The 55,551-nt window shown below is 63.9% G+C and carries 55 protein-coding genes (2 of these 55 cut by a window edge); 17 read left to right on the top strand and 38 right to left on the bottom strand.

What is annotated here, in order from left to right:
- The 4 genes in view from A6F65_RS07430 to sdhC are tightly spaced (at most 46 nt apart) and all read right to left on the bottom strand, a layout consistent with a single transcriptional unit that may run on beyond the window.
- On the bottom strand, window positions 1–86 hold the 5' portion of the coding sequence (locus tag A6F65_RS07430; RefSeq protein WP_067787351.1) for a hypothetical protein. 439 nt of this gene lie to the left of the window's left edge; the window shows 86 of its 525 coding nt (coding positions 1–86); its start codon is at window positions 84–86; its stop codon lies off the left edge, out of view.
- 46 nt (window positions 87–132) lie between these two features.
- Window positions 133–1,953 carry a succinate dehydrogenase flavoprotein subunit gene (sdhA, locus tag A6F65_RS07425; protein ID WP_067787348.1) on the bottom strand — a complete coding sequence of 607 codons (1,821 nt, stop codon included), beginning with the start codon at window positions 1,951–1,953 and terminating at the stop codon, window positions 133–135.
- Window positions 1,953–2,399 carry a succinate dehydrogenase, hydrophobic membrane anchor protein gene (gene sdhD, locus A6F65_RS07420; protein WP_067787345.1) on the bottom strand — a complete coding sequence of 149 codons (447 nt, stop codon included), beginning with the start codon at window positions 2,397–2,399 and terminating at the stop codon, window positions 1,953–1,955. Before sdhD ends, sdhA begins: the two co-directional genes overlap by 1 nt.
- A gap of 14 nt (window positions 2,400–2,413) precedes the next feature.
- Window positions 2,414–2,845 carry a succinate dehydrogenase, cytochrome b556 subunit gene (gene sdhC, locus A6F65_RS07415; RefSeq protein ID WP_067787343.1) on the bottom strand — a complete coding sequence of 144 codons (432 nt, stop codon included), beginning with the start codon at window positions 2,843–2,845 and terminating at the stop codon, window positions 2,414–2,416.
- Between the two features lie 375 nt (window positions 2,846–3,220).
- Here sdhC and A6F65_RS07410 point away from each other — a divergent pair, with 375 nt between their 5' ends.
- From A6F65_RS07410 to A6F65_RS07380, 7 genes are read left to right on the top strand one after another with little or no spacing between them, the layout of a single operon-like run.
- The gene (locus tag A6F65_RS07410) at window positions 3,221–3,937 is read left to right on the top strand and encodes an SDR family NAD(P)-dependent oxidoreductase (RefSeq protein WP_067787339.1); all 717 of its coding nucleotides are present in this window, start codon (window positions 3,221–3,223) and stop codon (window positions 3,935–3,937) included.
- 37 nt (window positions 3,938–3,974) lie between these two features.
- On the top strand, window positions 3,975–4,934 hold the full coding sequence (bla, locus tag A6F65_RS07405; protein ID WP_067787337.1) for a subclass B3 metallo-beta-lactamase: 960 nt from the start codon (window positions 3,975–3,977) through the stop codon (window positions 4,932–4,934).
- On the top strand, window positions 4,931–5,842 hold the full coding sequence (locus A6F65_RS07400; protein WP_067787335.1) for a 50S ribosomal protein L11 methyltransferase: 912 nt from the start codon (window positions 4,931–4,933) through the stop codon (window positions 5,840–5,842). The genes bla and A6F65_RS07400 overlap by 4 nt, the downstream gene beginning before the upstream one ends.
- On the top strand, window positions 5,815–6,549 hold the full coding sequence (locus A6F65_RS07395) for a DUF2459 domain-containing protein (RefSeq protein ID WP_237164789.1): 735 nt from the start codon (window positions 5,815–5,817) through the stop codon (window positions 6,547–6,549). The genes A6F65_RS07400 and A6F65_RS07395 overlap by 28 nt, the downstream gene beginning before the upstream one ends.
- Window positions 6,546–6,923, top strand: a complete 378-nt coding sequence (locus A6F65_RS07390; protein WP_067787333.1) for a VanZ family protein — start codon at window positions 6,546–6,548, stop codon at window positions 6,921–6,923. The genes A6F65_RS07395 and A6F65_RS07390 overlap by 4 nt, the downstream gene beginning before the upstream one ends.
- A gap of 46 nt (window positions 6,924–6,969) precedes the next feature.
- On the top strand, window positions 6,970–7,224 hold the full coding sequence (locus A6F65_RS07385) for a hypothetical protein (RefSeq protein WP_067787331.1): 255 nt from the start codon (window positions 6,970–6,972) through the stop codon (window positions 7,222–7,224).
- 50 nt (window positions 7,225–7,274) lie between these two features.
- Window positions 7,275–7,949 (top strand): SDR family oxidoreductase, encoded by a 675-nt coding sequence (locus tag A6F65_RS07380; RefSeq protein ID WP_067787328.1) that lies wholly within the window; start codon window positions 7,275–7,277, stop codon window positions 7,947–7,949.
- On the opposite strand, the gene A6F65_RS07375 is transcribed toward A6F65_RS07380, so the two are convergent.
- From A6F65_RS07375 to recN, 4 genes are all read right to left on the bottom strand, one after another.
- Window positions 7,946–8,992, bottom strand: coding sequence for a serine hydrolase (locus A6F65_RS07375; protein ID WP_237164788.1), 1,047 nt, complete (start codon window positions 8,990–8,992; stop codon window positions 7,946–7,948). The two genes, A6F65_RS07380 and A6F65_RS07375, sit on opposite strands and share 4 nt — an antisense overlap.
- A gap of 100 nt (window positions 8,993–9,092) precedes the next feature.
- Window positions 9,093–11,144, bottom strand: coding sequence for an NAD-dependent DNA ligase LigA (ligA, locus tag A6F65_RS07370; RefSeq protein ID WP_067787322.1), 2,052 nt, complete (start codon window positions 11,142–11,144; stop codon window positions 9,093–9,095).
- A gap of 44 nt (window positions 11,145–11,188) precedes the next feature.
- Entirely contained in the window at window positions 11,189–11,698 is a 510-nt protein-coding gene (locus A6F65_RS07365) for a hypothetical protein (RefSeq protein ID WP_067787319.1), read from the bottom strand.
- Complete coding sequence (recN, locus tag A6F65_RS07360; RefSeq protein ID WP_067787316.1) at window positions 11,698–13,362, bottom strand: DNA repair protein RecN; 1,665 nt, start codon at window positions 13,360–13,362, stop codon at window positions 11,698–11,700. Before recN ends, A6F65_RS07365 begins: the two co-directional genes overlap by 1 nt.
- 106 nt (window positions 13,363–13,468) lie before the next feature.
- Between recN and A6F65_RS07355 the strand changes: the two genes are divergently transcribed.
- Complete coding sequence (locus A6F65_RS07355) at window positions 13,469–13,789, top strand: PilZ domain-containing protein (RefSeq protein ID WP_067787313.1); 321 nt, start codon at window positions 13,469–13,471, stop codon at window positions 13,787–13,789.
- Window positions 13,790–13,819: 30 nt separating this feature from the next.
- Here the strand turns inward: A6F65_RS07355 and A6F65_RS07350 are convergent, their stop codons facing one another.
- Together A6F65_RS07350 and A6F65_RS07340 are read right to left on the bottom strand one after the other, a co-directional pair.
- Window positions 13,820–14,641 (bottom strand): outer membrane protein assembly factor BamD, encoded by an 822-nt coding sequence (locus tag A6F65_RS07350; protein WP_067790279.1) that lies wholly within the window; start codon window positions 14,639–14,641, stop codon window positions 13,820–13,822.
- Between the two features lie 708 nt (window positions 14,642–15,349).
- Window positions 15,350–16,246, bottom strand: coding sequence for an HNH endonuclease (locus tag A6F65_RS07340; protein WP_067787308.1), 897 nt, complete (start codon window positions 16,244–16,246; stop codon window positions 15,350–15,352).
- A 424-nt stretch (window positions 16,247–16,670) separates the two neighbouring features.
- Between A6F65_RS07340 and A6F65_RS07335 the strand changes: the two genes are divergently transcribed.
- On the top strand, window positions 16,671–18,158 hold the full coding sequence (locus A6F65_RS07335) for a reverse transcriptase/maturase family protein (RefSeq protein ID WP_067787306.1): 1,488 nt from the start codon (window positions 16,671–16,673) through the stop codon (window positions 18,156–18,158).
- A 371-nt stretch (window positions 18,159–18,529) separates the two neighbouring features.
- On the opposite strand, the gene lepA is transcribed toward A6F65_RS07335, so the two are convergent.
- The 3 genes from lepA to A6F65_RS07315 all read right to left on the bottom strand — a co-directional run bounded on the left by lepA (window position 18,530) and on the right by A6F65_RS07315 (window position 25,435).
- Complete coding sequence (gene lepA / locus A6F65_RS07325; protein WP_067787304.1) at window positions 18,530–20,347, bottom strand: translation elongation factor 4; 1,818 nt, start codon at window positions 20,345–20,347, stop codon at window positions 18,530–18,532.
- A 63-nt stretch (window positions 20,348–20,410) separates the two neighbouring features.
- Complete coding sequence (locus A6F65_RS07320; RefSeq protein ID WP_067787302.1) at window positions 20,411–22,630, bottom strand: EAL domain-containing protein; 2,220 nt, start codon at window positions 22,628–22,630, stop codon at window positions 20,411–20,413.
- A gap of 111 nt (window positions 22,631–22,741) precedes the next feature.
- Entirely contained in the window at window positions 22,742–25,435 is a 2,694-nt protein-coding gene (locus A6F65_RS07315; RefSeq protein WP_237164787.1) for an EAL domain-containing protein, read from the bottom strand.
- A gap of 164 nt (window positions 25,436–25,599) precedes the next feature.
- Here A6F65_RS07315 and A6F65_RS07310 point away from each other — a divergent pair, with 164 nt between their 5' ends.
- On the top strand, window positions 25,600–26,916 hold the full coding sequence (locus tag A6F65_RS07310; protein WP_067790276.1) for an FAD-dependent oxidoreductase: 1,317 nt from the start codon (window positions 25,600–25,602) through the stop codon (window positions 26,914–26,916).
- Window positions 26,917–26,950: 34 nt separating this feature from the next.
- On the opposite strand, the gene A6F65_RS07305 is transcribed toward A6F65_RS07310, so the two are convergent.
- The 7 genes from A6F65_RS07305 to A6F65_RS07275 form a co-directional block, all read right to left on the bottom strand.
- A complete protein-coding gene (locus tag A6F65_RS07305; protein ID WP_067787298.1) occupies window positions 26,951–27,316 on the bottom strand; it encodes a hypothetical protein in 366 nt (121 codons plus the stop codon).
- Between the two features lie 12 nt (window positions 27,317–27,328).
- On the bottom strand, window positions 27,329–28,456 hold the full coding sequence (gene dnaN, locus A6F65_RS07300; RefSeq protein WP_067787296.1) for a DNA polymerase III subunit beta: 1,128 nt from the start codon (window positions 28,454–28,456) through the stop codon (window positions 27,329–27,331).
- Between the two features lie 163 nt (window positions 28,457–28,619).
- Window positions 28,620–29,165, bottom strand: coding sequence for a hypothetical protein (locus A6F65_RS07295; RefSeq protein ID WP_067787294.1), 546 nt, complete (start codon window positions 29,163–29,165; stop codon window positions 28,620–28,622).
- A 22-nt stretch (window positions 29,166–29,187) separates the two neighbouring features.
- Window positions 29,188–29,940 carry a 3-oxoacyl-[acyl-carrier-protein] reductase gene (fabG, locus tag A6F65_RS07290; RefSeq protein WP_067787292.1) on the bottom strand — a complete coding sequence of 251 codons (753 nt, stop codon included), beginning with the start codon at window positions 29,938–29,940 and terminating at the stop codon, window positions 29,188–29,190.
- Between the two features lie 59 nt (window positions 29,941–29,999).
- On the bottom strand, window positions 30,000–32,036 hold the full coding sequence (locus A6F65_RS07285; RefSeq protein ID WP_067787290.1) for a beta-propeller domain-containing protein: 2,037 nt from the start codon (window positions 32,034–32,036) through the stop codon (window positions 30,000–30,002).
- A 33-nt stretch (window positions 32,037–32,069) separates the two neighbouring features.
- A complete protein-coding gene (fabD, locus tag A6F65_RS07280; RefSeq protein ID WP_067787288.1) occupies window positions 32,070–33,005 on the bottom strand; it encodes an ACP S-malonyltransferase in 936 nt (311 codons plus the stop codon).
- Window positions 33,006–33,034: 29 nt separating this feature from the next.
- On the bottom strand, window positions 33,035–33,868 hold the full coding sequence (locus A6F65_RS07275) for an LD-carboxypeptidase (protein WP_067787286.1): 834 nt from the start codon (window positions 33,866–33,868) through the stop codon (window positions 33,035–33,037).
- Window positions 33,869–33,992: 124 nt separating this feature from the next.
- On the opposite strand from A6F65_RS07275, the gene A6F65_RS07270 reads away from it, so the two are divergent.
- Complete coding sequence (locus A6F65_RS07270) at window positions 33,993–35,420, top strand: glutamate ligase domain-containing protein (RefSeq protein ID WP_067787283.1); 1,428 nt, start codon at window positions 33,993–33,995, stop codon at window positions 35,418–35,420.
- Window positions 35,417–35,695: a hypothetical protein gene (locus tag A6F65_RS07265; RefSeq protein ID WP_067787281.1), complete on the top strand. Its 279-nt coding sequence runs from the start codon at window positions 35,417–35,419 to the stop codon at window positions 35,693–35,695. The genes A6F65_RS07270 and A6F65_RS07265 overlap by 4 nt, the downstream gene beginning before the upstream one ends.
- Here A6F65_RS07265 and A6F65_RS07260 read toward each other — a convergent pair.
- Complete coding sequence (locus A6F65_RS07260) at window positions 35,689–36,639, bottom strand: DUF808 domain-containing protein (RefSeq protein ID WP_067787279.1); 951 nt, start codon at window positions 36,637–36,639, stop codon at window positions 35,689–35,691. The two genes, A6F65_RS07265 and A6F65_RS07260, sit on opposite strands and share 7 nt — an antisense overlap.
- A gap of 200 nt (window positions 36,640–36,839) precedes the next feature.
- On the opposite strand from A6F65_RS07260, the gene rpsF reads away from it, so the two are divergent.
- From rpsF to A6F65_RS07240, 4 genes are all read left to right on the top strand, one after another.
- Window positions 36,840–37,205 carry a 30S ribosomal protein S6 gene (gene rpsF / locus A6F65_RS07255; RefSeq protein ID WP_067790272.1) on the top strand — a complete coding sequence of 122 codons (366 nt, stop codon included), beginning with the start codon at window positions 36,840–36,842 and terminating at the stop codon, window positions 37,203–37,205.
- A complete protein-coding gene (rpsR, locus tag A6F65_RS07250) occupies window positions 37,205–37,429 on the top strand; it encodes a 30S ribosomal protein S18 (RefSeq protein ID WP_067787277.1) in 225 nt (74 codons plus the stop codon). The genes rpsF and rpsR overlap by 1 nt, the downstream gene beginning before the upstream one ends.
- 13 nt (window positions 37,430–37,442) lie before the next feature.
- Window positions 37,443–38,105, top strand: a complete 663-nt coding sequence (gene rplI / locus A6F65_RS07245) for a 50S ribosomal protein L9 (RefSeq protein ID WP_067787275.1) — start codon at window positions 37,443–37,445, stop codon at window positions 38,103–38,105.
- 198 nt (window positions 38,106–38,303) lie between these two features.
- Window positions 38,304–39,740: an AMP nucleosidase gene (locus A6F65_RS07240; RefSeq protein WP_067787273.1), complete on the top strand. Its 1,437-nt coding sequence runs from the start codon at window positions 38,304–38,306 to the stop codon at window positions 39,738–39,740.
- A gap of 52 nt (window positions 39,741–39,792) precedes the next feature.
- Here A6F65_RS07240 and A6F65_RS07235 read toward each other — a convergent pair whose 3' ends face one another.
- The 7 genes from A6F65_RS07235 to A6F65_RS07205 all read right to left on the bottom strand — a co-directional run bounded on the left by A6F65_RS07235 (window position 39,793) and on the right by A6F65_RS07205 (window position 46,170).
- Complete coding sequence (locus A6F65_RS07235; protein WP_067787270.1) at window positions 39,793–40,293, bottom strand: STM3941 family protein; 501 nt, start codon at window positions 40,291–40,293, stop codon at window positions 39,793–39,795.
- Window positions 40,294–40,371: 78 nt separating this feature from the next.
- Complete coding sequence (locus tag A6F65_RS07230; protein WP_205631866.1) at window positions 40,372–41,427, bottom strand: succinylglutamate desuccinylase/aspartoacylase family protein; 1,056 nt, start codon at window positions 41,425–41,427, stop codon at window positions 40,372–40,374.
- A complete protein-coding gene (rimK, locus tag A6F65_RS07225) occupies window positions 41,414–42,319 on the bottom strand; it encodes a 30S ribosomal protein S6--L-glutamate ligase (RefSeq protein ID WP_067787264.1) in 906 nt (301 codons plus the stop codon). The genes A6F65_RS07230 and rimK overlap by 14 nt, the downstream gene beginning before the upstream one ends.
- 10 nt (window positions 42,320–42,329) lie before the next feature.
- A complete protein-coding gene (locus A6F65_RS07220; RefSeq protein WP_067787262.1) occupies window positions 42,330–42,764 on the bottom strand; it encodes an ATP-dependent zinc protease family protein in 435 nt (144 codons plus the stop codon).
- Window positions 42,765–42,784: 20 nt separating this feature from the next.
- A complete protein-coding gene (locus A6F65_RS07215; RefSeq protein ID WP_083989318.1) occupies window positions 42,785–43,432 on the bottom strand; it encodes a YbjN domain-containing protein in 648 nt (215 codons plus the stop codon).
- A 23-nt stretch (window positions 43,433–43,455) separates the two neighbouring features.
- Window positions 43,456–45,330, bottom strand: coding sequence for a M2 family metallopeptidase (locus A6F65_RS07210; RefSeq protein WP_067787257.1), 1,875 nt, complete (start codon window positions 45,328–45,330; stop codon window positions 43,456–43,458).
- 84 nt (window positions 45,331–45,414) lie between these two features.
- Complete coding sequence (locus A6F65_RS07205) at window positions 45,415–46,170, bottom strand: alpha/beta fold hydrolase (RefSeq protein WP_418303105.1); 756 nt, start codon at window positions 46,168–46,170, stop codon at window positions 45,415–45,417.
- Between the two features lie 10 nt (window positions 46,171–46,180).
- Here A6F65_RS07205 and A6F65_RS07200 point away from each other — a divergent pair, with 10 nt between their 5' ends.
- Complete coding sequence (locus tag A6F65_RS07200; RefSeq protein ID WP_169816981.1) at window positions 46,181–47,107, top strand: hypothetical protein; 927 nt, start codon at window positions 46,181–46,183, stop codon at window positions 47,105–47,107.
- Between the two features lie 4 nt (window positions 47,108–47,111).
- On the opposite strand, the gene A6F65_RS07195 is transcribed toward A6F65_RS07200, so the two are convergent.
- The 10 genes from A6F65_RS07195 to A6F65_RS07150 all read right to left on the bottom strand — a co-directional run.
- On the bottom strand, window positions 47,112–47,738 hold the full coding sequence (locus A6F65_RS07195; RefSeq protein ID WP_157093087.1) for a hypothetical protein: 627 nt from the start codon (window positions 47,736–47,738) through the stop codon (window positions 47,112–47,114).
- Window positions 47,739–47,749: 11 nt separating this feature from the next.
- Window positions 47,750–48,775, bottom strand: coding sequence for an aspartate-semialdehyde dehydrogenase (locus A6F65_RS07190; protein WP_067787250.1), 1,026 nt, complete (start codon window positions 48,773–48,775; stop codon window positions 47,750–47,752).
- A gap of 133 nt (window positions 48,776–48,908) precedes the next feature.
- Window positions 48,909–50,303, bottom strand: coding sequence for a hypothetical protein (locus A6F65_RS07185; RefSeq protein WP_157093086.1), 1,395 nt, complete (start codon window positions 50,301–50,303; stop codon window positions 48,909–48,911).
- Window positions 50,304–50,427: 124 nt separating this feature from the next.
- Window positions 50,428–52,683, bottom strand: coding sequence for a S9 family peptidase (locus A6F65_RS07180; protein ID WP_067787246.1), 2,256 nt, complete (start codon window positions 52,681–52,683; stop codon window positions 50,428–50,430).
- Between the two features lie 136 nt (window positions 52,684–52,819).
- On the bottom strand, window positions 52,820–52,999 hold the full coding sequence (locus tag A6F65_RS07175; RefSeq protein ID WP_067787244.1) for a hypothetical protein: 180 nt from the start codon (window positions 52,997–52,999) through the stop codon (window positions 52,820–52,822).
- 155 nt (window positions 53,000–53,154) lie between these two features.
- Window positions 53,155–53,523: a 50S ribosomal protein L19 gene (gene rplS, locus A6F65_RS07170; protein ID WP_067787242.1), complete on the bottom strand. Its 369-nt coding sequence runs from the start codon at window positions 53,521–53,523 to the stop codon at window positions 53,155–53,157.
- A 5-nt stretch (window positions 53,524–53,528) separates the two neighbouring features.
- Window positions 53,529–54,368, bottom strand: a complete 840-nt coding sequence (gene trmD / locus A6F65_RS07165; protein WP_067787240.1) for a tRNA (guanosine(37)-N1)-methyltransferase TrmD — start codon at window positions 54,366–54,368, stop codon at window positions 53,529–53,531.
- Window positions 54,369–54,380: 12 nt separating this feature from the next.
- Window positions 54,381–54,758, bottom strand: coding sequence for a hypothetical protein (locus tag A6F65_RS07160; protein ID WP_157093085.1), 378 nt, complete (start codon window positions 54,756–54,758; stop codon window positions 54,381–54,383).
- A 151-nt stretch (window positions 54,759–54,909) separates the two neighbouring features.
- Entirely contained in the window at window positions 54,910–55,206 is a 297-nt protein-coding gene (locus A6F65_RS07155; protein ID WP_067787235.1) for a hypothetical protein, read from the bottom strand.
- Window positions 55,199–55,551, bottom strand: partial view of a carbon-nitrogen hydrolase family protein gene (locus tag A6F65_RS07150; protein WP_067787233.1) — the 3' end only. 604 nt of this gene lie beyond the right edge of the window; only the last 353 of its 957 coding nucleotides appear in the window; the start codon falls outside the window, past its right edge — the gene reads right to left on this strand; its stop codon occupies window positions 55,199–55,201. The genes A6F65_RS07155 and A6F65_RS07150 overlap by 8 nt, the downstream gene beginning before the upstream one ends.

Here is a 55,551-nt window from a genome sequence, read left to right as displayed (position 1 = left end):
ATCGTCGCTGGAACGAGGGTCGCGTTGCCCAGCTCCAGCTTCCAGTAACCCGAAAGTCGGTCGTGCAAGGCAGACTGCGCAGTCAAGAGCAGCTCCGAAGATGACTTCCTGCAACCACGCAGCGGCTGCGCGTCAATACACCCGCTTCTTCGGCTCGATGTAATCGACATCGTCGGTCAGCGTGTATTCGTGGACCGGGCGGTAATCGATCTTCACCGATCCACCCTTGCCGCCCCAGCCATCGTGCCATGCGGCGGTGTGCTTCATCCACTCGGCATCCAGCCGCTCGGGGTAATCCTCATGCGCGTGGGCGCCGCGGCTTTCCTTGCGGTTGTAGGCGCTGGCCATGGTGACCTGGGCCTGGGCGATGAGGTTGTCGAGCTCCAGCGTCTCGATCAGGTCGCTGTTCCAGATCAACGAGCGGTCGGCGACGGAGACGTCTTCCAGATTGCGGTAGATCGCTTCCAGCTTCTTCACGCCCTCGCCCATCAGCTCGTCATTGCGGAAGACGGCAGCGTGCGTGCTCATCGCCTGCTGCATGTCGCGGCGGATGCGCGCGGTGGGCGATCCGCCCTTGGCATGGCGGAAGTGGTCGAGGCGGGTGAGCGCCATGTCGGCGCTGTCGGCGGGGAGTTCGTCATGGCTGACGCCGGGCTTCACCAGTTCCTTCAGGCGGTGACCCGTCGCGCGGCCGAAGACCACGAGATCGATCAGCGAGTTGGAGCCGAGACGGTTCGCGCCGTGCACTGAAACGCAGGCGGCCTCGCCCACGGCAAACAGGCCGGGGACCACGGTTTCGGGATCGCCATCTTCGCCGATGGTCACGACTTCGCCGTGATAGTTACAGGGGATGCCGCCCATGTTGTAATGCACCGTCGGAGTGACGGGCAGCGGCTGGCGCGTCAGGTCGACGCCCGCAAAGATCTTACCGCTTTCGGTAATGCCCGGCAGGCGCGCGGCCAGCACATCCGGATCGATATGGTCGAGATGGAGGTAGATGTGGTCCTTCTCCGGCCCGACACCGCGTCCTTCACGGATTTCCAGAGCCATTGACCGGCTCACCACGTCGCGGCTGGCCAGGTCCTTCGCGCTGGGGGCGTAGCGTTCCATGAACCGCTCGCCTTCGGAATTGGTGAGGTAACCGCCCTCGCCCCGCGCGCCTTCAGTGATCAGCACGCCGGCGCCGTAGATGCCGGTGGGGTGGAACTGCACGAATTCCATGTCCTGCAGCGGAAGGCCGGCGCGAAGCACCATGCCGCCGCCATCGCCGGTGCAGGTGTGGGCGCTGGTCGCGGTGTAATAGCAGCGGCCATAGCCGCCCGTTGCCAGCACCACGGCATGGCCGCGGAAGCGGTGGATGCTGCCATCGTCCATGCAGATCGCGATCACGCCGACACAGCGGCCCTTGTTCATGATCAGGTCGATGGCGAAATATTCGATGAAGAAGTCCGCATCGTACTTCAGGCTCTGCTGGTAGAGCGCGTGGAGCATGGCATGCCCCGTGCGGTCGGCCGCGGCGCAGGTACGCTGCACCGGCGGGCCGTCGCCCATATTCTGCATGTGGCCACCAAACGGCCGCTGGTAGATCGTGCCATCATCGTTGCGGCTGAAGGGCACGCCGGCATGCTCCAGCTCGTACACAGCCTGCGGGGCTTCGCGCACGAGGTATTCCACCGCGTCCTGGTCGCTCAGCCAATCCGACCCCTTCACGGTGTCGTACATGTGCCAGGACCAGTGATCGGGCGAATTGTTGCCTAGGCTGGCGGCAATCCCGCCCTGCGCGGCCACGGTGTGGCTGCGGGTGGGGAAGACCTTTGAGATATTCGCGGTGCGCAGGCCGGCTTCGGCCGCGCCCATGGTGGCGCGCAGGCCCGATCCGCCGGCACCCACGACGATCACGTCATAAGTGTGATCGATGATCTTGTAGGCTTCGCTTGCTTTGGTGTCGGTCATTATTGGAAGCCTCCGCCCATGCCCTGCATGGCGTTACCCATGGCGGTGTCGGCGATTTCGCCGCCCAGCGCCTTCATCACGATTGTCAGAACGAAAAACAGCCCCGCTGCCGCGCCGCCGAAAGCGAACAGGTTCAGCAGCACGATGGCGGCGAACTTGTTGGCGGCGTTGTGGACGTAATCCTCCACCAGCACCTGCATGCCCAGGCGCGCGTGCCAGAATACGGAGATGATCATCAGCGCCATGGCCAGCGCCACGATGGGCGATCCCATCCAGCCGGTCACCGTGTCATAAGACAGGTCCGGCAGCAGCGCGAAGCTGATGACCATAAAGCCCACCAGCAACAGATTGCCGATGGCGGTGAAGCGTTGCAGCAGCCAGTGATGCGTGCCCTCGCCCGCAGCGCCGAGGCCGCGAACCTTGCCGATTGATGTGCCGTTACCCATGCTTCTTGCGTCCCTTAAAGCAGGATCGCCGCCCAGAAGGCGACTGTCAGGATGATGCCGATGACCGGCGATGCGATGGACCACATGCGGTTGCGGTCAAGTTCGTAACCCGCGCCGATATCCAGCACGAAGTGCCGCAGGCCGGAAACCATGTGCGTGAAGAAGGCATAGCTGACGCCAATCACGACGACTTTCAGCAGGATCTGCACGATGTTGGTCAGGATGGTTCCGCCATTCCAGCTCATCGCGCCGATATCGGCCCAGACCCAGGACTGGAACGTCGCATAAGCGTCCGGTCCGGCGGCCAGCGCGCCCAGCCACCACAACAGCAGCGGCAGGCCTGCCAGCGCCATGCCGTCGCCCGTGGCGCGATGCAGGATCGACACCAGCATGTGCGGTTCCCAGCGATAGACCTGGAGGTGCGGTGAGAGGGGGCGTTGTGCCATGTTCCATTCCGTTGATTGCGGCTCGGGCTTGCGAGCTATCTAGGTATGCGCACGCCTTAGGGTCGAGATGGCCAGACTGCAACGGTCCAGACGGTGCGAATTTTTTGTCGAGGCAAGGCGCGAGAAGCGAGCGATGCAGCGCATCGTGAGCGCCGAGCAACGCTGCATCGGCAGAAAATTCGCCCGCTGCCATTGGCGGTCGCCCGCACGAACCCGTTGGATGTCGTCGCTTGCTTGCGCGTAGCTCCACTACGCGACTGCGCAGCGCTCCTCGCCAACAACTTCGTGCGGGCGATCTGGATCATGGCAGTCTGGTCATCTCGACCCCCTCGCAATCGCTTGGCGAGGCAACCGGCCATCCCTATCGTCTTTGATATGACAGCCCCGAAAATCCTTCTGACAGGCAGCAGCCGCGGCATCGGCAAGGCCGCATTCGACCAGCTCACCGAGCGCGGTGCGACGGTGATTGGCCACGGCAGCCGCGCGTATGATCCCCAGACCATCGGCGCGGACCTCCGCGAGCCCGCAGCACCGCAGGCCCTGTGGCAGGAGGCGCTGGAGCGTGCCGGCGGCGCAATCGATGTATTAGTAAACAACGCCGGCCTGTTCGCCGCGCAGCCGCTGGACAGTTCCGACATCGAATGGCTGGACGGGTGGGAGGAGACGCTGCGCATCAACCTGACCGCCGCCGCCCAGCTGAGCCGCTATGCCGTGCGGCACTGGCAGGAACGCGGCGTGGGCGGGCGCATTGTCCACGTCGCCAGCCGCGCGGGCCACCGGGGCGATTCGCCTGCCCACTGGCATTATGCAGCGGCCAAGGGCGGGATGCTGGCGATGCACAAGACCATCGCCCGCGCCTATGCCGGCGAGGGCATATTGAGCTTCGCCATCACCCCCGGCTTCACGGACACCAGCATGGCCGGCGATTACCTGCAGAGCCGCGGCGGCGGCGGACTGCTGGCGGACATCCCGCTCGGCCGCGTTGCCGAGCCGGAAGAGATCGCGAGGATCATTGCCTTCTGCGCGCTCGACGCACCGCCCAGCATGACGGGCGCCACGCTGGATGCAAACGGGGCAAGCTACGTTCGATAGCTTCCCTTTTTGCAGCAAGCGGTTAAGCCCAAACGGAATGAAGACCCTGCTCCCTGCACTGGCCTCGGCGGCCCTGCTGCTCAGCACCGCCTGCGTCGCTCCGCAGAACGCGGCAGCTGACCCGTCCACCAAATCGCTATCGGAAGAAATCGACCCGATGACGGCACCATGGCGCGGCGGTCAGGAGGCATTCCTGGCGGCCTGCGAGGACTGGGACGAATGGGACAAGCCCGCCCCGCCCTTCCAGATCATCGGCAACACTTTTCACGTCGGCACATGCGGCATCAGCGCCATCCTGGTCGTCGGCCCGGAAGGCCACATCCTGATCGACAGCGGGACGGAAGGCGGCGTGAAGGTCGTGCTCGACAATATCCGCAAGCTTGGCTTCGATCCGGCGGACGTGAAATACATCGCCACGAGCCATGAACATCACGACCATGTCGGCGGCCACGCGGCGTTCGTGCGCGCGACCGGCGCAACCGTCGTGTCCTCCGAAGCCGGAGCCGAAGTTCTGCGGCGCGGCCAGGTCGGGCCGGATGATCCGCAATCGGGCGTGCATGAGGCGATGGAGCCGGTCGCGGTCGGCCTGGTGTTACAGGATGGCGAGACGCTGAAGCTGGGCGAGCTGGAACTGACGGCACACGCCACCCCCGGCCACACGCCCGGGGCGCTATCCTGGACCTGGTGGGGCTGCTCGCTGCCCGGAGAGCCGCCTGTCTGCCGCCGCGTCGCCTATGTCGACAGCCTCTCGCCAGTATCGGCGGACGATTATCGCTTTTCCGACCACCCGGCCTATGTGGCGCAATTCAGACAGAGCTTCGCCGAGGTCGCCGCCCTGCCCTGCGATATCCTGCTGACGCCGCATCCCTCCTCCTCCGCCATGCTCTCTCGCATGCGCGATGGCGCGCTGGACGACCAGGCGGCCTGCGCCGCCTATGCGCGCGCTGGAGAAAAGCGCCTCGACGCGCGGCTGGCCAAGGAAGGCGAAGGATCATGAGCGGCGGCTGGAAACTTGTCGCCCACGCGCCGCGCCAGCAGGTCGAGGCTGCGCTTGCGCGGCAGGCGGAGGACGAGGCCTGGAACCCAAATGTCACGCTGACCGGCTTCGAAATCGCAGAGGACCGGCCCGACGATTGGGTGCTGGAAGCCTATTTCGCCGCAAAGCCTGACGACGCGCAGCGCGCTGCCGTCGCTGGCCTGTTCGCCGCGCCCGTGCCCGATATTGCGGCCGAGGAATTACCGGACGAGGACTGGCTGACCGTCAGCCAGCAAGGTGTCGACCCAATCCGCGCGGGCCGTTTCCACGTCCACACGCCGGATCATCCCGCGCTCGTTGCCGAGTGCATCATCGACTTCTGCATCCCTGCCGCGCAGGCATTCGGCACAGGGCAGCACGAGACGACTGCCGGTTGCCTCGAAATGCTCGATGCCATGCATCACGAAGGTCGCCGTCCGCACAATGTCGCGGATATTGGCACGGGAACCGGCTTGCTGGGCTTTGGCGCCAGGGCGCTCTGGCCGGGCAGCGCCGTCATCATGAGCGATATCGACGCCGTGTGCGAGCCGGTGGTGGCCGAGAACGCAGCGATGAATGGCATCGTGCTCGGTGAGGGCCCGGAAGAGGTGCAGATGCTGATCGCGGACGGCATGGACCATCCGGCGCTCGTCAAGCGCGCACCCTATGACCTGCTGATCGCCAACATCCTCGCCGCCCCGCTGGTCGAGATGGCAGCAGACTTCGCCTCGGCCGTTACCGAAGGCGGTGACATCGTGCTGGCGGGCTTGCTGGAAACGCAGCAGCCGCAGGTCGTCGATGCCTATGCCGCGCAGGGGTGCAGGCTTGAAAAATGCCTCGTTCGGGGTGACTGGTCCATTTTGTGGCTGACCAAGCAAACCGCGTCCTGAGGCAAGGCGTGCCCGCCGCGCTGCTGCGCAAGCTGCTCCGCTGGGCAGGTCTTGCTGCGCTGGCAATCTCGATCGCGATCATTGCCTTCCTGATCGCCGCCTGGATCGGCAGCTCCATCCCGCGCAATTCCGACTGGACCGAGCCCGATACCGGTGTGGAGATCATGGTGGAAACGAACGGCGTGCACACCGGCATCGTCATGCCGATCGTGACGCCGCAGAAGGACTGGCGCGAGACCTTTCCCTTCCTCGGCCAGCCGAACCGGTTCGGCGAAGTGCCGACGCATGTCGCCTTCGGCTGGGGCGAGAAGCATGTCTTCCTGAACGTCCCGACCTGGTCGGATCTGGAGGCCGCGACCGCCCTTCGTATTGCGGCTCAGGGCGGTGACGGCTTGCTGCGTGTCATGCCCTACGTCCGCCCCGCGCCTTCCATCGACCATCGACCGGTCAACCTCCGCGCGGAGGAATATGCGCGGCTCGTGGCCAAGGTGGAGGCCACGCTGCCTGCCATCCCTGCGGGCGAGCGGCGCAAGGACCATCCCAGTTTCGAGCCCAATGCCCGCAATTATGATGCGGTGGGGCGTTACACGCTGGGCAATACCTGCAATCAGTGGGTCGGCGACACGCTGGCCCATGCCGGCATGAAAGTCGGCCGCTGGACGATCTTTGCAGGCGGCGTGATGAAATGGGTGGACGAACCACAATGAATTTTTCCCGGCTGTGCCGCCTCGCCTTCTGGGGCGCGCTGCTGTTCAGCTTCGTGATGGCCGTGCTGCCCCAGCCCCCCAGCGTTCCGGGCGACCCGACGGACAAGACGCTGCACCTGCTGGCCTTCGCGACGCTCGGCGTGCTCGGATCGCTCGGCTGGCCGGCCATGCGCTGGTGGGCCCTTTTCGGCCTGCTGTGCGCGTTCGGCGGATTGATAGAGATCGTGCAAATGATCCCCTCGCTGGGCCGCGACGCCCAGTGGAGCGACCTCGCGGCAGACTGCATCGCCGCCCTGCTCTCCACTGGCGGGATGGCGGCCATCCGGCACCTGCGGATTGCCCGGCGGGGTGGAGCAGGAGCCAGCGACGCTTGAATGCAGGCGATGGCGCGCCATCTCTTGAGACGAGGAGAGGGTAGGCATGGAATGGATCATCGGCATCGCAGTATTCGTGGCAATCCTCGGGTTGCTGCCATGGATGCTGTCCGACACGCGCAAGCGGCAGAAGAGGCGTGACAGCTCCGGCTCGGTCATGGCGGTAGGCGGCGCAATCACCGGTGTCTTCGAACCTGAGAAGGCCGCCGCCATGCAGGAAATCGAGACCCGCCAGCAGCTCGAACTGACGGATGAGGACGAGGCTGCGAAAGACGATCCGGGCGGTAAACCCGGAACCTGAGCCGCCCGCCAACGCTGTTGCCCCGAACCCCCATTCGAAAGGCACAGATCATGTCAGGCAAGACACTCCTCATCACCGGCGCATCCAGCGGTATCGGCGCAGCAACAGCAAAGGCCGCAGCGCACGCAGGCTGGAACGTCGCCCTGCTCGCCCGCAGCAAGGATAAGTTGGAAAGCATCGCCGGCGACATCGGTGACGGCGCGCTCGCCGTGGAATGCGACGTGACGGACCGCGAACAGATCCGGGATGCCATCGCCCAAACGGTGAGCCATTTCGGATCGTTGGACGCCGTGTTCGCCAATGCCGGCAAGGGGCTGGAGAAGTCCGGCATCGAGAACGGCGATCCCGATGAGTGGCACGACATGATCCACCTGAACGTGCTCGCCGTGCTTTACACCGCCCACGCCGCCCTGCCGGAGCTGCGCAAGACCAAGGGCCAGTTCGTCATCACCGGATCGAAGGCTGGGCGCGATCACATGAAAGGCAGCGTCTATTCCGCCAGCAAGTGGTTCATCCAGGGCCTGGGCGAGAACCTGGCCGAGGAAATGCGCGAATGGGGCGGCAAGTGCACCACCATCACGCCCGGCATGGTCGACACGGCATTCTTCGATGAGGCCAAGCCCACGAAGCTGCAGCCGGAAGACATTGCCGATGCGGTGGTGTTCGCGATCGAGCAGCCCAAGACGTCCTGCGTGCGGGAAATCCACCTGATGCCGAACGACTAGGCGCCCGCGGCGGGCGCTTTCGCAACCTCGTGATAGCGCCCGACGGCGCGGACCAGCTCCTGCATCAGTTCCATGCGCTGTCCGTTCGGTGCGGAGGTGCGGCGGATCATGGCCACCACGGTATAGGTCCGCCCGTCTGGCGCTGTCAGTATGCCAACGTCGTTATAGCCCGACTGCTCCCCGCCAAAATACTGGCCGGTCCCGGTCTTGTGCGCGATGGTCCAGCCATCGGGCAGTCCGCCCTTTAGTCGCTTAGGCCCGCTGCGCGTTTCCTCCAGCGTGGACAGGAGCAGTTCGGTCGATACGGTATCAAGCAGATTGCCCTCCGCCAGCCGGCCCAGCGCCACGGCCATCAGCACCGGGCTCGCGCCGTCCATCGGAGCGGAAAGGTAGCCTTCGAATGCTGCCCTGCGCCGCGCATCGGGTACCCGGTCACGCGCGTCGAAGAACTTGCCGCCGTAAGAAAAGGCTTGCGACCATTCGAGCCCGGCTATCGCGCTCTGCTTGGTCCGCTCGTCCGTGCCGAAGCGGATGGCGCCCAGCCCAGCGCCGTTCAGCCACGCCTGCACCGCCTCCGGCCCACCGACGCGGCGCAGCAGCACGTCATTCGCCGTGTTGTCACTGCGGGTCAGGGCGCGGGAGAGCAGGTCCGCATAATCGGTGGTGTAGCTGCCCTGCTGCCGCACGATGCTGCGGATCGGCTGGTAAAAGACGGTCAGGTCCGCGCGTCTGATGGTGACGCTGTCCTGAAGGTCCAGCTCCCCGGCGGAGGCCTGCGCCAGTGCCGCCATCGCAACCCAAAGCTTGCTGACGCTCTGCTGCGGATAGAGTGCGTCGCCCTGGTAATGGATGATGCGCCCGGTCTGGTTGTCGCGAAACGCCAGCCCGGCCTCGCCATCAAAACCTTCGCCCAGCGCAGCGATCTGCTCGGACAAGTCCTGTTCCGCCGGGCTCAACTTGTCCGGCAACGCCGGCGGCTCACGCGCGGCTGAGGTGCCCGGTCCGTCGACGGAGCGCGGCAAGGAGACGACGAGAACCGCCACCGCCAGGACCGGAAACAGGACGAAGAGAAAGCGAAAAGATTTCAGCACATTGTCTTAACGCACGGACGCCGGCGAATATCCTGTCTTGGCAACGCTGATATTACTGCGCGGCGGCCACGATGGCGGCCCAGCCCGCCTCGTCGATCACCTCGATGCCGAGTTCTGCGGCCTTCTTCAGCTTGCTGCCTGCGCCGGGGCCGGCGACCAGCAGGTCCGTCTTCGCGCTGACGCTGCCGCTGGCCTTTGCGCCGAGGCGTTCGGCCTGCGCCTTGGCTTCGTCGCGGCTCATGGTCTCGAGCTTGCCAGTGAAGACCACCGTCTTGCCCGCAACCGGCGAGTCCACCGTGGCCACTTCGTAGCGCGGCGGGTCGAGCTCGCTGAGCAGGTCTTCCCAGACCGCGACGTTGTGCTCCTCGTGGAAGAAGTCGCCCAGCGCCTCCACCACCGCACCGCCGATGCCGTCGATATCGGTCAGCTCGCGCGCCGCGTCTTCATCGCCGCCGCGGGCTTTTGCAGCGGCCTCCCGAAGAGCGGGCAGTGTGTGAAAATGCTTCATCAGGTCCCGCGCCGTCACCGCGCCAACATGGCGGATGCCGAGGCCGAACAGCAGCCGCGCAGCATCGGGCTCGCGCCGCGCCTCTATGCTGGCCAGCAGCTTGTCCACGCTGACCTCTTTCCAGCCTTCGAGCGCCAGGATGTCCTCGCGCCGTTTCCGAAGCCGGAAGATATCGGCCGGGCTTTCAAGCCAGCCAAGCGCAAAGAACTGGTCGATGGTCTTCTGCCCCAGGCCCTCGATATCGAGCGCGCCGCGGCTGACGAAGTGCTTGAGCCGCTCGGTCCGCTGCGCCGGGCAGACCAGCCCGCCGGTGCAGCGCACGTCCACCTCGCCTTCCTCGGCCACGGCCTCGCTGCCGCATTCGGGGCAATGGTCGGGGAACTGAAACGCATCGCGCTTCGCATCGGGCGTCAGATTGGTGACGACCTGCGGGATCACGTCGCCCGCGCGTTGGATCACGACGCGGTCACCCGGACGCACGCCGAGGCGCGCAATCTCGTCGCGATTGTGCAGGGTGACATTGGTGACCGTGACGCCGCCGACCAGCACTGGCGCAAGCCGCCCGACCGGTGTCAGCTTGCCTGTGCGGCCAACCTGGATATCGATGCTCTCCAGCGTCGTTTCGGCCTGTTCGGCGGGGAATTTGCGCGCGATCGCCCAGCGCGGCGCCTTGGCCACGAAGCCGAGCCGCTGCTGGTAATCGAGCCGGTCCACCTTATAGACCACACCGTCGATTTCGTACGGCAGGTCGGGCCGCGCCGAGCCGATCGTCGCATAATGCGCGAGCATTTCCTCCAGCGTTTCGCAGCGCCGGAACAGCGGGCTGACCGGCAGGCCCCATGCCTCGATCTGCCGTACGACCTCTTCCTGCGTGTCGCCCGGCACCGCGCTCGCCGCGCCCCACCCATGCGCCCAGAAGCGCAAGGGGCGCTGCGCCGTCACGCTGGCATCCTTCTGTCGCAGCGACCCTGCAGCGGCATTGCGCGGGTTGGCGAAGAGCTTTTCGCCCGCCTCGGATTGTGCAGAGTTAAGTGCGGTAAAGTCCTGTTTTGCCATGTAAACTTCACCGCGCACTTCGAACACGTCCGGCACGTTTTCGCCGGTCAGTTTCTGCGGGATATCGGCGATATGCTGCACATTTGGCGTGACGTTCTCACCCACCTGCCCGTCCCCGCGTGTGGCGGCCAGCACCAGTTCGCCCTTCTCGTATCGCAGCGAACAGGACAGGCCGTCGATCTTGTCCTCTGCGGTGAAGGCGATGGTCTCGCCCTCGCCCAGCGAGAGGAAGCGCCGAACACGCGCGGCAAACTCCGCGACCTCCTCGTCATCGAAGGCATTGTCGAGGCTCAGCATGCGCACTTCGTGCGTGACCTTGCCGAGCGGCGACGCGGCAACCTCATGCCCCACCGCCTTGCTCGGGCTGTCGGCGCGGATCAGGTGCGGGAAAGCCTTCTCCAGCTCAGCATTGCGACGCACCAGCGCATCGTATTTCTGGTCCGTAATCTCCGGCGCATCCTCGGCATGGTACAGCCGGTTATGCTTCGCGATCTGGCGCGCGAGCCGCATGAGCTCGTTGGCGGCCTCGGCTTCGGTCATAAATCAAGAACCCTCAGGTCAAATTTCCGCATCCAAGAGAGCATTCAAACCACCCAACGCCGACGCCGGTCGGTCACTTGCCAGCGGCCAGCCGTTCTTGAGACCACGAACGTGTTCCCGCCATAATGATGGTCGAGATCGACCTCGCAGCTATTCGATGCGGGACATTCAATTCTGGTTACTTTCGTATCGAATGCCTGTGATCCGTCAGGACCGTAGAAGTCGGTGAGCTCTGTGAACATGCCGAAATCGGTGCGGACAGTCTTGCTGCTGCATTCCGACATGGGCACCGGCTTCAGGATTGTTCGGCTTAAGAGGGCGTGCAGTTTCGGATAATCAATGTCCACTGAGTGCTCGATGCACAGAAAAAGCAGCATCGTAGTGTCATCGACGGCGAACGTACTCTCACCAAGCAGATCGACGGTATCAGCTTGCACCGCCGCCGCTAGAGCTCCGGTCGTGTTAGGATTGGCAGTCTTTTGTGATGCAAAGCCAGTTAAGATCCCGAGAAAAACCATCAGCAGCAATGCCGCAATGATATCGCGAGACGCCATCAAACCCCCTCCAACAAACGATCCGCCTGTGCCCGCGCCTCCGGCGTCACCTCCGCCCCGCTCAACATCCGAGCGATTTCTTCCTGCCGGCCGGCCTCGTCGAGCAGGCCGACGCTGGTGCGGGTGACGGTGCCGGTGGAGGACTTGGCGATCATGTAATGCGTCTGTCCGCGCGCGGCGACTTGCGGCGAGTGGGTGACGGCCAGCAGCTGCCCGCCATCCGCAAGGCGCGCGAGGCGTTCGCCGATGGCGCTGGCCACAGCCCCGCCGACGCCCCGGTCGATCTCGTCGAAGATCACCGTGGCCGCTCCGCCCTGCTCCGCCAGCGCGACCTTCAATGCCAGGATGAAGCGGCTGAGCTCGCCGCCGCTGGCGATCTTGTTGAGCGGCGCAAAGTCCGCGCCCGGATTGGTGGCGATGAGGAATTCCACGCCGTCCATGCCATGCGCGCCCCAGCGATCCTCGGGCAATTCCTCCACCCGCGTGCGGAAGCGGGCGGCGTCAAGCTTCAGCGGGGCGAGTTCGGCGGCGACAGCCTTGTCCAGCTTCGCAGCAGCCTTGCTGCGCGCATCGTGCAGTTTCGCGGCCTTGGCGCGGTAGGTGTCGCCTGCCTTGCGCTCTGCGGCCTCAAGATCCGCCAGCGCGGCATCGCCTGCCTCGATGTCATCCAGCGCGGCGCGCAGTTCGCGCATCTTGGCGGGCAATTCGTCCGCCGTGCAGCCATGCTTGCGGGCGAGCGCGCGCAATTCGAACAGGCGCGTTTCGATGCGGTCCAGCTCCAGCGGGTCGTGCGTCATGGCCTCGGCAGCGGCGGCGAGCTTTTCCTCCGCCTCCCCCGCCTCGATCACCGCCCGGTCAAGCGAGGCGAGCGCCTCTGCCAGCAGGGCATGTTCGCCCGCGATTCGGTCAAGCCGGCGCGCCGCACTGCGCAATGTGGCGAGCGCTGAATCGCTGCCGTCCCACATCACACGCAGCTCCTCGAGGTCGCCGGACAGCTTTTCGCCCTTCTGCATGTCGCTGCGCGCCCCGGCGAGTTGTTCTTCCTCGCCCTCCTCCGGCTCAATGGCAGTGAGTTCGCCCAGATGCGCCACCAGCAGGTCCTGCTCCGCCTTGGCCTGCGCGATATCGGCCCTGGCCTCCGATAAAGCACCCCGCGCCTGCTCCCACGCGCGCCATGCCGCTGCAACGCCCGCCGTATCCGCGGCCGCGTAGCGATCGAGCAGGGCACGGTGGCCGCGCGGATTCACAAGGCCGCGATCGTCATGCTGTCCGTGCAGTTCCACGAGCGCCGCCGCGAGCTGTCGCAGCAGCGCCACGCCGACGGGCTGGTCGTTCACGAAAGCCTTGCTGCCGCCATCCGCCTTCAGGCTGCGGCGCACGATCAGCGGCTCGCCCGGCTCGATCTCCACATCGGCATCGTCCAGCGCCTCTGCCAGTGCCTGCGGGAGGGTAGCAAACTCGAACGTACCGCTGGCGCTCGCCTTGTCCGCCCCGGCGCGCACCAGGCCGCTGTCCGCGCGGTTGCCCAGCACCAGCCCGAGCGCATCCAGCAGGATGGACTTGCCCGCGCCCGTCTCGCCCGTGAGCACGCCGAGGCCAGGCCCGAAATCGAGGTCCAGCGCCTCTATCAGCACGATATTCCGGATGGATAGCCGCGTCAGCATCTTGGCTGTGGGACATAAGGCGAACGGGGGCGCGGGGCAATGCGGGTGGCGCAATCTCAACGCGATATTAACGCCTATCTGTCGGAATATCCGCAGAGGGGATGGCATGTCCGTGTTGGTTATCAGGTCGCACAAACGCTACGCCACGCGGCGGGTGGTGACGCTCGTGCGCAAGCGGCGTGCGAATGTCCAGGCGCTGATGATCGAGCTTTCCAGCCAGGGCTGCCGCCTGTCGGGCCTCGGCCGGGCGAAGCTGGACGAAGGCGACCTGGTGACGCTGCTGGTGGGTGAGGACACGTCCTGGTCCGCGCGCGTGCGCTGGGCGCATGACGGTGTGGCCGGCCTCAGGCTGGAGCGCACGCTCTACAAGCATGAACTGGAAGCCGTGCTCCAGCAGCGCGGCAGCATGCGCAGCTACGGCACCTGAGCCGCGACGGCGCGCAGCCAGCGGCGCGCCTCAATTGCTGGCGAGCAGTTCCGGAGCCTTGTCACCGATCAACGCGTAAGCCCGCTCGTACCATTCGCTGCCCGGATAGTTCGCGCCCAGCACTGCGGCATAGCGCTTCGCTTCCATCGGCACGCCCAGCGCCAGGCTGGTTTCCGTCAGGCGGTACAGCGCCTCGGGCGCATGGCTGGTGGTCTGGTAGGTCTCGATCACGTTCTGGAAGCGGATCTGCGCTGCCAGCCACTTGCCGCTGCGCTGGTAGTAACGGCCGATTTCCATTTCCTTGCCGGCCAGGTGATCGTTCACCAGGTCGATCTTCAGGCGGGCATCGGCAGCATATTCGCTGTCCGGATAGCGGCGCGTCACTTCGGTCAGCGCGGCGAGCGCCAGGCGCGTGGTGCGCTGGTCGCGCTGGATATCGCTGATCTGCTCGTAATAGCTCATCGCGATCAGGTAATAGGCGTAGGGCGCATCCTTGTTACCCGGGTGGATCTGCAGGAAGCGCGTGGCCGCCCCGATCGACTCGTTGTAATCGCCCTGCGCGTAATAGGTGAAGGCGCTCATCAGCTGCGCGCGGCGTGCCCATTCGGAGTAGGGGTGCTGGCGCTCCACCTCGTCGAACAGGCCGGCCGCCATCTTGTAATCGCCCGCATCGAGCCGCGCCTTGGCCGCTGCGTAGAGCGTCTCCACATCGCGCGCCACATAGGCAGTGTCCTTCATGTCGCTGCCCCCGCCGCCGCTGGCGCAGGCGGACAGTGCGGTTGCCGAGAGGGTGGCAGCGATGATGGCGCGAGCTCGTGTTCCGGCGCGGCGCGAAGTGGGAAGTGCAATCATGCGGGCCGCTATAACCAGCGCCTGCGTGAACGCCAAGTGAAGATGCCGCGCCGCGCAAAGCGCTCCACAATCGGCAAGGAACGGCGCGAGCGTTCCGTTCAGGCTCGAAGGCGCGAAGCTGAAAGGTGTTACAGGTGTTACACAGTCCAGGGGAGGAAAAGCGGGCGCGGGGCGCGCCGGTGCCGGAGCGCGGAATTGTGCGGTAGCAGGGGCGGCGCAGCGGGTCATGGGAGCGGCGGTAGGGAGCCCGCCGGGTGTAGGAAAGCGGCTCGGCTCGGCGTCGCAGGATACCTCCAGTTCAGTCCGCGAAGCGGACCGCTGGGCCGGAATCGAAGCGAAGCGGAGATGGCCAAAGGCCACCTGCACGGTCGCCCGAGCTTATGCGAGGGGGTCGGAGCCAAAAGCGGAGACGGCGCGAAGCGCCAACCAAGCGAGCCGGGAGTAGAAGACGGGCTAACCCACCGCTCGCGCCCGCAGGGCTGGACCAAGGGCGAGCCGAAGGTTGAGGAGGATGAGGAGCAGCCGAGGGTGCGGAAGCTCAAGGACGATAGCTATGACTGAAATTGGGGTCCAAGATCCCCCTCCCGCCTGCGGGAGGGGCGGCGAGACTTGGACGCGTCAGCGGCCTAGTCGCAGCGGGGTGGGCCACCGCAACCGCAGTGGCTCCGCGCCCACCCCCAACCCCTCCCGCGAGCGGGAAGGGAGCCGTCATGCCGCAAACGCGTGATGCTCCCGATGCCAGGCGAGGAATTGCGGATGCGGGCGATCGGTGTCTCGCTGTGGCGGCAGCAGCTTGCCGGTCGAGTTGATAATGCCCCGCACCCCATCGACATCGTTCACCTTGCGATGGACCATGATTTCAAGATCGTCACGGAAGCCGATCAAGCCGCGGTCAAACATCCAGTGCGCCGTGCCTGACAAGGCCAAGCCGTTACGGACACTGTCAGGGCCGCCATGCTCGACCGGGCGGATATGCGCGGCCTGCGCTTCCAGGCGGCCACCGCCATTGACCAGCTTCCAGCCTGTCACCGCGCAGCGGCCATCATAGGCATGCATCACGGCGCGGCGGAAAGCGCGGTCGCGGAATGGTTTGGAGACGAGTGACTGGACGATGGGCCGCTCGATTTCGAACGGGGTCTGATGCTCGCGGACGCGGTTGTCCTCGACCACTTCGTCATCGCTACGAGGCAGAAAGTCCTCATCCGGCAGGCCGAGCGAAATGATGCGCGCGAAGTCGGAATGCGAAAGCGGACGGACGGCGGCTTGCGCGCGGCCAGATACCTTGCCTTCTTCATTGAGAACACCGCGCTCAACCTGTTCGCCATCCACAATATGCGGCACGGTCGGCTCGAAAGGCAGATAGCTCCCTTTCTCGATGATCGCGCGGTAGCGGTCAGGCTCTGTCGGATCAGCTATTATTTCCTCGACCTTCGCCACGGCGAAGAAGCCCTTGGAGTTCGGAATTTTGACCGGCTCGCGATAGACAATCCAGTCACCGACCATCTGCTGGGCGCGGCTGAGATAGCTTTTCGGAAACTGGTAATGCACCTCGGGAATGTCGTCGTAGATCGACCCATCCTTGTGCATGAAAACGCCGAAGGTCATTCGATAGGATCCGCTGCGAACAAAGCTGCCTGTTGCACTCTTTTGCCAGCCAACACCAGAATTCTGGTGATAACCGCGAGGTCGTTGCTGCCAGCTATTGAAAGATTAGAGGGTCGTCACCACGTTGAATGTATCTGCTCACTCGGGGGGCAGAGTAAGTAGTTGTGACTGTAAAGGATGAACGCGAACCGAAGCGCAAAGCGGGTAGTCATAAAGGCAACTCCGTTGAATGCCGAGATTAGCGATCTCCGCCAATCGACCATCGCGATAAGCGCGATAGCCGTGACGGCGACAGCATACTCGACTTCGTCGAATATATTCCAGACAGAGCGGGGCTCGCCCAGCTCGTTGCCAACGGTGCGGGGCGGTAGTGTTAACCGGATGGAACCGGTTACTGCCGCCCCCTCTCGTTGAGGAGGGGCGGATGCCGGGATGGACTCTCAAGAAAAGTGATCTCAAGCGCTATCCGCATTTTGATCAGATACTGAAGCCTGAAGAAATCGTTGCGCTGGTCACCGACCCCAAGAGGGTTGCGGAGAACAGCTTCTTCCCTCTGTTACGCTATACGAAGAAATGGCAGCCCTTCCGACGCGAGAAAGGGAGCGACACTCCGAAGCCCAAGTCGAAGGACCGGCCCATCCGGTATGCTTCGCGCCGAGACGCATATATCTTCGCATACTATCGGCACTTGCTCAGCGGTCCATACGAGACTGAGTTGAGTCGCCTTGGTATCAGCCACTGTCCGATTGCGTACCGACGAATCCCAACAGCAACTGACGGGCGGCGAGGTAAGTGCAATATTCAGTTTGCCCGTGAAGCGTTTGATCGCATCCGTGAGTTAGGCAATTGCTGTGCAATTGCTGTCGATATCAGCAGCTATTTCGAATCAATTGATCATGAGCGATTGAAGGCTCTTTGGTGCCGCCTGCTTGGCGTGGAGCGCCTTCCTGCGGATCACTTTGCCGTTTTCAAGAACATCACGAAATATCGCGTTGTCGACAGGGTGAAGGCCTACGAGCGGCTCGGCTACTATGGAGTGAAAAGCTACACGAAAGGCGGCGATCCAATCCACGGCTACCTTACCCCCTATGACGAAATTCCGACCCAGCTTTGCTCACCGCACGAGTTTCGGCAGAAAATTCTTGGTGAGAACGGCGAGTACGATTCCCTTGTCGAGCCGAACACAAAGCCCTTCGGAATTCCGCAAGGCGCGCCGATCTCAGACCTGCTCGCCAACCTCTATTTAATAGACTTCGATGTCGAGATGCACGAGCTCGCCGTCAGCTTGGGCGGAAGCTATGTGCGCTATTCGGACGATATTCTCCTGATCTTGCCTGTTTCAGTCGAACAGGCCCAAGAAATCATGGCAGAGCTGCCCACTCGCATCCGTCAGCATGGCGACCAGCTCGTTATCAAGCCGGAGAAGTCGTCACTGGTCCGCTACACGCGAAATGGTGATGCCCAACATTCAGATTTGATTTCTGGCAAGGGGAAAAACGGTCTCGAGTACCTTGGCTTCCGCTACGACGGTCAGAGTGTCTTTCTTCGAGATTCAACGATGTCGAACCTATACCGCAAGGTCGCATCGGTGGCCCGAAATCAAGCAGAAGCGACAATTCGGCGCTATCCCAACAAGACTTACGATGAACTATGTGATCTATTCAATTTTGAGGAATTCACAAAGTGCTTCGGACGGGTTGAGAGGTTCGAGCCTTCCTCGTCAAACAAGAGGTGGACTTTCTGGACCTACGTAGCGCGTTCTGTGGAAGAGTTTCAAACGAAAGGAAAAAAGATTCACGGTCAAGTCAGGCGTTTGAGGAAACGCGCTAGGCATAGGGTGGATCAGGAGATTGCACGCGCGCTACAACGCCAAGCTCGGCGCGATGCATCAGATGCCATTGATTTGAAGTGATGGAGGCTTGAGTGAAAGTCACAGTTGAAATTTTTGAAAGCACAACTGAGGGCGATTATGGAGAGGTCCCGTGTCTCGATCTAAGATGCACGCGATGTGGACATTCCGTTGAAGTTTATGGTGTCGAAGAAGCCTCTGCGAAGCGAGGCGCCATCATGCTTCGCGACGAGTGCCCCAACGGCGAGAATAACTTCTATGATGTTTCCCATTGGTCTTAGCCAATACACCTTTGCAATTCTCGATCCGAGAGTTACAGTTGTGTCGTTCGGGCCGAAAGGCCTATGCCCTTGTAGCTCAGCTGGATAGAGCAATGGATTCATAATCCATAGGTCGGGGGTTCGAGTCCCCCCTTGGCCTTTTGCCCGAACCGCCTACTCCTCCCCCATCCGCAACGCCGCAATAAACGCCTCCTGCGGGATGCTCACGTTCCCATACTCCCGCATCCGCGCCTTGCCCTTTTTCTGCTTCTCCAGCAGCTTCTTCTTGCGGCTGATGTCGCCGCCATAGCATTTGGCGGTCACGTCTTTGCGCAGGGCTGCGATGGTTTCGCGGGCGATGATCTTGCCGCCGATCGCGGCCTGGATGGGGATCTTGAACAGGTGGCGCGGGATGAGGTCTTTCAGCCGCTCGCACATGCCGCGGCCGCGTTCTTCGGCCACGCTGCGGTGGACGATCAGGGATAGCGCATCCACCGGCTCTGCATTCACCAGGATGTTCATTTTCACGAGGTCGCCCTCGCGATTGCCGATCTGTTCGTAATCGAAGCTGGCATAGCCGCGGCTGATGCTCTTCAGCCGGTCGTAGAAGTCGAAGACCACCTCATTCAGCGGCAGCTCGTAGGTCACCTGCGCGCGCCCGCCGACATAGGTCAGGTTCGTCTGGATGCCGCGCCGGTCCTGGCACAGCTTCAGGATGGCGCCGAGATATTCGTCGGGCGTGTAGATCGTGGCCTTGATCCACGGCTCCTCGATCATGTCGATGCGGTTCACGTCCGGCCAGTCGGCGGGGTTGTGGATGTCGCGCACCTCCGCATCCTCGTTCTTCGTGTGGGCGAGGTGGACGCGGTAAACCACGGACGGCGCCGTGGTGATGAGGTCGAGGTCGTATTCGCGGCTGAGGCGTTCCTGGATGATCTCCAGGTGCAACAGGCCGAGGAAGCCGGCGCGGAAGCCGAAGCCGAGTGCGGCGCTGCTCTCCATTTCGTAACTGAAGCTGGCATCGTTGAGGCGCAGCTTGCCGATGCTTTCGCGCAGCTTCTCGAAATCCGCCGCGTCCACGGGGAAGAGGCCGCAGAAGACCACGGGCTGCACTTCCTTGTAGCCCTTCAGCGCCTGCGCCGCGCCGTTCTTCACCGTGGTGATGGTGTCACCCACGCGGGCCTGCTCCACCTCCTTGATCTGCGCGGTGATGAAGCCGATTTCGCCGGGGCCGATCTCCGGCAGGTCCACACGCTTGGGCGTGAAGCAGCCGACGCGGTCCACCAGGTGCTGCGTGCCGCCCTGCATGAACTTTACGTCCAGCCCCTTCTTCAGGACCCCGTCGATCACGCGCACCAGGATGACGACGCCGAGATACGGGTCGTACCAGCTGTCCACCAGGCTGGCGGTCAGCGGGGCGTCGCGGTCGCCCTTGGGCGGCGGGATGCGGGAGACGAGGGCTTCCAGCACCTCCTCGATGCCGATGCCGGACTTCGCGCTGGTGAGCACGGCGTCGCTGGCATCGATGCCGATGATGTCCTCGATCTCGGCGCGGACCTGCTCGGGCTCGGCCGCGGGCAGGTCGATCTTGTTGATGACGGGGACGATCTCGTGGTCGTGCTCGATCGACTGGTAGACATTGGCGAGCGTCTGCGCCTCCACCCCCTGCGCGGCGTCCACCACCAGCAGCGCGCCCTCGCACGCGGCCAGGGAGCGCGAGACCTCGTAGGCGAAGTCCACGTGGCCGGGCGTGTCCATGAGGTTGAGCTCGTAAGTCTCGCCGTCGTTCGCGGTGTAATTCAGGCGCACGGTCTGCGCCTTGATGGTGATGCCGCGCTCCTTCTCGATGTCCATGTTGTCGAGCACCTGCTCGGACATCTCGCGCGCGGTCAGGCCGCCGCAATGCTGGATCAGCCGGTCGGCGAGCGTGCTCTTCCCGTGGTCGATATGGGCGATAATCGAAAAGTTGCGGATCTTGGCAAGGTCAGTCATCAGACCGCCCCATTAGCCGCGCTTGGAACGCCTGTCAGCAGCGCAATCCTGCGGGCAAGCGAATTATGCCGCGCGGCTGGATGCGCTGGACACGTCCACCTGCATGAAGCGCGGCTTCGCGCCTTCCGCCTGCGCGTTCTGCACCAGCGGGTAATTGCCCGATGGCAGGGCCGATAGCGGCATGCCCGCTGCGGCGAGCGCATAGGGCGAGACGCGGTGCCGCGTGCACAGCCCGTCCGCCCCGTCGCTGACCAGCGCAGTTTCGAACTGCACGCCCTGCGTCGCATCCTGCGAACGGCGCACGGTGCCAAGCACCAGCTGCCCTTCCCCAAGGTCGAGGATGAATTCCGTGCCCACGGGTACATCGAGCAGGCCCTCGATACGCGCGCCCGATTTCGACAGGTCGCGCATGACGGCCTCGTAGCGGCAATCGCCGTGGATTACGCCGACCCGGCGATAGACCGTCTTGCGCTGCGCGCGGTGCTTGGAGGGGCCGACAGGCTCGTACTTCAGGTTCCCGCTCTCCAGCTTCTCCAGCACTTCGGCATGCGGGATCGCGCGCGAGAAGATGAAACCCTGGATCAGGCTGGTGCCCTGTGCACTGATGGCTTTCAGCTCGTCCATCGTCTCCACGCCCTCGGCCGTGGTGTCCATGCCCAGGGCGCTCGCCAAATTGACGATGGCGCTGATGATGGCGGCGTTGGAATTGCCCTTTTCCGTGCAGCCGCGCACGAAGCTCTGGTCGATCTTGATCTTGTCGAACGGCGCGTTGCGCAGATAGCCGAGCGAGGAATAGCCGGTGCCGAAATCGTCCAGCGCCAGGCGCACGCCCAGCCCCTTCAGCTTGCGGAACATGGCATCGGTTTCGCCCGTGTCGCCCATGAACACGGTCTCGGTGATCTCCAGCTCCAGCCTCTTGGGCGAAAGCTCTGCCGAGGCGAGCGCGTTGGTCACAGTGGTGGGCAGGCTGTCTTGCGCGAACTGGTGCGCGGATACATTGACCGCCACGCGAAGGTCCGAAGGCCATTTGGCCGCGTCCGCACACGCCTGACGCAGGGCCCACTCGCCCAGCTGGATGATCAGGTTGGTTTCTTCCGCAATCGGGATGAATTCGCCCGGACTGATATAGCCGCGCTCGGGGTGGTTCCAGCGCATCAGCGCCTCGAAACCCTTCACCTTGTGCGATTTGGGGCACACGGTGGGCTGGTAATGCATTTCCAGCTCGCCGCGCACCAGGGCATCGCGCAGTTCTTCCTCGATCTCGCGGCGCTGCTGCGCCTTGTCCTTCAGATCGTTGGAATAGAAGCGAAATTGCCCGCGCCCGCCGCCCTTGGCAGCATACAGCGCAAGGTCGGCCGCTTTCACCAGATCATCGGATTCAAGTCCGTCATAGGGCGCGATGGCCACGCCGACGGAGGTGCCGATGGTCGCGCGGCTGCCATCCAGCGAATAAGGCTGCGAGATCATCTGGATCAGGCGGTTGCACAGATGTCCCAGGTCCCCGCGATCGTCGATATCGGGCAGGATGATCTGGAACTCGTCACCGCCAAGGCGCCCGATCTCGCCCTTGCCGTCCACGATCTTCTCGATGCGGCGCGCCACCTGCTTCAGCAGGTCGTCGCCCGCCGGATGGCCCAGCGTGTCATTGACCTGCTTGAACCGGTCGAGATCCAGCATCAGCAGCGCGCAGGAGCGTTTTGCCACCTTGGACGCCGTCAGGACGGCATCCAGCCGCTTCGTCATGCGGGAGCGGTTCGCAAGCCCCGTCAGCGCATCGAATTGCGCCGCGCGCGACGTATCGCGCTGCTGTTCGTAATCGGCAGAGATGTCCTTTGCGCTGCCGCGGTAGCCGAGGAATTCGCCTTCCTCGTCATACACCGCCTGCCCGGTCAGCGACCAGTAGGTTTCCCGCTTGTGGAAGCGCAGCTTGACGACAAGGTTGTTGAACCGCGTCCGCGCGCTCAGCTGGAAACCGAGCGGCCTTTGCGCGGCTTCGCCGGACTGGTCGGAATCCATCTCGAAGAGGTCACCCAGCGTCTGGCCCAGCACCTCGTCCATCGACCAGGACTGGCCATCGGATGCCCCCGGGGACAGGTATTCCAGCTCGTGCTCGGCATTGCTGGCCCAGAACCAGGAAATGCCCGTCGCCTCGAACTGCTCCATCAGCGAAAGGCGGTAATCCGAGGCATGCTGGTACGCCTGACCGCGCTGCGAACCATCGGCGCGGAAATCGCCTTCTTCCGGCGCGGTCTTACCCGTAAGATTGCGAATTATGCGGCGCATGGCAGCGGCTTTTTCCCAAGTTTGCTGGCAGGTTTCCCTGCAGACTTGCCTTTTGTTAGCCGCAACATGCCTAAGACAGCGTTAAATGCCGCCGGCTGAAGGGCAGAAATTTTACGCACTTTTACGCTGGGAGCCGGCGATGGGATCGCAGGCCGATTCCTGCAGGACCAGGAGGCTGCCATCAGCCGCCCTTTCCAGCGGCTGGGTGAACTCCACGCCCATCTTGTCATCCTTTGCCCAGCGCGATGTCACGCGCACCTTGCGGCGGCTGGATATCTGCACGTCGAAAATCGTACCTGGCGGCACGTTCCACAGCCCTTCGATCAGCGCACCGGAGACGGAGATATTGCGGATTGTCCCCGAATAGACCTGACCGGCATGCTCCAGCAGGACCTTGCGCAGCATCATCTGGCGCGGGGCGCGGGCAGACTTGGGGCCCTGCGCCTTTGCATCGAGGCCCGTACGCAGGCGTTCCGTGGCATCTGCCATCGATAGCGGCTTGTCGTAGATATAGCCCTGGATGTGGCTGCAGCCCAGGACACGCACCAGGTCCAGCTCGTCCAACGTTTCCACGCCTTCCGCCGTAGTATCCATGCCCAGCGCATGCGCCAGGCTGGTGATGGACTGGATGATGGCGCCGTTGCGGCTGCCCGGCTCGGTCGCGCCGCGCACGAAGCTCTGGTCGATCTTGATCTTGTCGAACGGCGCTTTCTTCAGATAGCCGAGCGAGGAATAGCCCGTCCCAAAATCGTCGAGCGCCAGGCGCACGCCCACCTTTTTCAGCGCGGCGAACATCGCATCCGTATTGGCATCGTCCGACAGGAACACGCTCTCGGTAATCTCCAGCTCCAACCGGTGTGCGGGGATGCCAGCTTCGGCAATGGCGCTGGTGATGATCGCCGGCAGCTTCGGATTGGCGAATTGCAGGGGCGAAACATTGACCGCGCAGCGCACATCGTCCGGCCATTTGGCCAGGTCGTGGCAGGCAGTGCGCAGGGCCCATTCGCCGATCTGTTCGATCAAGCCGGTTTCCTCGGCAATCTTCACGAACTTCTCGGGACTGATCCGGCCCTTTTCCGGATGGTTCCAGCGCAGCAGCGCCTCGAAACCCGTGATTTTCTCTTCGGCGGCAGCGATGACCGGCTGGTAATTCAGTTCCAGCCCGCCCTTCACCAGGGCCTCTCGCAAGTCCTTCTCCAGCGCGGCCCGCGCCTTCGCCTCGGCGTGCAGGTCTTCCGCGTAGAAGAAGAACCGTCCGCGCCCGTTGTCCTTTGCGGCATAGAGCGCAAGGTCGGCATTGCGGATCAGCGTTTCGCTGTCATCGGCATTGTCGGGGAACAGGGCGATACCGACGCTGGCGCCGATATTCACGCTCTGCCCGTCAATGACATAGGGCTGCGTCAGCGTGTTGATGATGTCCTGCGCCAGCTGCGCCAGCCGATCGCGCTCAGTGCGCTTGGGAATGATGACCTTGAACTCGTCACCGCCCAGGCGGCCCACACGGCCCATCGCGCCAACCGTCCGCTCCAGCCGCTGTGCGACCTGTTTCAGCAGCGCATCGCCTGCCGGGTGGCCCATCGTATCGTTGATGACCTTGAATCGGTCGAGGTCGAGCAGCAGCACGGCGCAGGCGCGATCCTTCTCCTGCGGGGAGGTAAGGATCTTCTCCAGCGACTGGGCCATCTGGTGGCGGTTCGCGAGGCCGGTGAGGGAATCGTACTGCGCCAGCCGGGTCGCCTTGTCCTGGCTGCGCTTCTTCTCGGTCAGATCCGTGCCTGAGCCGCGGAAACCTGCGAAATTGTCGAAGCTGTCATAGACCGGCCGGCCGCTGACGGACCACCAGCGGTCCTCCCCTTCCACGGCAGCGCGCACGGGCAGCTCGTTGAAGGCGGATCGGGCGGTGAAATGGAACGCCAGCGTACGCTCGCCTTCCTTCTTCGCATCGCCAAGATCGAACAGCGCGGTCAGCGGCTTGCCGAGCAGGTCTTCCGACGTGGTGCCCAGCGTCTTGGCGATCGGGGCAGAGATATAGCTCAGCTGTCCGCGCCGGTCCGTTTCCCAGAACCAGCCCTGCCCCGTCTCCTCGTAATCGGCGATGATGTTGCGGGCGCGGGCCTGCGCGCGGATGCGGGCCTGGTCCTCGTCCTGCTCGTCCTCTTCCACCTGCAACTGGTCGCGCGCGATCAGCACGGCAGAAATTGCCGCAACGACAAAGGCCAGTAGGCCGAAGAGCGACTGCGCGATGATGAGGGCGGGCAGCCACATGCCCATCTGGCTGGCGAACAGCGTGCCGACGTGGCGACGCGCAAACGCCGCAGCAATCATGCCCACGAACAGCAGCAACGACAGTCCGGCGCCGCCGGTCAGCTCGAAATAGCGCCACCAATAGCTGATCGCGCCGCCGAACAGCGTCATGGGGATCACCAGGCAGAAGGCCGCCATCTTCACGCGGCCCTTGGTCTCCCCGGTATATTCATACGCCCTCAGCCGCGGCGTTGCGGCGATCCCGGCGATGGCGATGCCGATCAGGATGGTAGGTACCAGCGGCGGAATGCGCGATGATGCCACCGAGGCGATGGTGACGGCGACCAGCATCGACGCTGCCAGCAAAACCCAGTTGAATGGCAGCCATGAACGGACATCGACCGTGCCCTTGCGGAAGGCCTCGAGCCGGTCTTTCGAGGGGTCGCGGCGCATGACCTTGCGGCGCTCGGAAGCAGGCGCAGCCTTCTTCCTGCGCGCGCGCTTTTTCCCGCCAGTCCCTTCGGCACCAGCGGATTGCGCGATCGCGACCTGTTCTCGCATCTTGGCCGTCGCTCGATCCATAGGTCGGGCAATGCCCCATTTCGCTTGATAAATGCTTAAATTGCACGGCGTCTGCGCCAGCATGGCGCGGGGGAGGAACGGGCCGCCTGCCTTGCGTAGGAGCGGCTGTCCGATAAGGTGGCGTGGATAAGCGGGAGAGCGCGATGCGGCAGGTGGCAATCATCGGGTCCGGTCCGGCCGGGTATTACACGGCGGAAGCGGCGCAGAAGGCCTTTGGCGACGACGTGGCCGTCGATGTATTCGATACACTGCCCGTGCCTTACGGCCTGATCCGCACCGGCGTCGCACCCGACCACCAGTCCATCAAGGGCGTTTCCCGGCGTTACGAGAAGGTCGCGCTGACTGACAATGTGCGCTTCGTCGGGAATGTCACCGTGGGCCAGGACATCTCCATCGAGGAGCTGCAGGGCCTGTATCACGCGGTCATATTGGCCACCGGAGCTCCGAAGGACCGCGCACTCACCATCGAAGGGGCGGAGCTGGGCAATGTCTTCGGCAGCGCCTCTTTCGTGGGCTGGTACAACGGCCATCCGGAATTTGCCGCGCTTTCGCCTGACCTCTCCGGCAAGACCGCCGTCGTCGTGGGCATGGGCAATGTGGCGCTGGATGTCGCGCGCATCCTGTCGAAGACCGAGGGCGAGTTCGCCGGCAGCGACATCGTGGGGCACGCGCTGGATGCCCTGCGCGACAGCGGGCTGGAGCGGATCGTGATCATGGGCCGCCGCGGGCCGCACCAGGTCATGATGACGCCCAAGGAGCTGGGCGAGCTGGCGCATCTCGAGCGCGCCGCGCCGCATGTCGAGCCGCGCGACCTACCCGAGCCGGAGGAGGATGCGATCCTGGAGCCGGGCCTGCGCAAGTCCGTCTCCGCCCTGCGCGAATTCGCGGCCGTGCCGGAAGACATCAAGGCGGAGAAACGCATCGCGGTGGAGTTCGACTTCTTCGCCCAGCCGGTGGCCCTGCACGGGTCAGGCAAGGTGGAGGCCGTCGAGGTCGAGCGGACCCGCGTGGAAGTCGGCCGCGCCATCGGCACAGGCGAAACCTATCGCATTCCCGCCAGCCTGGTGGTCACCTGCATCGGCTATCGCACCGTGCCCATCCCCGGCGTCCCGTTCGATGAGCGCGCAGGCCGCTTCGCCAATGACGAGGGACGCATCATGCCGGGCCTGTACTGCGTGGGGTGGGCCCGCCGCGGCCCGAGCGGCACGATCGGGACCAACCGGCCCGACGGCTATTCCGTGGTCGAAAAGGTACGCGAGGATATCGAGAGCGGCGCGCTTGGCCCGGGCCGCAAACGTGGCCGTGCAGGCTTCGACGAGCTGGCAGAAGAGCGCGGGATCGACATCGTCACCTTCCGCGACTGGAAGAAGATCGAGGAAGCCGAAGCCGCCGCGGCGCGCGAAGGCTCACCGCGCGAGAAATTCGTCGATGTGGAAGCAATGATCCGCGCGCTGCAATAATCGCAACGCAGCGCGCAGGACCAACAAGCCGGGATTAGCCCTCGGCGTCGCCCGCAGCCTTCAGCGCAGTACCAAGACCTTCCATGCGGCGACCCAGCGATTCCATGCGCGCGGCGCAAAATTCGGTCGTCGCTTCCATGTTTCCGGCCGCATCCATGACGATTTCCGGCGTCAGGTCCTTTGCGATATCGCGCCCCGTTGCGCCTTCGTAACGGCCGATGAAATAGGTCATGGCCAGGCCAAAGGCATTGGCGGTCTTCTCGTCATCCTGCATCTGGCCGGCGATCATTGCGGACCATGCGGCGCACTTCAGGTCATCCTGCGGATCGGCATCCGGCGTCTGCGCAGATACGGCAGCCGGGACGGAGAGGATGGCAGCGGCGGCAATCAGTTTTTTCATCGTATTCACAGGTCAGACCCTCATCGGCATGAGTACATACAGCGCGGGGCTGCTGTCATCCTTGCGGATCAGCGTGGGCGCCCCGGCATCGGCCAGGTGAAGTTCGACACTGTCGCCTTCGATCTGGCCAAGGATATCCTTCAGGTAACCGGCGTTGAAGCCGATCTCGAACCCGTCGGACGAATATTCGGCAGGGACTTCTTCCGAAGCGGTGCCGTTGTCCGGGCTGGTGACGGTCAGCGTGACCTTGTCGTTATCCAGCCCCATTTTCACGGCGCGCGTCTTTTCCGTGGCGATGGTCGCCACGCGGTCCACACCGGCGAAGAACGTCTTGGGATCGATCTTCAGCAGCTTGTCATTGCCCGTGGGGATGACGCGCGAGTAATCCGGGAAAGTCCCGTCGATCAGCTTGCTGGTCAGCACCACGCCGCCTTCACCGCCCAGGGTGAAGCGCACCTTGCTGGCGGATAGGTCCAGCTGGACGTTGCCGTCCATGGATTCTTCCAGCAGCTTGCGCAGCTCCGCCACGGCTTTGCGCGGGATGATGGCATCGGGCATGCCTTCGGCCCCGGCCGGCCGCGCCAGCGTGAAGCGGGCAAGGCGGTGGCCATCGGTGGCAGCAGCCTTCAGCACGCCGCCATCGTCATCCGCCACATGCAGGAAGATACCGTTGAGGTAATAGCGCGTTTCTTCGGTGCTGATGGCAAAGCGCGTGCGGTCGATCATCTCGGCCAGCGTCTTGGCCGGCAGTTCGAAACTGGTCGGCAAATCGCCTTCCACGATCATCGGGAAGTCGTCGCGCGGCAGGGTCGGCAGGCTGAAGCGGCTGCGCCCGGCCTTCACCGCCATGCGGTTGTCCGCGGTTTCCAGGCTGACCTGGCTGCCATCGGGCAGCTTGCGCGCGATGTCGAACAGCAGGTGGGCGGAAACGGTGATGGAGCCGGCATCTTCCACCGAAGCGGCGTCCAGGCTCTCCACGACCTGCAGGTCAAGGTCTGTGGCCGTCACGGTCACGCGGCCGTCGCCCGATGCCTCTATCAGCACGTTGGACAGGATCGGGATCGTGTTGCGCCGTTCGACCACGGACTGGACGTGGCTGAGACAGCGCAGCAAATTCGTGCGTTCGATGGTGGCCTTCATGGTCCCTTCTCAATCCCCCTTGCGCGCCATGGGCATATTTCTGTGCGGAATCGCCCGTCCAGCGCCGGTTTTTCGGATACCATCCTTAGCGCGCTGGACCACGGCGGCAAGGCTGCGATCTGCGCCCGATGGCGCATCTGGGGATAAAACCGGCAGGAGGGCTCTATTCGAGCGCGCTGGCGTAATTCGTCTCGCCCGCGATGCTTGCGGCGTAGATGCCGATCACGCGAAACGTCCCGTCCGAAATGGACATGACATCCACCCCTGCTGCATCCAGCAGGGTGATGAGGTCATCCGTCTGCGCAGGCGTGACCCGCAGGCTCAACGGATTGGCGCGGCCCGGCCCCACATCCAGTGCGCGATGGATTGCCTCCAAGGGGATACCCAGCGCCTGCAGCTGGCGGGCGCCCTCCTCCCGCATCATGCGCGAGAGGTAATAGAGCGCGTAAGTCTCCACCTTGGCTTCCGCTATACCGTGTTCCCGCGCACACCCGCTCACCACCGTGACCAGCTCTGCCATGCGCGGCTCACCAATGTCGTCCGTGCCGTTACCGGGCGTGATGACATCGGCAATGCGCTGGGCCAGGCCCGGCGTCGTGCGCTGCATCGGGCAATCGAGCACGGCGCTTTTATCGGCCGCGTCCTGCGCCAGTGCGGCAGAAGGCGCCGCGACCAGCAGCGCAGCGACAAGCAGGCTTGCAAATTTCATCGGTTCGACCCCCTTCGTCCCGTCAGCTCAGCATCGCCATGCCGCCGTTCACATGCAGCGTCTGGCCGGTGACGTATGACGCCTCCCTGCTGGCGAGGTAAGCGACGGCAGCGCCGATCTCCTCGCCCTCGCCCATGCGGCCCATGGGGATGCGGGCGTTCAGCGCGTCCTTCTGCGCATCGGGCAGCACGTCCGTCATCGCCGTGCGGATGAAGCCGGGGGCCACGCAATTGGCGGTGATGCCGCGGCTGGCGACTTCCTGCGCATAGCTCTTCGTCATGCCGGTCAGGCCCGCCTTGGCCGCGGCGTAATTCATCTGTCCGGGGTTGCCCGTCGCGCCCACAACGCTGGTTATGGTGACGATGCGGCCGAACTTTGCCTTCATCATCGGGCGGGCGGCAGCGCGCATCAGGCGGAAGGCAGCTTCCAGGTTGATGCGGATGACATCGTCCCACTCATCGTCCTTCATGCGCATGGCAAGGTTGTCGCGCGTTATGCCCGCGTTGTTCACCAAGATGTCGATCCCGCCCATCGTATCGACGGCAGCGGGGACCAGCTCGTCCACCTGCTTTGCATCGGACAGGTTGCAAGTGATCTCCACATGGTCATGGCCGAACTCGTCGTTCAGCTCCTCGCGGAAGGCGCGCAGCTTGTCTCCGTTGGAGCCGCTGACGGCCAGCCTGGCGCCCTGTGCGGCCAGCGCCCGGCAGATCGACGAACCGATCCCGCCGCTCGCGCCAGTCACCAGCGCATTCATACCTTCGAGTGAAAACATGTTTGGTCTCCGTCCTTGCGAACGGGCAATGCTGCGAAGGCCGTCAGTCGTCAACCCGGCTATTGGCTGCCGCGCGCGGGCACGATGCGCGGGGTGAAGTCCACGCGGCGACGCTCCACGATGCGGCCGGACGGATCGCGCCTGCCTTCCACCAGCTCGTATCCCAGCAGGGCGAAGACACGGTCCCCAAGGAAGATGGGGCGGGCGTTGCCGTACCAGTCGACGCAGGATGCCTGGCACCCATCGTCCGGCTGGCGCTGGAGATAGGCTTCCAGCTGCCCGGCGGGGCTGAACTTGCGCGACTTGCGGTCCAGGAAAAGGATGGCGGAGCCGGAGCCGAGGTACTTCGTCCCGCCATAGGGCGGTGGCGGCGGCGGCGGCGGCACGGGCGTGCTGCCCGGGGGTGTCACGCTGACCACGGGCGGAGGACCGCCATTGCCGCTGGCCGGGCGCGGATCCGGGCGCTGCAGCATGACAGGCAGGCCCAGCGTGCCGCTGTCCCCCGTCGCGTCGGAGGGGCGATAGAAGAAGGCCTGGCTGCGGTTCTCCCCCTCGCCCGCCGATGGCAGGATGTAAGTGTCCTCGCGCCGGGCGGAGCCGTCCGCGGCCAGCGCGATGGCGGAGAAGCCCAGCCCGCCCTTCTCGTCCTGCCCGATGGCGATCCCGTCGCGCCCGATCACGTCGAGGCGGGAGACGCCGTGCGGCAGCGCCACGCGCTCCGTCTCGCCGCCCTTCAGCGGCACGGCGAACAGGACGCTCTGCACGCCAGGTTCGCGCGGATTCTCGCCCGCGTAAAGCAGGTGGCCGCCTACATAACGGTTCTGGAAGTTGTAGCCCGTGACGCTCGGCAGGTCGCGGTAATCGTCCTGCGGGGCCTTTTCGCTGCCGTCACCGAAGCGGGACAGCGGCAGGCGCAGCAGCGCCACATCGCCGGAGCTGACTTCCGGACGCCACATGGCATCGCCGCCGCCCTGCGCGCGCACGACAACATTCAGCACGCCATCCGCGCCATCCTGGCGGAAGCTGAACTGGTCCACGGGGTTACCCGCCACAGTGATGCTTTGCGGCGCGCTGCCATCCAGCGGCAGGCGGTAAAGCCACGACGCGTTCGCCTCGTCATACCGCCCATCCGGCCCGGTCCAGACATAGACTGCATCCGGAGAGACGTAGAAATTGCGCCCCCAGCCGCCGAACACGCCGTTCGTCTCACATGTGAACTCTTTCTTCGACAGGTCGCAATCGGTGACCGTGTGCAATACGCTGACGCCGATCTCCTCGTCCCCAAGCACGGGCGCCGGGGCGTAGAGGTCGCCCGGCTGCGCAATAGGCGTGAAATCGCTCGCCACTTCACCGTTTGCGGGGCGCGGAGCCATGGCAGGCACGAATTCGCGCCAGTTGCTGCCATACATCGGCAAGGGGGCATACATGATCAGGCGCTGCCCGATCAGGCGCGATGCGTAATTGCGGCTGGAATAGTAATCCGCGCTGCGCAGGTAATGCGTGTCGCGATAGGCCAGCTCGCCCGTCCGGGCGATGTCGAAGCGGCTGACTTCGGTGGCGCCATTGCCGTAGGAATATCCGATCACCACGACCATATCGCCGGCCACCAGCATCTCGTCATACCAGGTGTCATCGGGGTTCCGGTCGTTCGGCGGGAAGGCATCGATGCTATCCACCGGGGCCAGCACATCGCCGCCAGTCTTCAGCGTGAACAGCCGCCCACGGCGCAGCACCACCAGGTGGTCGCCGTGGTTTTTCACGATTCCGCCCTCGTCCACGCCCTGTTCCTGCGTATTGGTGATCTGCTCGCTGTCGCCCTCTTCCGGCGCGGGAACGGAGGACTGGGCGACCGGAGGCGGCGGTGCAACCGTGGGCGGGGCGGCAGCCTCTTCCACCGCCATTTCCTGCACATCGACCGTCGTGACGCGCTCTGCCGCTTGGCGCCGGGATTTCAGGAAGGCCTCGAGGTCGGCCTCGCTGGCAAAGCTGGTCATACCCTTGCCGCTGGCGACCTCGCCACCGCCGGACGGGGGGACGCACCCGGCGGTCAAGACCAGGGCGATGGCGGGGGCGGCGAAACGAATCACTGACGGCATGGAAAGTCCTCCTGTGCCGCCAATGTTACACTGTCACATTAACCGCGCCAGAACATCGAGGTCTTCCATGCTTACCGCGCTTGTCACCTGAACGTCCGGCGCAATGCGTCCGATCATGGGGCCCAGTACTTTTCCGCCCAGTTCCACGAAGTGAGTGACGCCAGCGTCTTGCATCGCCAGCACGCTTTCCCGCCAGCGCACGCGGCCCGTCACCTGCTGCACCAGCAGGCCTTGCTCCGTGGCCGCATCCTCGACGGCGGCGGCGGTAACATTGGCGAAGATCGGCAGGCGGAAGGCTTGCGGCGGAGTGTCTTCCAGCGCGCGGGCCATGGCATCGGCGGCAGGCTGCATAAGCGAGCAATGGAACGGCGCGGATACGGGCAGCGGGATGCCGCGCTTGATGCCGTGTTCCTTGGCCATGGCCACGGCGCGCTCGATCGCGCCCTTGTGGCCGCTCAGGACGACCTGGCTGGGGTCGTTGTCATTGGCGATCTCGCACACCTCGCCCTCGGCAGCCGCCTCGGCCAGCGCAGTCGCCTTTTCGATATCCGCGCCCAGCAGCGCGCACATCGCGCCCTCGCCCACAGGCACGGCGGCCTGCATGGCCTGCCCGCGCAGTTTCAGCAGCCGCGCCGTGTCCGAAAGGCTGAATGCGCCGACAGCGCACAGCGCGGTGTACTCGCCCAGCGAGTGACCCGCGACGCAATCGCCCTTGTCCGCCAGCGTTATGCCGAACTCCGCCTCCAGCACCCGTAGCGTGGCGATGGCATTGGCCATGATGGCGGGCTGCGCGTTCTCGGTCAGCGTCAGGTCGTCCGCCGGGCCTTCGAACATGATGGCGGACAGCTTTTGCCCCAGCGCATCGTCCACTTCCTCGAACACTTCGCGCGCGGCGGCGCTGGCATCGGCCAGGTTCTTGCCCATGCCGACCTTCTGGCTGCCCTGTCCGGGAAAAACGAACGCTCTCATCGTGATCTCTCCTGCTTTGGCGGCGCGGGTTAGGCAGCGCCTGCGGGGCTGGCAAGGCCGAAGGGGACCACATGGTTGCCCGCATAATGGCCGATCTGCGCACGCCCCAGGTATGGGATGCCCATCCGCGCGCACCAGAACCGCGCGATGTCCTCCGCCGACTGGCCGAACTCGCGGTCATTCTCCGGCACGTGGTTCACCTCGCCCAGCCGCAATCCGGCAAGGCCCGGGGGCAGCAGGTTCGTCAGGTGGAAGAACAGCCGGTCCACGGCGTAAAGGTGCTCGCTCACCTCCTCCACCATCACCACATGCCCGCGCAGGTCCGGCATCAGCGGCGTGCCCGCGATCATGGACAGGGTGATGAGATTGAAGGCAGCCGTAGGCGTGCGGCCATCCACGCTTGGCTCCACGCCGCTGGTGTCGCCGGAGAACCAGCGCAGCACGCGCCGCACCCCCTCGCGCCCGCTCTCGCTGCGCGCGCTTACCGGCATGGGTCCGTGCACCTGCTGGCCAATATCCAGCTTGTACAGCATGGCGAGCAAATACCCCATGTCCGAGAAGCCGACGAAGGTCTTGCGCCGCGCCTCCCCATCCATGAACGTGGTCGCGGCCTGCGCGATGCGGTTGGAGCCATAACCGCCCTTCGCAAACCACACCGCGTCGTAATCCGGGTGGTTGGCGCATTCCACCAGCGCATCCATGCGCTGCTGGTCCGGCCCGGCGAAGTGGTCCTGGCTGGCAAAGCATTGTTCGTGGAACCAGACAGAATGCTGCGGGAATTCCTCCGCCACCAGCGCCTCCAGCGCGGCGGCATGGTCGCGGGTGATCGGCGTTGCGGGCGCGCAGATGGCGATGCGGGTCATGGGATTGCCTTTAGCGGCCTGCTTCACAAATTGTGAGTCCCCGCGTAGGCGGGGACCTCAATCGGCCTGGTCGCACTGAGCCGTAGGAGACCCCCGCCTTCGCGGGGGATCACGAGAGAATTGCATGACCGAATTTCCCACTCCGGACGAACTTCTCGCCCGCCCCTTCTTCTTCTGCGGCATCGGCGGATCCGGCATGCTGCCGCTCGCCCAGATCCTGAAAGGGCTTGGCGGCGAAGTCGCAGGCAGCGACCGCAGCTTCGACCAGGGCCGAACGCCCGAAAAATTCGCCGCGCTGGAGCGGCAGGGCTTCGGCCTTTTCCAGCAGGACGGCAGTGGCGTCACGCGGGCTGAACAGGTCTTTGTCGCCAGCGCAGCAGTGGAGGACAGCGTGCCCGACGCCGCCCGTGCGAAGGAACTTGGCTGCCTGCGCCTGACGCGGGCCGAGCTCAATTCCATCCTGTTCAACACCAGCGGCGCAGGCATCGGCATCGCCGGGACCAGCGGCAAGAGCACGGTGACCGGCATGCTCGGCTGGATCCTGCAGGCGGCGGGCCGCGAGCCGACGATCATGAACGGCGCAGTGATGAAGAACTTCGTCTCCGACGATCGCCCCTTTGCCAGCGCCGTGGTCGGCAGCCGCAGCATTTACGTGAGCGAAGTGGACGAAAGCGATGGCTCCATCGCGCTTTACCGCCCCGCCGTGGGCGTGCTGCTGAATGTCAGCCTCGACCACAAGAGCATGGAGGAGCTGCGCGAATTGTTCGGCGACTTCCTCGCCCGCAGCCGCATCGCCGCGATCAATGCCGACGATCCGGAGGCGCTGGCCCTGCTGCCGCGCGCCAAGGATGTCATCACCTTCGGGCTGGAGCAGGACAAGGCGCAGATCGGCGTAGTGCCGGGTTCGGTGGCCGAAAGCCCGCTGCGGCAGGCGGCCCTTGTGGTGGACCGCCACGATGGCAGCGAGCACGCGCTGACCCTTGCCATGCCGGGGCGGCACAATCTGTCCAACGCACTTGCCGCCATCGCCGGAGCAGTGGCCGCAGGCGTGCCGACAGAATTCGCCGTCAAGGCGCTTGGCAGCTTCACCGGCCTCGCCCGCCGTTTCGATATCGTGGGCACCAGCGCGAGCGGAATCACGGTGATCGACGATTTCGGCCACAACCCGGAAAAATGCGCCGCCACGCTGCGCACGCTGAAGGCCCATCCCGGCCGCGTGATCGCCTTCTTCCAGCCGCACGGATACGGCCCCTTGCGGCAGATGGGCCACGAACTCGCCCAGACCTTCGCCAGCGAACTGGGTGACGGTGACATCACAGTTATGTGCGACCCGGTCTATTTCGGCGGCACGGTGGACCGCAGCGAGGGAACGGAGCGCATCATTTCCATGATCGAGGATGCCGGCGGCAAGGCCAGGCACCTCCCCACCCGCGAGGAATGCGGCGAGCACATCGCCAGCATCGCCCAGCCCGGCGACCGCGTGGTGGTGATGGGCGCACGCGACGACACGCTGACAGGCTTTGCGAAGGGGTTGCTGGAGAAGCTGGCATGAAAATCTACGAAGACGCTCGCCGCCACGCGCTGACCATGTTCGGCATTCTGGCGATGGGTGTGCTCTTCGTGATCGCAGTCGAGCGGATCGTGGGCCACTCCAGCATAGCATTCGCCGTCGTGGCGGTGGCCCTCATCATCGCGAACAGGCGCTCGGCCCGCTACAATTGCCCGCGCTGCGGCAGCAACCTGTTCTGGCACGGCTGGCTGCCGATGCCCTGGCCCAACAGCACCTGCAGCAAGTGCGAGCTGGACCTGACCCAGAAGGATCAGTGAGCCTCCGCATCTCCCGGGCCGTGACCCATCTTGAACACCTTGTGCAGGATGAACACGATGATCCCGCCCACGATCAGGGCGAACAGAGCCGATAGGGCGGCAAAGGTCAGCCAGCCGAAGAAGCCGCCGCCGACCGTCTCGACCGCGTGCTCGATATCGTGTGCATATTTGTACAGCCCGTCGATCCCCAGCTCGTGCATCCCGTGCAGCAGGATACCGCCGCCGACCCACAGCATCGCGATGGTCCCGATGAAGCTCAGGAACGTGAGCAGCAGCGGCATGGCTTTCAGCAGGAACCGGCCCACCGCCTGCGCCGCGCTGGAGGCTTTCTCCGTCAGGTGCAGGCCCACATCGTCCATCTTCACGATCAGGGCGACCGCGCCATAGACGAATACTGTCACCGCAATGCCCACCAGCGCCAGCACGGCTGCGCGGGTCACCAATGTTTCGGCGGCAACCTCGTTCAGTGTGATGGCCATGATCTCGGCGGACAGGATCAGGTCGGTGCGGATTGCCCCGCTCGTGCGCTCCTTCTCGAAGGCGGCGGGGTCCTCGATCTCGTCTTCCAGCGTCTTGCCGTGTTTCTCGCCGCCCAGCTTCTCGATGACCTTTTCCGCGCCTTCATAGGACAGGTAGAGCCCGCCCAGCATCAGCACGAAGACAATGGCGCCTGGCAGGAACTCGCTCAGCAGCAGCGCGCCCGGTAGCAGGAACAGCAGCTTGTTCTTGAAACTGCCCTTGGTGATGTTCCAGATCAGCGGCAGCTCGCGCGCTGGGGAAAGCCCGGTGACATAGCTGGGAGTGACAGCCGCATCGTCGATCACCACGCCCGCCGTCTTGGAGCCTGCCTTGCTGGCGGCCACGGCGACGTCGTCTATGCTGGCGGCCGCCGTGCGGGCAATCACCGCCACGTCGTCCAAAAGTGCAGTCAGTCCACCGGGCATGCAAAACTCCTTTTGGCCTCAACCGGCCCGTGCCCTGCCCGTTCCGGCTGCACAAGGCTTGCATTCCTCGCCATCCCCGCTATGTGCGCCGCTTCCGCAGGGGGCGACGGCCCTCTGTGGAAACTTAAAGAAAGCCGGAGGGGCCCCGCAATCGTGCGGATCAGCCAGCGATCGGCCATGAAATGAAAAGGAAGCGCGACATGGCTCTTTACGAGCATGTTTTCCTCGCGCGTCAGGATCTGAGCCAGTCTCAGGTCGACGCGCTTGCCGCCGCCGCCACGGAAACCGTGGAGAAGATGGACGGCAAGGTCGTGAAGACCGAGACCTGGGGCCTCAAGAACCTCGCATACAAGATCGACCGTAACCGCAAGGCACACTTCGTCCTGCTCAACATCGAGGGCCCCGGCGCCCTGGTGCAGGAGCTTGAGCGTCAGAACCGCCTGAGCGAAGACGTGATCCGCTGGCTGACCATCGCCGTGGACGAGCATGAAGACGGCCCGTCCGTCATGATGCGCAAGAACGACCGCGACAAGAAGCGCCGGTCCGACCGTGAGGAGCGTAACTGATGGCCCGCCCGTTTTTCCGCCGCCGCAAGTCCTGCCCGTTCTCCGGTGCCGACGCGCCGAAGATCGATTACAAGGACACGCGCCTGCTGCAGGGCTTCATGTCCGAGCGTGGCAAGATCGTGCCCAGCCGCATCACCGCGGTTTCGGCCAAGAAGCAGCGCGAGCTGGCCAAGGCCATCAAGCGCGCACGTCACGTGGGCCTGCTGCCCTACATCGTGAAGTAAGGGGACAAGAGACATGGATATCATCCTCCTCGAACGGATCGGCAATCTCGGCAGCATCGGCGACGTGGTCACCGTGAAGGACGGCTACGCCCGTAACTTCCTGCTTCCGAACAAGAAGGCCCTGCGCGCCAACGAGGCGAACAAGAAGGTCTTCGAAGCCAATCGCGACCGTCTTGAAAAAGAAAACGCGGAACGTCGCGGCGAAGCCGAAAAGGCTGGCGAGAAGGTGGACGGCACGGAAGTCGTGCTGATCCGCGCTTCCTCCAATGCCGGCCAGCTGTACGGTTCCGTCAACGTTCGCGACATCGTTGCAGGCCTTTCCGAGAAGGGCCACGAAGTCGACAAGAAGCAGGTCATCATGGGCAGCCCGATCAAGACGATCGGCATGCACGAAGTGACCGTGGCCCTGCACCCGGAAGTCAGCGTTACGGTGAAGGCGAATGTCGCCCGCTCCGACGATGAAGCCGAACTGCAGAGCCAGGGCGTCGACGTCCTCGCCCAGATCTTCGAAGACGAACAGCGCGAGATCGAAGAAGCTGCCGCAACGCAGCAGCGCGATCCCACGCTGGAGCCGGGCGAAATCCCCGCCGACATGCTTGAAAACCCGGAAGGTGTTGAAGAGCAGGCCGACGAAGCTGCCGAAGGCGCTTCCGACGAAGGCGAAGAGCAGGCCTGATCCTGCGGCCAGTCGTGAGCCCCTGCGCAGGCCGGGGTCTCAACCGGCCTGGTGCAAGATTGGACGAGGTCCCAGCCTTCGCTGGAACTCATGCCAAATGAAAAAGGGGCGCGAAGGCTGCGGCTTTCGCGCCCCTTTCATTTGCTATCCGGCATCTCTGCCTTTGAAATGTCATCATCTATGCGCTAGCTGCCTGCGATGACAATCGATGAGACATTGGCCGAGCTGCAGGCCATCTATGATGCAGCTGTAACCCGCCTCCGCAACGATATCGCCGCCTATGCGCAGGATGGCAGCACGCCGACCGCGCGCCAGCGCGAGGATGGCATCTACTGCTACCCCGAATTGCGGCTGGTCTTCTCCGGCAAGGGCGCACCCGCCGACCGCAGCCGTGCCTTCGGGCGGCTGGAGCAGTCCGGCACATACCTCACCACCATCACCCGGCCCGCCCTGTTCGAGCCGTATCTTCGCGAGCAGCTGGAGCTGATCGCCGAGGATTACGAGGTGGAGCTGGACGTCGGCCGCTCGCGGCAGGAAATCCCCTTCCCCTACGTGATCGACGGGTCGCAGGGCGCGGCCATGGGCGGCGTCAGCCCCCAGCAGCTGGCGGAGTACTTCCCCAGCACGGACCTCGCCCTGATCGGGGACGAGCTGGCGGACGGCGTGGACTTCGCCCTGCCCGATACGCCCATGCCATTGAGCCTGTTCGACGGCCTGCGCACGGATTATTCGCTCGCCCGCCTGGCCCATTACACCGGCACGGATACGCGCCATTTCCAGAAGTTCGTCCTGTTTACGAACTATCACCGCTATGTCGATGAATTCGTTGATTGGGCTGCCGCGCAAATCGGCAGCAATGGCTACGTCCGGCTGGAGGGTGCAGGCGGCCTCAGCATCGATACGACCACCCAGAATGCGCGGCTGCAATTGTCCGATACGGCATGGCGGCGTCACCAGATGCCGGCTTACCACCTCGTGCGAGAGGACGGCAGCGGCATCACGCTGGTCAACATCGGCGTCGGCCCATCCAACGCCAAGACGATCTGCGACCACCTCGCCGTGCTGCGCCCCGAAGCCTGGCTGATGATCGGCCATTGCGGGGGCCTGCGCGCCAGCCAGAAGATCGGCGACTTCGTGCTCGCCCACGCATACCTGCGTGACGACCACGTGCTCGACAGCGTCCTGCCACCCGAAATCCCCATCCCGCCGATCGCGGAAGTCCAGCAGGCGCTGGCTGGCGCGGCGGAGGAAGTTTCCGGCACGCAGGGCGCAAACCTGAAGAAGCGCCTGCGCACCGGCACGGTGGTGACCACCGACGACCGCAATTGGGAGCTGCTCTACACCGCCAGCGCCCGCCGCTTCAGCCAGAGCCGCGCCATCGCCATCGAAATGGAAAGCGCCACGGTCGCCGCCCAAGGCTACCGCTTCCGCGTCCCCTACGGCACGCTGCTATGCGTCTCGGACAAGCCGCTCCACGGCGAGATCAAGCTGCCCGGACAGGCCAACCAGTTCTACGAGGAAGCCATCGCCGCCCACCTGCAAATGGGCATCGTCGCCTGCGAAAAACTGCGCGCTGAAGGCGACCGCCTGCATTCACGCAAGCTGCGGGCGTTTAACGAGCCGCCGTTTAGGTAGGTGTCATCTTGTCAGCTGCGATGTTGCCGGAGACAGCGTCGCGCTTCGCTGTCTAGGGGCGGTATCGCTCAATGGCCGACATAGCTTCGTCGAAGCTACGATTTGTGCCAGCTGTCGATATCAAGACGTCGCCCCCCGTCAGCAATCTGTTCGCCCTATCGAGCAGCCCCGCAATTCCGACTCCAGAAAAACTTCCGGGGTTGTGGAGATAAAGAATGATGTATTTTTGACCTCCTGATTTCGAAGTCGTGACACCTCGGATCTCCGGCCATGGTAACGGCTCGTCGGACAATGCGGACCAGATGATCCCTTCCGCGCCGATAACCAAACGTGGCTTGAGACTGAAGATCCTCATGATCGCATCGCAAGCGGTCAGTGTGAAAAAGAGAATGGCAGCCCAGCCAACGGCGAAAAGAAGCGCTGGCGAATAGCGGCTCGTGGAAATTTCTCCGAAAGCACCTGCCAGGTAGAGTCCAAGGGCAACAAAAGCAGCGGACAAACAAGTCAGCAATGCCAAGCGCCAACGGCTGTTGTATGCGACGAAATCCTGCATGACGCTTAGCGTGGCCTTTCAAAGATGCCTGCCACCAAAATCTGTTTGGCCGGCCAAGGTCCCGGCCTCCCTCTCCCCCTAAAGCACCTCATCCTCATCGAACAATGGATCGTCGAACGCCGCCTCCTCGATCGCCGTCAGGCGGGCGTCGGCGGTGCCGGGGCGCATGACGCGCGCGATGTGCATCAGCGCGTCGCCCTGGTTGACCACGGGCATCACGCTGCGCCCGATGATCAGGCCGGTCAGCGGGGCGATGACGGGGATATCCTCATCACCGAAGGGATCGCTGATGTAGCCGATCTGCGTGTTCTCCAGCACCATGTCGCCGGTCTTGCGGATGGCGCGGAAGATGCCGCCTTCCTCCGCCCGGACCCAGCGGCTGCCGTCACTGCGAACCGGAGTGGCGGCAACGGCGGACTGCTTGCGCACGCCCATCTCAAGGTGGGCCATCACGCGCAATATGCCGCGCACGCCGACGCGGATGGCGAATTCGTCGAAGCGAAGCGCTTCGCCCGATTCCATCAGGATCATGGTGCAGCCATTGTCATCCGCCGTCTGCCGCAGCGAACCGGGCCTGAGCGGTGAGGTGATGATGGCCGGTGCGCCGAAGGCTTCGGCCAGCACAGATGCGGCCTCGTTATCGGGGCTGTAGCGGATCTGCGGCAGGTTTTCGCGGTTCAGGCCGGCGGAGTGCAGGTCTATCCCGTAATCGCAGCGCTTGATGATCTCCTCGGTGAAGACATGGGCGAGCTGCGCGGCGAGCGAACCCCTGGCGCTGCCGGGGAACACCCGGTTGAGGTCGCGCCCATCGGGCAGGTACCGGCTGTGCGAGGTGAAGCCGAAGGCATTGACCACCGGCACACACAGCAGCGTGCCGGCCAGCCGTTTTGCGGAGACATTCTTCAGCAGCCGCCGGATCATCTCCACGCCAACGATCTCGTTGCCGTGGATGGCGGCGCTCACGAACAGCGTGGGCCCGGGCTTCGTGCCGTGCAGCACGCGCACGGGCATGTTGATTTCCGTGCGCGTGGATAGCCTGCTTATGGGCAGGTCGATCGTGGCGGACTGGCCAGCGGGCACGCTCTCACCGCCGAATTCGAAGGGCGCCCTGCCCTCAGGCTTAGCCCTTGCCACGGGTCTTAGTCTTGCCGGACTTCGCATTGCCTTCGATGAATTCGATGATCTGCCCGGCGATGTCCTTGCCGGTGGCGTTCTCGATGCCTTCGAGGCCGGGGGAGGAATTGACCTCCATGATGACCGGCCCGTGGTTGGAGCGCAGCAGGTCCACGCCGCAGACATTCAGGCCCATGGCCTTGGCGGCGCGCACCGCCGTGCTGCGTTCTTCAGGCGTGATCTTGATCAATTGCGCACTGCCGCCGCGGTGCAGGTTGGAACGGAATTCGCCTTCCGCGCCCTGCCGCTTCATGGCTGCGACTACCTTGCCGCCCACCACCAGGCAGCGAATGTCACTGCCGCCGGCTTCCTTGATGAATTCCTGCACCATGATGGCGATGTTGGCACCTCGGAATGCCTCGATGATGGAGGCGCCGCCTTTCAGCGTTTCCGCCAGCACCACGCCGATGCCCTGCGTGCCTTCCAGCAGCTTGATGACCACCGGCGGGCCATTGACCGCCTTGATGATCTGTTCCGCCTGCTTGGGATCGTTGGCATAGGCCGTCAGCGGCAGGCCGAGGCCGTATTTCGCCATGATCTGGGTGGAGCGCAGCTTGTCGCGGCTGCGGCCGATGGCCACGCTTTCATTCAGCGGCCAGACGCCGCCCATCTCGAACTGGCGCAGCACGGCAAGGCCATAGGCCGTGATGGATGCCCCGATGCGCGGGATCACCGCCTCGTAACCGCTCAGCGTCTCACCCTTGTACATCACCGTTGGCCGGTGGCTGGCGATATTCACCGTGCAGCGCGTGGTGTTGAGGATGTCCAGCGTGTGGCCGCGCGCCTCGGCTGCCTCGACCAGTCGCTTGTGCGAATAGAGGTTCGGGTTGCGGGCGAGCATGGCGATTTTCATGAGAAATACCTTAGGATCTGGTTTTGGTCCGCGCGGTCGGGCGCGGCGATTGCAGCCAGCTATGGCCACTGTCCACGGCGAAATGTCGCCGCAATGAAGACCGGCCGACCAGCATCGGGAACTTCATGCTCCCCCGGTCGGCCAGGCTGATTTCTGCGCGGAATTCCGTATCGCCGATCCGCAGCGGCGTCTTGATGACGTAGCGGTCCTGCGTCTCGCCATTAGAGCTGGTTATGCCGCGCACGTCCACATGCACGGCCTCGCAGACCTGCCTTACGTGGTCGCCGTGCTCGATGGCGAAGCGGACGTACCTTTCACCGTCCCGCTCGAAGGTCTCCAGCACCTCGGCGTGGAGCGAGCTGGTGCGCGCGCCGGTATCGATCTTTGCTGGCAGCCCCCTGATGCCGAGCTCCGGCAGGTCGACCAGCTCTCGCCAGCCCACCATCGTGAGGGTTTTCACAGGCTTCACGCGGTGCCCTGCAGTGCACTGCGATGCAACGCCGCCAGCGGCTCCTCACCCGCCTCCGGCGTCAGGTCGATGGCACTGTCGCGTTCCTCTTCGAACACCCGCTCGGCCGCGGCGGCGACATTGTCGGAAAAACGGCGCACGGAATCGAGGAAGATGCTGGTGGCCAGCCCGTCACCCGTCACGATGTCCCAGTTGAAGAAGGGATCGCCCTCCTCGTCGAGGTAAATCGAGATGTAGCGCCATTCCTTCGAAAGTTCGTTCAGGATCGGCAGCGGCATCGGGCTTTCCCGGTCGAGCCCCACCACGAACTGCAGGCTGTCGCAGCCGGTGTTGGTCTCCTCGTCACAGCCATAGAACATGATGCGCGCTTTGTAGCCGCCCATTTCGGTGCGGACCATGGGATCGCCCACGCTGTCCGTGTCCATTGTCGCCGGAAATCCGGCGGACAGCAGCGCATCGCGCACACTGTCCGGATCGGCGGCGGTCACCAGGCGCGGCTGCACCACGGTTTCCGGCACGGGAACGGAGAAGTCCTCCTCCGCTTCGGCCTCGGCCACGTCACCGGTGCCTGCGTCCTGCGCGAAAGCCGGCTGGGCGGCGCCCAGCATCATGGGAGCAGCGATTGCCGCGACCACACTCTTCATTGCCAACTCCCCGTTTGCGGCGTTCAGCTGTCCCAACCGGTCGGTTTGCCGCGGTTCTGTTCTTCCAGCCACGCCATCAGCGGGGCGAAGTACTCGACCATCGCCTTGCCGCTCATCTCGCGCTCACCCGTGAAGGCTTCCAGCGCATCGGGCCAGGGCTTGCTGGCACCCATTTCGAGCATGGCGTTGAGGTTCTGCCCCACTTCCTTGTTCCCGTAGAAAGAACAGCGGTGCAGCGGTCCTTCCCAGCCGGCCTGGTCGCAGGCCGCCTTGTAGAACTGGAACTGCAGGATCCGCGCCAGGAAGTACCGCGTGTAGGGCACATTGCCCGGGATGTGGTACTTCGCGCCCGGATCGAAGGCGTCGGCAGGGCGCGCCACGGGCGGCGTGATGCCCTGGTACTCGCGGCGCAGGCCGGTCCAGGCCGTGTTGTAGGTGTCGGGCGTGATGGAGCCGTCGAAGACGCCCCAGCGCCAGCGGTCCACCAGCAGGCCGAAGGGCAGGAAGGCGACCTTGTCCATCGCCTGGCGCAGCAGAAGGCCGATATCCTTGTCGGCGCTCGGCACCTGGCTCTGGTCCAGCAGGCCGATCTGCACCAGGTATTCCGGCGTGATCGAAAGGGCGATCATGTCGCCGATCGCCTCGTGGAAGCCGTCATTCGCGCCGTCGAGGTGCAGGTAGGACTGCTTGTTGTAAGCGCGCTGGTAGTAATTGTGGCCCAGCTCGTGGTGAATGGTGATGAAGTCATCCGCATTGCGCTTGATGCACATCTTGATGCGAAGATCGTCCACATTGTCGAGATCCCACGCGCTGGCGTGGCACACCACTTCGCGGTCGCGCGGCTTGGTGAACTGGCTGCGCTTGTAGAATGTCTCCGGCAGCGGCGCGAAGCCCAGCGAGGAGAAGAAATCCTCGCCCACGCGCACCATCTGCACTTCGTCCATGCCGGATTCGACGATCAGGTCGGTCAGGTCATAACCGATATCGCCGGCCCCTTCGGGCGCGACGAGCGGATAGATATTGCCCCATTCCTGGGCCCACATATTGCCCAGCAGGTCGGCGCGGATCGGGCCGTTCGGGTCCTGCACTTCCGGCCCGTATTTCTCGACCAGCTTCCAGCGCACATAAGTGTGCAGCTGGACGTAAAGCGGCTTCACTTCCTGCCACAGCCGTTCGGTGGTGGCGGCGAAATCGTCCGGATCCATGTCGTAATTTGAGCGCCACATCGCGCCCACGTCGGAGAAGCCCAGCTCGCGCGCGCCTTCGTTGGCGATGCCCACCATGCGGGTGTAGTCATCCTTCATCGGCGCGCCGACATTGCTGTGCCAGCTGACCCACATTTCCTGCAGTTCGGCAGGCGTGCGATCGAGATTGCCCATCTCCGCCTCGATATCGACACCGGCGATGGGCTGGCCGTTCAGCGTGCCCTTGCCCTTGCCGTACTGGCTGCCGAGCTTGGTAGCGATCTCGTTCATCTCATCCGCCGCACCGGCCGTGGTCGGTGCGGGCATGACGATGGAATTGCGCATCTTGTCCAGCTTGCGCTTCACCACCGGGTCGAGGCCGGGGATGGTCGCGTATTTGGCCGCTTCAAGCGCGTAATAGACGCTCTTTTCCGTGGCGATGGCGCCATATTGTGCGGCCAGCGCATCGGTGTCTTCGGTGATGTAGGTGGCATTCACCCAGCTGACGCGCGCGGCGGTGTTGGAAAACTCCAGCCAGTCCGCTTCCGCAGCGGCCACGAAGTCGGCAGCGCCCTGCGGCGTCATGGGGAACTTGGCATCGCTTTCGGTGGCAGAGGCCATTTCGGCTCCGCCATTCTCATTGGCGGTGGCAGCAGTACAGGCAGCAAGCGCCAGCGCGAGCGACGCGGATGCGACGGTGGAAAGCAGTTTCATTTGGACAGACCCTCTCGTCCCGGAAATTCGGTTTCTCTGGTGACCATCCTGCCGATGACGCGGCGCTTAATCAAGCGAACTCGCTCAGGCGGAGAGGAAGTTCACCAGCCCCTCGCCCAGCGCAGGTTCGGTGACGCTGGACATGTGCGTGCCGGGTATCTCCGCCAGCGTGGCATCGGGCAGTGCATCGACCAGCGCCTGCGGATCGCCATTGTCGCGGTCGTCAGCACCGCACAGGACCAGCGTGGGCATGGTCACGGCCTTGAGGTCTTCCGCCGTGGTGTCATCCACGCTTTGGAGAAGCAGCCGCATGGCCGGCCGGTCCACCTTCATCGTCTTCATGAAGCTGACGGCGTAGAAAGCCGGGTCTCCGTGGCGGACCTGTTCGAAGCGGTCGATGGCGTCGATGAAGAAGGCCGCGCGCCTGTCCCAACCGGCCAGCCCTTCCAGCCCCATGCCGGACAGGACGAGCCTGCGCGGGGCAAGCCCCTCCACCACCGCCCGCGCCGACGTACGCGAGCCCAGCGAAAAGCCGACGAGGTCGTAATCCTCGACTTCCAGATGCGCCACCAGCGCCTCCAGGTCGCGAACGAGCACATCGGGCGGATAGGCGGCCGGGTCTTGCGGCGCGGCACTTTGACCATGGCCACGGAGGTCCGGCATGATCGCCTCGAACCCGGCCTCTGCCAGCTTCTGAGCGTGGCCGAACTTGATCCAGTTCGTATGCGCGTTGGAAAACAGCCCGTGGACGAGGATTACAGGCCGCCCCTCTCCCATGCGGTGCAGGGCGAGCTCGGTCTCGTCGAAGCTGGCGAAGGTGGAGGAAGTCAGGGAATGCACCCGGCTGCAAATGCAACAACGCAAACCGGCAAGCAAGCGCAGCCTTGCCAAGCAAGTTGACATTTGTAGGTTGGTCATGGGGAAAACGGTTCTGAGGGGGGATCAGATGCGAACGAGATTACTGCTTGCGGGCGCCACAGCGATTTTCGCGGTGCACAGCGCAAGCGCCAGCGCGGCGAATATCAAGGACCCCTGGAGGTTCGAGGTCATCCAGGACAAATGCTCGATCCGGGCGGCTTTCGACGACGGGACCTACGCTGCCTTCTCCTATGAGCAGGTACCGCAAGGCACGAAGTTCCTTGCCCTGCGGACGTTCCGCGCGGGCTTCAACCTTGCCGATGGGGAGAAAGCTGCGAACATCTCCATAAGGGGCAAGGGCAATTTTCCTGCCTTGGTAGCGACCAGCGTCGGCGCGGGTGATGGTTTGCAGCTGCAGGCACTGAGCTGGACCGACTACGAAGGAATGCTGAACAATCTCGCTTCGGGAGCCTCTTACCGCGTGACGATCGGCGGGCGTGTGATGGGCGATTTTCCGCTGACCGGCTCAGCGAAGGCCATCGAAGGTCTTCGGCAGTGTGCTGGCCTGCCCGGCGGAAAAGCGACGGGAAGCCGGACCGGAGTGATGAACCCCAATTCCTCGTCCCGAAGTGCACCGCCTCGTATGACACAGCCCGAAACTGCCAGCACGAGCACCGCCAAGCAGATCGACAGGCTGATTTTCCGCGACAGCCGGCGCTGGATGTTCAACCGCTACAAGGCGGGCGGCGTGCACGAGACCACCGTGACCGAGCGCGTCGATGGTGAGAATTACACCATCCGCGCCTACTACTGGTATAACGGCAGGCAGCGCGGTTACGTCGATGTTTTCGTAATCGATGGCCGCTTCGACTGCATGCGCTATCACGACAATCCGACCGTCTGCGTGCCGGTGAACTGAGCGCCTATCGGAAGAAGCAGTTGGTCCCGGCGTAAAGGCCGGTGACCATGGCATCGGCGCTTTCGTCTTCGAAGAAGCCGCCAATCCCGCCTTCGCTTGCCTCGCCCAGCCGGAATTCCACGCCCAGAGTGCTGTCTTCGACCAGGGTCACGCTGCGTGTGGATTCCACGCTGCTGCGGGTGGAGCCTGTGCTGATGCCATCCATCGTGGACCAGCCGCTCTGATCACCGACAAACCAGCCCACGAATTGATCGTCCTGGAAGTTCAGGCTCAGATCGCCATAGGATGTCACCTGCATCGGGCCCGCTCCGCATTCCTCCATCTCGGTCCGGATTGGCGGGATGCTGGACGTCTCGCCCATGACCCGTTCCACCTCGGCGCGCGCCTCGCCAAAGGCAATCAGGCGCGTTGCCCCGGAGGAGGCGACAAGCCGCAAGCCTTCGCCATCGATAGCGATCAGCGGTTCGCGCTCCGCCTCTGCGGTGCCGCTCTCACTCGAGCCGGGCGTGGATGCTGCAGGCGCGGCGACCGTATCGGTACCGACAGGGTCGGCCCGATCGTCCCCGGCGGCACTGCAGCCAGCGAGGGCCAGCGCCATTGCCGCCATGGAAAGTCCCGCAATTCTGAGCACGCCGCTCTCCCTCAACCCTTCTTCAGGTGCCGCCGCCCAAGCAGTTCCGCGATCTGCACGGCATTCAGCGCCGCGCCCTTGCGCAGGTTATCGGATACGCACCACAGGACCAGTCCGCTATCCACGGTCGGATCCTCGCGCACGCGGCTGATGTAAGTCGCGCCATCGCCCGCGCATTCGACGGGGGTGACGTAACCCTCGTCCTCGCGCTTGTCGACGAGCATCAGGCCGGGGGCCTCGCGCAAGATGTCCTGCGCTTCCTTGGCGCTGATTTCCTTCTCGAACTCGATGCTGATGGCCTCGGAATGGCCCACGAATACGGGCACGCGCACGCAGGTGGCCTGCACCTTCACCTTGGGATCGAGGATCTTCTTGGTCTCGACCACCATCTTCCACTCTTCCTTGGTGGAACCGTCATCCATGAAATCGTCGATATGGGGGATGACGTTGAAGGCGATCTGCTTGGTGAACTTGCGCGGCTCCACCGGGTCGCCCACGAAGATGGCGCGGCTCTGCTCGAACAGCTCGTCCATGCCCGCCTTACCGGCGCCGGAGACGGACTGGTATGTGGAAACGACCACGCGCTTGATCGTGGCGGCATCGTGCAGCGGCTTCAGCGCCACCACCATCTGCGCGGTCGAGCAGTTGGGGTTCGCGATGATGTTCTTCTTCGTATAGCCATCGATGGCGTCCGGGTTCACTTCCGGCACGATCAGCGGCACATCCGGGTCCATCCGGTAAAGCGAGCTGTTGTCGATCACCACGCAGCCTGCCGCAGCCGCCTTGGGCGCGTGGATCTTGGTCGCTTCGCTGCCACAGGCGAACAGGGCGATGTCCCAGCCGGACCAGTCGAAATGCTCGATATTCTTGCATTTGAGCATCTTGCCGGTGTCGCCCAGCTCCACCTCGCTGCCGTGGCTGCGCGAGGAGGCAACGGCGGCCACCTCGTCCATCGGAAACTCGCGCTCAGCCAGGATGGCGAGCATTTCGCGCCCGACATTCCCCGTCGCCCCGACAACCGCTACCCGGTAACCCATCTTGTACGCTCCGATTTGTTCAATCGCTCGTTAGCGAAGACGGTGGTCGGCGCAACGTATTCGTAGGTTGACCGTCATCAGATTATCTTTGCCGATGCCTCATGCGGTGACACTTCCGCCTGACAGATGCGCATCAATAGGTCACTCCGGCATCCTTCATCAGTTCGCGACAGTTGGCACCCTCGGCCCCTCCCTGAAGCTTTGAGCGAAACTCGACGAACTCAGGCATCATTTTCAGGCTCGCCCGCAAGGCGAGCCCAGCATCGAAACTGTTTAACCCCTGACCCTGCATTAGGGACATCGTCGATCCGCAATACTTGCCAAAATCGGCGGCGGATTTTGAGCTCGCGAGAAAGACGGTAAAGCCATCGCTGGCTCTGACATGGGACCAGATGGTCACATTCTCCGCCAGAGGCAGTTCCAGCACTGTTGAATTCGACACCTGGGCTGCAATCGTAGCGCGAGCCGGAGCAATTTGGTCGCGGGCGACAAGCTCTTTTGTTGTGCCGTCGCAAATGTTTCTCGCGCTGAATACGCTAATCTGAGGACAAGTCAGTGTCAGGTTCCATGTGCCAACATGGCGGTTGATGCCGCCATCCATGTCGGTGTCGGTCGCACATTTCGACGACCCTGACGCGGAACCACCATTCTGCGATCGCACGAACGGAGCGCATCCGGTGATAGTGACACCGGCACCCGGCCTCCAAGTCGATATGGGCCGACCCAGTTCGACATCTTCATCGATGCTGAAGGAACTGAGTGACGAAATCGCATTGTCCAGTGCCGCCGCGCGCTGCTTGTTTTCGTCAGATGACAGGTCTGTCAACAGTCCTGTCTGCGGCGCCGCAAGCTCCACCGCACTGGTAACGACGGACAAGGCAGTGCTGAGCCCGCCGGAGTTGAAATCCTTGCTGACCTTCGAGGATACGTTGAACGCGATGCGACTGTTCGGACCAATCAAGAAAAGCGGCGAGCGGACGTATGACGAAGTAAGAGCAGTCCCCCAGGAATCACCGTCCCCGCCCCCACTTACGTAGGACACGGAATAAAGCGGGATCGTTAAAGGTAGATCAGGCTCGAGGACAGACACCTTTGCCACTGCAGTGACGGTGCGCGCTTCTTCGGTCAACAAGCGCTTGAACCATCCGCGGCGTTCGCTTGCGTAGGAACGCCTGTCCCCATTGCCGACGCTCTCGGTGCCACTCGGCAAGATCACGACGCGTGTGTAAAACCCGGAATAGCCGTCTTGATTGATGCTGGCGCTGCTGGTCTGATTGATCGTGCTTGGCCAGTTTGTTCCGACCCCAAGATAACGAACCAGTGAGATCGTTTCATTATCTGACGCCACGATGCCGCCCGGTATGTCCTTCTGGCCATTTCCTCCGGAGGTATCCGACGTCCCTGTGCCTCCCCCTGCTTTTGTCCCGGTCGCGATTGGCGGCGGTCCGTAATCCCCTGACGCGCATGCCCCCAAAAAGGCGACCGCCAGTATACTGGCGGAAATCCGCAATGTGTTCCCGTGCTTCATATCTACCCCCAGTCAATGCGACGCCTACGCATTGGAGCAGACATGGGTCACTTACGGAAGCGTATTTGCAAATTGTAATCGGCCACTTCCACCGGCCCATGAGGTGGCTAGCGCAGCAAGCCTGTTACTCCGCCTCCGGTCCCACGCCGTTGCGTTCCAGGAAGCTGAAGATGGTGGTCCACAGGTGCAGGCTCAGCTTCGGCCCGCGAATGCCGTGGGCCTGGCCGGGATAGAGCATCATCTCGAACGGTACCGCCTCGGCCTGCATCTTGCCGATGAGCGCGCTGGAGTTCTCGAATACCACATTGTCGTCCGCCATACCGTGGATCAGCAGAAGCGGATCGGCGATGTTGCCGGCGTTATCCAGCGCATTACCGACCGCGTAGGCCTCCGGATCGTCCTGCGGCGTGCCCATGTAGCGTTCGGTGTAGTGGGTGTCGTACAGCTCCCACTTGGTGACCGGCGCGCCGGAGACGCCTGCGGCATATAGGCCCGGGTCCTGCTGCAGCATCAGCAGCGTCATGTATCCGCCATAGGACCAGCCGTAAGTCGCAATCCGGTCGGCATCCACGAAGGGCAGCGTCTGGAGGTATTCGGCGCCCGCCTTCTGGTCCTCGACCTCAACCGTGCCCATGGCGCGGAAGATCGGCTTCTCGAACGCCACGCCGCGATTGTCGCTGCCGCGGTTGTCGATCTCGAAATAGATGTAACCGCGATCGACGATGTGCTGCGCCATCGCGCCGGTCCAGCCCCTGGTCACGGTCTGCGCGTGCGGCCCGCCATAGTGCTGGAAGAAGACGGGGTACTGCTTGCCCTCCTCCATCTCCGGCGCGATCATCGTCCAGTACAGCGTGTCGCCGCTGGGCCCGGTGATGGTGCCGAAGGTCGGCGTGCGGTGGCTGGCGAGATAGGGCGTGTAAGGATGGTCCGCGTCCAGCGCGTTTTCCATGATCCAGGCCAGCCGCGTGCCTTCCGCATCCGCCAGGTAATATTGCGGCGGCTGGTTCGTGTTGTGGCGCACCACGGTCATCGTCTGCGCCTTGCCATCCATGCTGGCGCCATTGACGAAGGCCGGATCGGTCAGCCGCGTCATCTCGCCCGGATTGGCCATGTCGAAGCTGTAGACCTGGCTGGCCAGCACATCGTCCTTCGTGCCGCTGATGAAGACCTTGCCGGCCGCCTCGTCCACGCCCAGCAGGCCCAACACCACCCAGTCGCCATCGGTCAGCTGGCGCCACTCGCCATCCGCGAAGTGGTAGAGGTGGCCGTAGCCATCGCGCTCGCTCCACCAGATCAGGCTGCCGTCGGACAGCCATTTGTAATTGTCGGACAGGTTGATCCAGTGCCCCTCGGCGGCGTTCTCGGTAAACAGCACGCTGGATGCGCCGGTGGCGGGATCGACTTCCAGCATGTCCAGCTTGAACTGCTTGCGATCCTGCCGCTGGACATAGAGCTTGCTGCCGTCCGGCGCCCAGTCGACGCGGGCAATGTAGATGTCCCGCTCCGGCCCAAGGTCCACTTCCACGCGCTCCCCGCCATCGGGGTCCATCACGAACAGGCGCACGTCCGCATTGGGCGTGCCTGCCGCCGGATAGCGCTGCTCGTAAGTGCTGGTGCCTTCCGCGCCGATGGAGGCGCGGGTGACGACACCGACGGGGCTTTCATCCACGCGGGCGACGGCGATGCGATCATCGTTCGGGCCCCACCAGTATCCGGTGCGGCGGCCCATTTCTTCCTGCGCGACGAATTCCGCCTCGCCCCACAGGACCAGCTCGCCCTCTTCGGGCGTGACAGGCGCGGCTTCCGCCCCGCCCAGCTCGCCGACATAGAGCTGGCGGTCGCGCACGAAGCTGACGAACTTGCCGCCGGGGCTGAGCTTGGGATTGAGCTCGCCTTCTTCGGTATCGGTCAGCTGCTGCGTGGTCCCGTCCAGCCGGGCAAGGTAGAGGTCACCGTCCAGCGGGACGAGCAGGCTCTCGCCATCGCTGTTCCACTGGTAGGAAATGATGCCCTTCAGGCTGCCGACACGCATGCGCTCACGCTGCATCTTTTCCGCCTCGGACAGCTCGCGGCCCGGTCCGAAGGCTTCGGAATCGACCAGCATGGACCACTCGCCCGTCTGCCGGTCATAAGCCCACAGGTCGTAGCGCTGCAGGTCGTCCTCGCGGTTGCGCAGCAGGGTCAGGTAACGCCCATCGGGAGACAGCTGCATGCCGCGCGGGCTTGGGCCGTTCAGGCCGGGGCTGGCAAATACGCGCTCCAGCGGCAGGTCGCCGGCCGTTTCGGCCTCATCCGTGGTTTCCATCTCAGCCTCCTGCGCGAAGGCAGGCGTGGCGATGGCGGTGGTGGCCAGAAGGGCGGCAGCGATCAGTTTGCGCATGGGCAGGCATTCTCTCCGGGAATTGCATATGCGCGCTAGGTAGGCGCGCAGGCCCACGCCCCGCAAGCCCCGTGATCCGCACAAACAAAAAGGGCGCCCCGCTGCCGGGACGCCCCTATCGAAACCGGGTGGCGGCTCAATCGCAATAGAACGGCCATTTGCCGGTCATGATCGCGCGCCACAGATTGTCTTCCAGGACATGGCATTTGAAGAACCGGTCGTTCGAATGATTCCTGTCATTCTTCGTATTCGCCATGGCTGCGGGGGTGGCGGCCAGCGATGCTGCGACAAGTGCGACGGACAGAAGGGCCTTCATTTGCGATATCCTCTCATAAGAACAGATATCGCCTGTTGGACGGCCAGCCCCTCGCAGCGGGCTAAGCACCGGCTCCGTATCTCCGCCTAGCCAAAGAGAAAGGGCGCCCCGCTGCCGGGACGCCCTTCCTGTTGTCTCAATGGACGCGCCGAAGCTTATTTCTTCGGCGTGTTGTCGCGGCGTTCCGCGATGCGCGCACGCTTACCGGTGCGGCCACGCAGGTAATACAGCTTGGCCCGGCGCACCACGCCGCGGCGAACCACGGTGATGCTGTCGACGATCGGCGAATACAGCGGGAACACACGTTCCACGCCTTCGCCGAAGCTCATCTTGCGCACGGTGAAATTGCTGCCCATGCCGCGGTTGGAGCGGGCGATGACGACGCCTTCGAAGTTCTGCACACGCTCACGCGTGCCTTCGACGACCTTCACGCCCACGCGAACGGTGTCGCCCGCGCGAAATTCGGGGATGTCCTTGCCGAGTGCCTGGATGGCTTCGGCTTCGAGTTCCTGGATCAGGCCCATATGCCCTAGTCCTTCTTCTTCGACTGCTCGCCAGAGGCAGGCTGGCCCCGACCGCCACCATGGCGATCCCAAAGGTCCGGCCTGCGTAACCGTGTATCTTCCTCGCTCCTTGCCTTGCGCCAAGCAGCGATCTTCGCATGATCCCCCGATCGCAGCACTTCAGGGATCGTGCGCCCTTCCCATTCATATGGTCGGGTATATTGCGGGTATTCGAGCAATCCGTTCTCGAACGATTCCTCATGCCCGCTGGAAGCCGCGCCCATTACGCCGGGAAGCAGGCGAATGCAAGCGTCCAGAATCATCAGCGCGGCAGGCTCCCCGCCCGACAGGACGATATCGCCAACGCTGACTTCCTCCACGCCGCGCGCTGCGAAGATCCGCTCGTCAAACCCCTCGAACCGGCCGCAAAGGATGATGGCCCCCGGCCCCGCCGCCAGCTCGCGTATACGGGCCTGCGTGATAGGCTTCCCGCGCGGCGTCATGGCGAGGATGGGTCTCCCAACGTAGGTTTCCGTTCGGGCTGAGCTTGTCGAAGCCCCGCTTTTTTCTTGTTGCGCTGCGCTGGAAGTGAAGGACGGCCCTTCGACAAGCTCAGGGCGAACGGATGCGGGTGGTTGGACCGAGTCAAGCGCCGCCGCCAACACATCTGCCTTCAGAACCATGCCCGCCCCGCCGCCAGCGGGCGTGTCGTCCACCGTGCGATGCTTGTCCGTCGCAAAGTCACGTATCTGGACAGCCTCGCAAGACCAGTCCCCCCGCTCCAGCGCACGGCCCGCGAGCGATAGCCCCAGCGGCCCCGGGAACATGTCCGGGTAAAGGGTGAGGATGGTGGCGGCGAAGGTCATTCGTTTGCCCAATTAATAGTCGGAAAATCTTGTAGCTGCTCGAGCAGCGTCCACGCGCGCACCGTCGAAATATGATATGGCAGCAGCCATTAGCGAACCGGACAGGAAAACCTCAGCATTTAAGCTGATCCATGCTGCACCATACACGATGGACCAGAGAACGCACACGCTCACACCAACAAGCAACGCGCGAACGACCATGGGCAATCGGTGCAATTTGCGGTGAATGACGATACCGAAGAAAACAGCTGGACTCGCGATCAACATCGAGAAGACAAACCAAATTGCCACGATCTCCGGATTTAAGAAGGTCTCAGTCGAGCAATCGAAGCAAAATTGGTTCGTCGGTTCGTCAGAACCTACAGCAACTGCTAGGATGTATCTCTCCACCCGAAGCGCCATACTCCGTGACGCAACGCATTGCCAACCCAAAGGGCTTTAGAAAAATGTCCGTGTGAAGCGTTAGGAGCGTCGCGGCGAAGGTCATGGCACGCGCAATGTGCGAGCGCTGTTCACTTGGCAAGCGCCAGCCGCACGCGCGTCAAGCTTGCCCCGACGTCAGCTCCCTCTTGCCGCGCGACCGGTTGCCTGTGAGGGCGACCGATGCGGCCACACCGGTCAGCACCAGGAAAGCGGAAAACAGGATGTCGCCGAAATCCAGCCTGATTACATCGTCGCGCGCGATCACGCCTCCGTAGAGGCCGGCAAGCGGGGCGAAGCCGGAGAACAGGTGCCGCAGGCGGCGGCCGATGCTGGGCGAGAATTTCGCCATGGCGAGGCTGAGCGCGGCAGCGCCGGAGGCATAAAGCGCTGTTATCGCAAGGGGATCGTCAATCATCGGTCCAGTCCACTCCGGGCTTGGCGCGTGTGTCCACGCGCAATTCGAATACGTCTGGCCTTGCGTAATGGCCGTCCGAGTCGAGCGATGCCAAGCCCTCCTCGACCTCGGACAGATCGAGCTCTGCGAACAGCATTGCCTCGCCCTCGCCCGCCTGCGCCACGACCCTCGCATCTGGCGCCGCGATCAGTGAACCGCCGCGATTGAGTGCATCGGCGCCAATCGCCTCGAACAGCTCGTGCGCGTCGGCATTGCCGCCGACACGCTCCAGCCCGTCGAACAAATCGTCCCTCGCCTGAACCAGCCCTGCCGCGAGCACGAAGCAGCGCCCCTCCATCGCGTAAT

Source organism: Paraurantiacibacter namhicola (assembly GCF_001687545.1).
GTDB lineage: Bacteria > Pseudomonadota > Alphaproteobacteria > Sphingomonadales > Sphingomonadaceae > Paraurantiacibacter > Paraurantiacibacter namhicola.
Note: the sequence above shows the minus strand (reverse complement) of the source record. Positions and strands in the feature narration are given on the sequence as shown.

Excerpts from the sequence above, each read along its gene's own strand:
- A6F65_RS07285 (WP_067787290.1), bottom strand. The coding sequence starts at position 32,036 with ATGCCGTCAGTGATTCGTTTCGCCGCCCCCGCCATCGCCCTGGTCTTG.
- A6F65_RS07390 (WP_067787333.1), top strand. The coding sequence starts at position 6,546 with ATGAATTTTTCCCGGCTGTGCCGCCTCGCCTTCTGGGGCGCGCTGCTG.
- A6F65_RS07365 (WP_067787319.1), bottom strand. The coding sequence starts at position 11,698 with ATGGCGTCTCGCGATATCATTGCGGCATTGCTGCTGATGGTTTTTCTC.
- A6F65_RS07240 (WP_067787273.1), top strand. The coding sequence starts at position 38,304 with ATGACAATCGATGAGACATTGGCCGAGCTGCAGGCCATCTATGATGCA.
- A6F65_RS07350 (WP_067790279.1), bottom strand. The coding sequence starts at position 14,641 with ATGATTGCACTTCCCACTTCGCGCCGCGCCGGAACACGAGCTCGCGCC.
- A6F65_RS07185 (WP_157093086.1), bottom strand. The coding sequence starts at position 50,303 with ATGAAGCACGGGAACACATTGCGGATTTCCGCCAGTATACTGGCGGTC.
- fabG (WP_067787292.1), bottom strand. The coding sequence starts at position 29,940 with ATGTTTTCACTCGAAGGTATGAATGCGCTGGTGACTGGCGCGAGCGGC.
- A6F65_RS07310 (WP_067790276.1), top strand. The coding sequence starts at position 25,600 with ATGCGGCAGGTGGCAATCATCGGGTCCGGTCCGGCCGGGTATTACACG.
- A6F65_RS07215 (WP_083989318.1), bottom strand. The coding sequence starts at position 43,432 with ATGAAGAGTGTGGTCGCGGCAATCGCTGCTCCCATGATGCTGGGCGCC.
- A6F65_RS07190 (WP_067787250.1), bottom strand. The coding sequence starts at position 48,775 with ATGGGTTACCGGGTAGCGGTTGTCGGGGCGACGGGGAATGTCGGGCGC.
- A6F65_RS07270 (WP_067787283.1), top strand. The coding sequence starts at position 33,993 with ATGACCGAATTTCCCACTCCGGACGAACTTCTCGCCCGCCCCTTCTTC.
- A6F65_RS07410 (WP_067787339.1), top strand. The coding sequence starts at position 3,221 with ATGACAGCCCCGAAAATCCTTCTGACAGGCAGCAGCCGCGGCATCGGC.
- bla (WP_067787337.1), top strand. The coding sequence starts at position 3,975 with ATGAAGACCCTGCTCCCTGCACTGGCCTCGGCGGCCCTGCTGCTCAGC.
- A6F65_RS07335 (WP_067787306.1), top strand. The coding sequence starts at position 16,671 with ATGCCGGGATGGACTCTCAAGAAAAGTGATCTCAAGCGCTATCCGCAT.
- A6F65_RS07355 (WP_067787313.1), top strand. The coding sequence starts at position 13,469 with ATGTCCGTGTTGGTTATCAGGTCGCACAAACGCTACGCCACGCGGCGG.
- A6F65_RS07320 (WP_067787302.1), bottom strand. The coding sequence starts at position 22,630 with ATGCGCCGCATAATTCGCAATCTTACGGGTAAGACCGCGCCGGAAGAA.
- sdhC (WP_067787343.1), bottom strand. The coding sequence starts at position 2,845 with ATGGCACAACGCCCCCTCTCACCGCACCTCCAGGTCTATCGCTGGGAA.
- rplS (WP_067787242.1), bottom strand. The coding sequence starts at position 53,523 with ATGGGCCTGATCCAGGAACTCGAAGCCGAAGCCATCCAGGCACTCGGC.
- A6F65_RS07220 (WP_067787262.1), bottom strand. The coding sequence starts at position 42,764 with ATGGTGGGCTGGCGAGAGCTGGTCGACCTGCCGGAGCTCGGCATCAGG.
- A6F65_RS07200 (WP_169816981.1), top strand. The coding sequence starts at position 46,181 with ATGCAACAACGCAAACCGGCAAGCAAGCGCAGCCTTGCCAAGCAAGTT.
- rpsR (WP_067787277.1), top strand. The coding sequence starts at position 37,205 with ATGGCCCGCCCGTTTTTCCGCCGCCGCAAGTCCTGCCCGTTCTCCGGT.
- rimK (WP_067787264.1), bottom strand. The coding sequence starts at position 42,319 with ATGAAAATCGCCATGCTCGCCCGCAACCCGAACCTCTATTCGCACAAG.
- A6F65_RS07210 (WP_067787257.1), bottom strand. The coding sequence starts at position 45,330 with ATGAAACTGCTTTCCACCGTCGCATCCGCGTCGCTCGCGCTGGCGCTT.
- A6F65_RS07275 (WP_067787286.1), bottom strand. The coding sequence starts at position 33,868 with ATGACCCGCATCGCCATCTGCGCGCCCGCAACGCCGATCACCCGCGAC.
- A6F65_RS07380 (WP_067787328.1), top strand. The coding sequence starts at position 7,275 with ATGTCAGGCAAGACACTCCTCATCACCGGCGCATCCAGCGGTATCGGC.
- A6F65_RS07235 (WP_067787270.1), bottom strand. The coding sequence starts at position 40,293 with ATGCAGGATTTCGTCGCATACAACAGCCGTTGGCGCTTGGCATTGCTG.
- A6F65_RS07305 (WP_067787298.1), bottom strand. The coding sequence starts at position 27,316 with ATGAAAAAACTGATTGCCGCCGCTGCCATCCTCTCCGTCCCGGCTGCC.
- A6F65_RS07400 (WP_067787335.1), top strand. The coding sequence starts at position 4,931 with ATGAGCGGCGGCTGGAAACTTGTCGCCCACGCGCCGCGCCAGCAGGTC.
- recN (WP_067787316.1), bottom strand. The coding sequence starts at position 13,362 with ATGCTGACGCGGCTATCCATCCGGAATATCGTGCTGATAGAGGCGCTG.
- trmD (WP_067787240.1), bottom strand. The coding sequence starts at position 54,368 with ATGACCTTCGCCGCCACCATCCTCACCCTTTACCCGGACATGTTCCCG.
- A6F65_RS07260 (WP_067787279.1), bottom strand. The coding sequence starts at position 36,639 with ATGCCCGGTGGACTGACTGCACTTTTGGACGACGTGGCGGTGATTGCC.
- A6F65_RS07385 (WP_067787331.1), top strand. The coding sequence starts at position 6,970 with ATGGAATGGATCATCGGCATCGCAGTATTCGTGGCAATCCTCGGGTTG.
- A6F65_RS07295 (WP_067787294.1), bottom strand. The coding sequence starts at position 29,165 with ATGAAATTTGCAAGCCTGCTTGTCGCTGCGCTGCTGGTCGCGGCGCCT.
- fabD (WP_067787288.1), bottom strand. The coding sequence starts at position 33,005 with ATGAGAGCGTTCGTTTTTCCCGGACAGGGCAGCCAGAAGGTCGGCATG.
- lepA (WP_067787304.1), bottom strand. The coding sequence starts at position 20,347 with ATGACTGACCTTGCCAAGATCCGCAACTTTTCGATTATCGCCCATATC.
- ligA (WP_067787322.1), bottom strand. The coding sequence starts at position 11,144 with ATGACCGAAGCCGAGGCCGCCAACGAGCTCATGCGGCTCGCGCGCCAG.
- A6F65_RS07340 (WP_067787308.1), bottom strand. The coding sequence starts at position 16,246 with ATGACCTTCGGCGTTTTCATGCACAAGGATGGGTCGATCTACGACGAC.
- dnaN (WP_067787296.1), bottom strand. The coding sequence starts at position 28,456 with ATGAAGGCCACCATCGAACGCACGAATTTGCTGCGCTGTCTCAGCCAC.
- sdhA (WP_067787348.1), bottom strand. The coding sequence starts at position 1,953 with ATGACCGACACCAAAGCAAGCGAAGCCTACAAGATCATCGATCACACT.
- sdhD (WP_067787345.1), bottom strand. The coding sequence starts at position 2,399 with ATGGGTAACGGCACATCAATCGGCAAGGTTCGCGGCCTCGGCGCTGCG.
- rpsF (WP_067790272.1), top strand. The coding sequence starts at position 36,840 with ATGGCTCTTTACGAGCATGTTTTCCTCGCGCGTCAGGATCTGAGCCAG.
- rplI (WP_067787275.1), top strand. The coding sequence starts at position 37,443 with ATGGATATCATCCTCCTCGAACGGATCGGCAATCTCGGCAGCATCGGC.
- A6F65_RS07180 (WP_067787246.1), bottom strand. The coding sequence starts at position 52,683 with ATGCGCAAACTGATCGCTGCCGCCCTTCTGGCCACCACCGCCATCGCC.
- A6F65_RS07175 (WP_067787244.1), bottom strand. The coding sequence starts at position 52,999 with ATGAAGGCCCTTCTGTCCGTCGCACTTGTCGCAGCATCGCTGGCCGCC.
- A6F65_RS07155 (WP_067787235.1), bottom strand. The coding sequence starts at position 55,206 with ATGATTGACGATCCCCTTGCGATAACAGCGCTTTATGCCTCCGGCGCT.
- A6F65_RS07315 (WP_237164787.1), bottom strand. The coding sequence starts at position 25,435 with ATGCGAGAACAGGTCGCGATCGCGCAATCCGCTGGTGCCGAAGGGACT.
- A6F65_RS07265 (WP_067787281.1), top strand. The coding sequence starts at position 35,417 with ATGAAAATCTACGAAGACGCTCGCCGCCACGCGCTGACCATGTTCGGC.